We start from the raw sequence: 57,671 nt of genomic DNA, 5'->3' as shown, positions 1-57,671 counted from the left end.
AAGCTCCGCGAATATAACCCATCGTACCACGGTCGTCCTCGGAAGGCAGGATAAGCGAGATCATTTTCTCTGTTCCATCGGAACGCTGCTCAGGGCCCCGGGTTCGAGACTTTACAAAGCTCCCGCTTCCCTTAATTCGGTAGATGAACCCGTCCCGCTCCAGCTCCTCGAGCGCTCTTCTTGTTGTAATACGGCTCACGCCGAAGGTGGTGCTAAGTTCAGCCTCTGTCGGAAGCTGGGCTTCCGGAAGGTAACGCCCCGATGAAATTTGCGATTTAAGCTCGTCCATAATGACGCTGTACAGCGGTTTATTGTCTTTGCTCAACTTGGTTCTCATCCCATCTTTATCTTTTTTCCAGTTGTGGACTAGTCGCACTCAAATTATATCGTTTGCATCAATAGCATGTAAACCGCCCTTAGGATCAGTCCTATCCCACTTTCCCCAATCCGGTCAAGCGACTCCCTTAACATCCTGGAAATTCAGCCTTTCCGGATGGGCGGCTTACCTCATTTTATTTTACGTTTGAGTAGCGTTCATACTGTGCCTTTTTGATATCCAGATAGCTCTGGGCTCCCATCTTGTCGAGCGTCTTCACGTATTGATCCCAATCGGTATCCAGACTGGCTTTGCCCGTGACAAACTTTACCCGCATTTCCTCAATATATTTATTAATGTCGGTCAGGATCGCGCTTGTTTGATTCGCTTCGTCATCCGTGGGTACAAAATCCGGCCACAGCTCTTTGGGCGCCAAAACATCCAGCTCTGCCGGATCCGCCTTGATCTCATCCGCAACCGTCGTTCCCCTCGCTGCCATTCGCAAGCTGTCGTCCGGCTCAACATATGGATAATAGGCTCCATATACATTGTCAACATATTGGAAAGCACCTAGCTGGACGCCGCCCTTGTAGTTCAAGATCTCATCCTTGTATTTCGGTTTGCCATCAACCAGGTCGTAGGTTTCGCCTTCCAGGCCAAATGTGCCAAAATTGATGCCCTCCTCTCCATAGAAATAATCAATCCATTTGATTGTTTCAACGGGATACTTGTTTTTGTTCGTGATTACAAAACCGAAGATACCCTTGGCCGGAGGGCCGAGCACGCCTGCCAGCTTATCACCGTTCGGACCTTCCAGCGCATGGATTCCCACATAGTTTTCTGCTGTATCCTTACCGATGTAACCCGGCCCTTCCCACACGAAGGAGCCAATCAAGTTGTTAGAGCCGTCTGTTGACCACTTGGCATAATCATAACCGGTCGTAAAATTTTGCTGAGCAAGCGAGCCGTCCTTATACAGATCATTCATATAACGCAAAAGCTCCCTGTACTTCGGATCATTGAAAGTTGTTTTAACCGCGCCGTCCGCGTCCTTGTAGAGGTATTGGCCGAACGCTTTGGCTCCGCCTTCTCCCATGCCGAAGCTGCCTGCCAAAAAGCTCTCCAGGAACGTCCAGTATTGGGATTCGAGCACCCAGCCCAGACGTGAGCTGTCCTTCTCCCGAATCTTCATCAATGCCTCGCGGAACTCAGCGGTTGTCTCCGGAACTTCCAGCCCTGCTTCATCGAGCCAACTTTTGTTAACGTACAGGCGAACGGAATTGAACGCTTTGGAGAAATCGACGTAAGGCAGCGCATAGATATGTCCGTCCGACATGGTGATGGCTCCCTTGATGTCCGGATTGTCCTTGAGCAGCTTGTTCAAATTGGGCGCGTGCTTTTCAATCAGTTCCTCCAGAGGGATAAACAAACCCTGCTTGCCGTATTTCATCAGCTCGTCCGTGCCGAATGCAATGCGATAAAACGCATCTGGCAGGTCATTGGACCCGAGCATCACATTTTTCCTTTCCGTCACGGCAGACCCGGCCAGCTCCTCAAACTCAACGTGAATTCCGGAAATCTCCTCATATTTTTGCCACATCCACAGTTGATCGGCTGGAGGATGTACATCGGTATATCCGCGTTTCACAATCTTTAACGTAATGCTTCCCGGATCGCCGTCCGTTCCGGCAGGCTCCGGTGTTGCCTCTCCTCCTGAACCGCCGCCGCAGGCGGAAAGCACCAGTGAGAACATCATTGTTATGGCAAGCAGAAGATACAGCCCTTTTCTCATATCCACAAACCCTCTTTCCACGATTATGAGGTCCTGACGGAAAACCAACTGCTTTTCCCGCTTCAGTACCGGCCTTACCCTTTGATAGCTCCCACCATGATGCCTTTCTCAAAAAAACGGGACAGCAATGGATACAGCAGAAGCAGCGGCAGGGCGGACAAAACAACGATGGCGTATTTCAAACCTTCCTTCACCATCGTCTGATCTGCGTACTCAGCACCAACCGATATTCCGGCCATTTCCTTGAAATCGTTCTGAACTAAAATTTCTCTTAAAATAAGCTGAAGCGGAAATTTGTCCCGATCCGTCAAATAAATCATGGCGTCAAAATAGGAATTCCAATGGCCAACGCCGTAGAACAGGATCATGACGGCGATGATCGGCATGGATAAAGGGAGCACTAATTTTATACAGCATATGAAAGTCATTACATCCGTCCACATAAGCGCTCTCCTCCAACTCGACCGGAATACGGGTCTGAAAGTAGGTCCTCATGATAATCATGTTGTAAGCACTAATCGCTCCAGGCAGCACCAGCGCCCACATCGTATTCAGCAGGCCCAACTCCTTGTTCACCAGGTACAGAGGAATCAGGCCGCCACCGAAAAACATCGTAAAAGCGAACAACAGCGTGAACAATCCCTTACCGTAAAAACGCTTTCTCGACAGAGGGTAGGCACCGAGCACCGTCATCATAATATTGATGGCTGTACCTGCGAATGCGTAGAGGATGGTATTGGCGTATCCCCTCCATATTTCACTGTTCTCGAACACTTTGGCATAACTGTCCAGATTGAAACCTGCCGGATATAGCAGCAGCGGCTTGTCCCAAATCTGGCGTGGATCGGAGAATGAAGCCAACAGGACGAAAATAAGCGGGTATAGAATAACGATGGTCACCATGATCGACATAATAAGAATGATGATATCCGCCAGCTTTTCCCCTGTCGTTCGTTTGATGTTCAGCAGCACGGCTTAAACTCCCTTCTTTGCACGGTGATCTTTCCCTACCATAGGCTGGTCTCCCCTGCTTTGCGGGCAACGGCGTTGACGATGATCAGAATGATGAAGTTGATCACGTTATTGAACAGTCCCACTGCCGCGGAAAAGCTGTATTGCGTATTCAAAAGCCCGCTTTTGTACATGTAAGTGGAAATGACCTCGGACGTTTCCAAATTCATTGGATTTTGCATCAAGAGGATCTTCTCGAAACCTACACTCATGATGCTTCCTGCACTCAGAATCGACAGAATCATAATCGTTGGCACAATACCGGGGATGGTGATATGCCAGATTCTCCGAAATTTGCTGGCACCGTCCATGTAAGCCGCCTCATACAGGTCTGGGGAGATGCCCGATATGGCTGCGCTGTATATGAGTGACGACCAACCGACTCCTTGCCAGATGCCGGACCAGACATACAGATGCCAGAAATTAGAAGGCTCTGCCAGGTAATCCACCGGTTCCCTTCCTAAAGATGTAAGAACGGAGTTAAAAACGCCGTTCGTAGGTGAGATGAAAAAGAACAGAATGCCAACCGCGACCACGACCGAGATAAAGTGCGGAGCATAAGAGACGCTTTGTGCGAATGAGCGGAGTTTACGACTCCGAATCTCATTGAACAGGAGCGCTAGCAGGATGGGAGCGGGAATGCCGATCAGCAGGCCGTATAAGCTGATGCCAATCGTATTCTTGAGAATCGTCCAGAAGTAATACGCGTCAAACAGCCTTTCGAAATGCTCGAAACCGACCCATGGGCTGTTCCAGATGCCAAGTCCGGGCATAAAATCCTTAAAAGCAATCTGCACACCGTACATCGGCCAGTAATGCCAAATCAGGAAGTACAGCACCGCTGGGGAGATGATGATGTACAGCCCGATATTTCGCTTTAGCTGCCTCTTGACATGTTTCCATTTGCTCGGCTTGGGAACGGGATGTGGGGATGCCGAGTTTAATCGGGCGTCCATACTTTGTCATGACCTCCTTTTTTGCTGCAGATCAGAGATTCGGGAGATTAATGCAATCTCAGCAGATCTAGAGAATCTCGATGCAATTGAATTCTCCCAGTTCAGAAATTCATCACCTCCCTCCTTATAATTTGTTCTAACATTTTTTATGTATATGATTATTTGTTATAACACATTTTAGTGAGGATTTATTTTCCAGTCAATATAGCATCGAAAAATTGTGACTTTAGTTGTATTAGGCCTGAATTTGTTATGACAAATTTCGACGAAGGTGTGAAACAGTAAATTTCTTAGCTTGTGAAATAAATAAAAACAGCCGCGTAAATATCGTGGCTGTTACCTGTTTTTCGCTGAGTTATGAGATTGATTCGCTTATACCAGGACGCGGCAAGTCCTTTTTCGGGACTTGCTGCGCCTGTGCGAGCGCTTTTGCTTGCTGCGCCCAACATAGCTGGGCAGAAAAAAAAGAGCAGATGATCTGCTCTTTTTTGCGTATTCCCATCAACCGATGTTACTTATCCAGGAATCCCAGCTGCTTTCCCCTTCGATCGGCTCCCCCCGCGGTTAGTAATGAACACCCCGGATAGTATGAGAATAAGGCCGATAATAAGGTTCCATCCGATAGGTTCATCCAGCAGCGTATACCCCCAGATCATCGCCGTTGCAGGAACCAGGTAAGTGACGGAGGTGGCGAATTCCGGACTTCCTTTTAACACCATATAATTGAACAGGATGTATGCGACACCTGACCCGAAGATGCCAAGACCGACCAGAGCGCCCATGTTGGCAGGTTCTAAGATCTTTGTCACGTCAACCCTCTCCGTCGTAAAGGCAAGGATGCCGCTCCCTACCATCGCGCCAAGCAGAGTTCCGAACGTTAACTGATACATCGTGAGTCCACCCAGCAATCGCTTGGATAACTGTGAACCCACGGCATAACACATAGTGGCCCCGATCATCGCAGCAAAACCAATGAAATCGACGGTCATGAAAGAGCCTGGGCGAATGCCCAGCAGAATGATCAGACCGACAAGCGCAATTCCCATGCCGACCCACTGTATCCGCCGGAATACGGAGCCGAAGAATAGTAACCCTACAAGCATCGTCCATATCGGCGTCGTTGCATTCAATACCGAAGCCATGCTGCTGGCTAGCTTAGTCTCGCTAAACCCGATTAATGTCCATGGCAGAGCCATATTAATCATGGCGACTACGAAGGTTGGAAGCCATTTAATTCTTCGCAGGTCGAACGGCTTTCGCATTATCAGCATGATAATCGAAATAAATAGAAATCCGCAGGTAGAACGCAGAAATGCAATCCCCCATGGACCGAAATCGTGCAGTAAACTTTTAATGAAAAAGAACGAACCTCCCCATATGAGACTTAGGAGGATGAGCGCAATATACAAGGATCGTGCCAACGTAATACCTTCTTTCTATTTGTAGGACATCCTTATAATTTAACATCTCGTAAGGGAAGTTGTACAGAGCGTTTTTCTACAGCCCTCATGCAGGCAGGAGACAGCCTTTTCCTTATTTGAGCAAGTACTCCCGGCGAAACCCAAGTTTCCGACCTCTCGCGATGTAACATCCATACGAATAAGCATAGCCGTTTCATGCATTGCACTTCAGCTTACAGCATGGATGTCGGCTTGTAATCCTGACGATACTGCCTCGGCGAAACCCCGTATTGTTTACGAAACTGATCCGCAAAATGATTGTAACTGTTAAAGCCGACGTCCTGAGCAGCCTCGCTTGCGGTCCGGCCGGAATGAGTCATCAATAAAGCGGCATGGCGAACCCTCATTTGATTCAGATGCTCTACGATGGTGTACCCTGTTTCTTGTTTGAACAAATGTGCCAGCCTGGACCCCGAGACTCCGACCTCTCGCGATATGGCGTCAATTCGAATATCTTCCTTTAGCGAACGGGACAACAAGCCCAGCGTTTGCTCGACTCTAGGGTCCATTCTTTTATTTGTGCGCTGTGCAAGCAGAAGCAAAATCTCACGCAGCGCGTTCTCACACAGCGCCTCCCACAAATCTAAGCGGTCCAGTGAATCTTGCAGCACATTCCGGAACGCTTGCTCGACACGGCCTCGGACACGTTCATCGGGCAGGGTTTCGACCAGAAACTCCTGGTTTCTTAGCATCCAGTTTTCCGGAAGTCCAGGATAATGGATCCAGAGAAAGTTCCAGCGCTTCCCTGATACTGTCCCGTATTCATGAGTGATGCCGGCGCGCAGCAGTCCAAGTTGCCCGGATCCGCAGCGTTTCTCCCCGGCAGGCGTGCGAAAGTAGCCCTCTCCATGGAGCGTATAAACAAGCAGCCAGTCCTGCATCCCTTGAGGTCGACGCAGGCGATAAGCATCGTCTTGTTCAAAATGGTCGCCGAATATCGTTCCGGTACTTTCCAACGATATGACAGCCCGTTCGTTTCGCATGAACCTCTCCTCCCCGATTCCTCAAATAGCAGAATCCCGGTACTTTTAAGCAGATATCATACTTCCTCTCAAGATAAGCAGACCTTATTCTATTGTCAACAGGAAAAACCATCATCTGATCGGAGGGACTACGATGCGAGAGAAGTTAAACGTATTGACCGAGGAGCAGCTGCACAAGTTCGAAACAGAGGGGTATTTAATTGTAAAAGGGCTCTTCCGGCAGGAGGAACTGGCTGAAATTGAAGCAACGTTTGAGGAGATCAGCCAAAAGACCGTACCCGGCCACTTCGAGCCGGTCTTCAATGATACAGCTGTCGAACCGCTGAAACGCTATCCGCGTGTTATGCATCCGCACCGTTTTGATGCAATCGCAAAAAAATACATGCTGCACAAGCCTGTCATGGACGTATTGGCTGATTTGTACAGCGAGCCTGCGCTCGCAGCTCAAAGCATGTTTTATTACAAACCTCCCGGTTCCCGCGGTCAAGCGCTGCACCAGGATAATTTCTACCTGCAGGTGGAGCCGGGCAACTGCATCGCGGCGTGGACGGCGATCGACGCGGCTGATGAAGAGAACGGCGGCTTGCTCGTCGTTCCGAAAACAAGTAATTATGCCCTTGTGTGCCCGGAGGAAGCCGATTCGCGCGAGTCGTTTACCACCCATTTCGTGAAACCGCCAAAAGATCAAACGGTCCTCCCCGCCATAATGGACAAAGGCGATGTGCTCTTTTTTAACGGCAACCTCATCCATGGCTCTTACCGCAACAAATCGAACCGTTTTCGCCGTGCCTTTATCTGCCACTATGCCAACGCGTCGGCAACCAAGATCGGTGCTTTCTACCGGCCGTTGTTCCGGGAAGACGGCACGGAGGTCCATCTGGACAGTAATCCGAATGGCGGCCCTTGCGGCGTCGAGTTCGAAACGCCGTATCCCCATTAGATTTCAGACGACCAGCGCACATTTTCATGGCACTGGTCGCCCTATGTTAACTTTCATTGAATAGGAGTTTTTAGCATGCATTGAACCACTCTGCAATTTTATATCGGAGCAGGCTCCCCATTTATATCTCTTGCTTGGAATCGATATAGGTCTGCTCTGCCACGATGGTAAATCGCTCCACGAGATCACTGATTTTGAAATTCTCCGCACCAATCATATAAGTCTTTACCGTATCATGAAACGGCGCATGCCAATGGGCAGGAACGCCCTCCTTGCCAACGATTGCCCCGACGATGCTCCCTGCGGTAGCCGCTGTGCAATCATTGTCCAGCCCCATTGCCACCGTCTCGGAAATGACCTTGGACACATCCGTCCCTCCGATCATTAAACCGAATACAGTCAAACATGCATTGTTGTTCGTATGAACGGGAGACATACCTTGAAAGCGCTTGTTCACGGCTTCTCGCGCTTCTGCGTAATTCCGGATATCTCCACCTATGGCGAGCGCCCATTCGATATCCTTGTAGAGGCTGCATTCGCTAGGAATTTCCGTCAGTCCAGTGCGAAGGGCGTCCACCGGATGATCGACGGCAAAGGCGGCTGCTTGAGCCGCACTAAAAAACATTTCGCCATAAACTCCGTTCCTTCGATGGCTCAAATAAGCGTCTCGATACGCGTACTCTGCCGCTTTCGACGGGAACCCCGGTGCAATGTATGCCCACGGATCGGATCGAATATCTGCACCGATCCATTGACAATACGGATTCTCTAAGCTTGCTGCTTCCATAGCCGTCTTGCCTGCTCTCAAGTTACGAAGGGCAACCTCTTCGGCCGTACATGCAAGCGGCAAATATTTCACCCAGCTCTTCCCCACGTCCTCCGTCGTAAAATGAATCCCATGCTCCTCCGCGATCAGCAGCCCCAGAATCGTATACGTAATATCATCGTCGACGGGAACTCCGCTCATGCCTTCAAGCGTATATTCATAAAATGTGCTCTTCCCATATCGCCGATGGTTCGGATTCTTAATCCGGGTCCAATAGCTGCGCGGTGGAAAGGCATCCCCAATGTACTCGGCCCAACTCTTCATTTCATCCACTTCCCATAGTTCGACGGGAGCTCCCAGCGTACATCCGGCGAATCGGGCGAGCATAGCGCCCTCCAGCTTATCTTTATACTCGGACTGATTGAATGTTTTCCACATTCTTCGAGGACCATTCGTACGAAGCAGCTGAATCCCACGCAGATCATTCGGCTCTTGGGAAGCCAGTTTCCCATCAACAGGCAGACCTTGCAATTTCTCCGCGGCTTCCTGCATTGCCCGTTCAATATCCTGCCAAATGCCGGAAACGCCATCTGCACCATATTCATGGGCTAATCGCCCGTACTCCATAATTTTTTCGGATAACTCAGCCAATTTCGGTTCTATAGGATAAGCCATGTCACCTTCTCCTCTCGCTTCATATGTAATCGATTTCAAATCTAGTTTATAATATGAAAGATAACAATTCTGCTCAATAAGGACTGAAAACTATGCAGAAACAACCATCTTCCTATGAGATTATCGGTCAGCCGTATTTGCTCCCTCCCACGTTTCCCGTGGATTGGATCGGAAACCATGTCCAAAACGATGCCGATATTACGTATCTTCATTATCACAATTGTCTTGAAATCGGATACTGTCACGAGGGCTCAGGCGTGTTTTTTGTAGAGGACAAGATCCTGCCTTACTCAAAAGGCGATGTGAGCATTATTTTTCCGGGGCAGCTTCACCTTGCGCAAAGTGTTAAAAGTCAGGTGAGCCGATGGGATTTTTGCTTCTTAGATCCGAATGCGCTGCTTGGCACGGCCCATCCCCGATCGTGGAACGCCCCTGCTCCAGCGGGATTCGCTAATATCATCAGTCCGGGCGATGCTCCCGACATCACATTAATGACGGAATATCTCATGAAAGAACTAAGTCAGCAATTATCAGGCTACGAATCGGCCGTCAAAGGGTGCCTTTGGACGCTGATGACCCTCATTACCCGAATCATCGATCAGATGGCTGGCGATATACCTGTAGTTGGAGCTGCCGATCGAAATTCCATGAACACAATTTCCAAATCGCTGGAGTACATCTCACAGCATTACATGGAACCGATTCATATTCATGAATTGGCGGCAGTTTGCAGCTTAAGCGTCACGCATTTTCGTCGAACGTTCCGCGTTTGCATGGGAATGGCTCCGCTCAATTACTTGCACAATGTGCGAATTCAGATGGCCTCTGCATTACTATCCCATACCGATAGCAGCATACTGTCAATCTCCCAAGAGGTAGGCTATGCAACAATATCCAGCTTCAACCGCCACTTCAAACATTGGACGGGAATAGCTCCCTCCAAATGGCGCGCGATAAAAAAACAGGGCAAACAACCCATGAAACCGTGAGAAGAGGTTCGTATCTTGATCGCAGAATACCATCTATTCCCATGCGCTCTCCAACATACAAAGAAACCGTCTGTTATCAGACGGTTGGATTGAACCAATGCTATGTATTTCGATACCCTCCACGCGTTTATCTCCTTTTTCAATAACAAATCCCATTCTGGTATAGTAAGCGATGGAGCTTATATGGATTGGAGACGTGATACAGCGAACAATTTCTAAACCCTGCTTATTCACTTCATTAAAATACGTTTCGTAAAGCTGACGTCCGATGCCACGCTGCCGATGCGCAGGATGGATGCCAACAAATGAATATAAGCCTCTTCATTTCGGCTTTGGGATAAAAGTCCAATAAGGAAACCTAGCATTGCTCCATTCTCTTCAACTATAAAACCCGTATCTTGAAAATGATCAAAAACAGCTTCGGCCGCATATCTGCCATTAGACGACCGTTCCACCAATTGTATAAAACAGAAATTGTCATCTCGTAATCAGACGATTGGGCCCTGGGGACAAAAAAAGAAGATGACCCAATTATAGCAAAGTCATCTTCTAAGAATTTTATACAAATACATTCAAAATAAAGAGCTTCTCCATCGAAAATAACTAAGCCGAATACTCTTTATTGTCAATGACGATGACGGGTTCAGTTCCTGATCTCGCAGCTGCGGTCTTCTTGGTATGGATAACCAATTCATGGATATTGCTGCAGGATTTCTTCGCACCCATGACCAATAACGGCACCCCTAGAGCGTCCAGTTTCAACCTTCTGGATAACAGTCCGCCCATCGTCATGGAGAATGGTACCGTTGGCGACGTGTTGGAATATATGATAGGCTCATCGTTCTGGTATTTGTCTTGCAGGATTAAGCTCAAGTTCTTCAATGCTTCCACTACCACCTTGGAGGATCCCCGCCCAACCGAGTAAACCGGATTCCCGTTCTCATCCAGGCCGTGAAAAATGAGCTTGCCCATATCCGAGGTTTTCAGTTTGTTGAAATAATCAACCGCCAGAATTTCTTCTTTTGTAAGCTGTCGATTCGTAGGCAATTTATTTAGATGATACGCTGCTGCCAACGACGTTGTGTGGGTCCCCCCGTAATCATTGTAAATAAAGATCATACATCCCGTCTCCAATCATAGAGTAATGTGCTTATTATTACCATTAAGCTCTGTCTCATTCGCCGGATCTCAGCATCGAGCTAGGTGATAACAGAAAAAAGCCCTGATTCCTCAGGACTTCTTCTTATCTCTATATGGAAATATTCATAAACTTGATTAATCCAGGTATACTGCTTTTCCAAGACGGGCCGATTCGTACAGAGCTTCCAGAATACGTGATACAACATAAGCTTGCTCAGGAGTAACGACAGGGTCTTTATCCTGATCAATGGCTTCGATCCATCTTCTCATTTCAACATCCGGAGCCTGTTCCTTCTTACCGTCATAGAAAGCTACCCCGCCGGAGTTCAACTCAATTTCATTGGTGTACAGACGGCTGAATTTCTCTCCGTTAATGCGAAGGCCGTTCTTCATATCGGCCCCGCCTTCCGAGCCGCTAAGAGTACATTTGGCTTCGTCAATATCAAGCGTATTTAACGCCCAGCTTGATTCCAGGATGATGGTTGCTCCGTTCTCCATTACAATCATGCCGAAAGCGGAATCTTCAACCGTAAATTTCTCGGGATCCCACGGTCCCCAAGCATTTGCCGCATTCTCCTTACGGGACAATTCATGATATGTAGTACCGAGTACGATTTTCGGCTTGTAATTATCCATCATCCAGAGCGTCAAATCCAGCGCGTGCGTACCGATATCGATCAGCGGCCCTCCGCCTTGTTTTTCCTCATCCAAAAATACGCCCCAGGTCGGAACAGCTCTTCTCCGTACCGCATGTGCCTTGGCATAATAAATATGACCGAGCTCTCCGGCTTCGCACACCTCTTTAAGATAAAGACTGTCTTCACGGAACCGATTGTTGTATCCGATCGTCAGTTTCTTGCCCGTACGCTGAGCCGTTTCCATCATCAGTTTGGCATCCGCAGCCGTTTTGGCCATCGGCTTCTCGCACATAACATGCTTTCCGGCCTCAAGCGCAGCAATGGAAATTTCCGCATGTGAATCATTAGGGGTAAGCACATGAATGATATCAAGGGTAGAATCCTTTAGCAGCTCCGTGTAATCGCTATATACTTTTGCTTCCTCGCTGCCATATTTGCCAGCAGCCTCTTCAGCCCGATCTTTGACGATATCGCAAAACGCTGCAAGCTCCACACTATTCAATCTGCTTAAGCTGGGCAGATGTTTTCCGTTTGCGATTCCGCCACAACCGATAATACCAATGCGATAAACTTTTGACATGTATCATCACCATCACTTTCATGAGTTTTTATAAGAAGCATAATTATAGAGCCCTGCCCCATACATTTAATGAGGTCTTGACTCCACATATAAGGTATCATATCTGACCATTTTTTTTAGTATAACTATGCGACAATTCATATATAAAATCACGACATCCATCTCCTATTACAAGATGTTCGTCCAAGCCATCATAACAAAACATCATATACTACTAGCAATGGACTGATTTAATAGAACAGGTGGTGAAAGCTAGCCTTGACAAAATTTTTAGATGCACGCACCTCCAATCACTGGCCCATAGCATTCCCAGGCTCCACGGAACGTTTCGTGGTGGACACCCCCGTCATGGTCGGTCAAGTGGGTTTGAGTGTGCCTGTCGATACAACCGGTATCATCCGTACTCAGCTTCTTGGGCAAGTTGGCTTCTATATACTAAGTGAAGATATATTTGCTCCGATTATTCAAATTGATGTCATGCGGGGCTATTTAACAACGGATCCAGTTATCCATACCACTTATGTACAATATCAGCCTTCCCAGGTTCAAAGCCAAAGTGTCTCCTTTGTCGCTGCAGACTATAATGTAACCCCTCCCCCAACCGGTCTTCTGGTATATACCATGTATGTGACTGCACTTGTGCTGGATATGGGCAGAACAGGACCAGAATGCTTTAATGCTTCCGTATATACGGATTAGAGCATGCTTCCTATAGAAGTTGCATTGAAAAAGGCAGCCGATCATCGGCTGCCTTGATTCTTCATATAAACGTGACGAAAGCGTCATTCCTGTGATTCAGTCGTATTGCTATCGTATATTAACTTTTCATTCGCGGATCCAGAGCATCGCGCAGACCGTCCCCCATCAGGTTGAAGGCGAGTACCGTCAGCATGATCGAAACTCCGGGAAAAATCACCGTCCATGGGGCCGTTGCGATAAACTGACGCGAATCAGACAGCATCTTTCCCCATTCCGGAGCGGGAGGCTGGGCGCCAAGGCCCAAAAATCCGAGCGCAGCCGCTTCAATAATGGCCGTCGCGATACCCAGCGTTCCTTGCACGATGATTGGAGTCAGACTATTCGGCAGAATATGATGTCTCAGAATTCCACTGTTCTTCATCCCGATAGCCTGCGCAGCGCTGATGTACTCCTCGTTCTTCAAGCTGAGGACTTTAGCGCGAACCAATCGGCCATAGGTCGGTATGTTGACGATGGCAATGGCATATAACGCATTTTGCAGCGAAGGGCCCAGGATGGCTACGATGGCTATCGCCAGCAAGATACTCGGAAACGCCAACAAAATATCAAAGAAACGCGAGATGATCATATCTATCCACTTGCCGTAAAAGCCTGCCAGAATACCGAGCAGCGTTCCCAGAATGATGGAGCCAAGCACGGAAAATGTACCGACCCACAATGAGATGCGCGTTCCATGCAGCACCCGGCTGAGCAAATCCCGTCCCAAATCATCGGTTCCAAACCAATGCTCAGCTGACGGAGGTTTTAACCGGTCGGCAAGCTCCTGCGCTTTATAATCATAGGGCGCGATTAATGGCGCGAGCAGTGCGATGACAATGAAGAACAAAATCATGAACAGTCCAGCCATCGCGATTTTGTTCTTGCGGAAAGCTCTCCACGCATTACGCCAAGGTCCGGAAACCTTCTCGGAAGGAATGGCAGAGCTGTCGTTCAGGTGTGTTGTAATCTGTGGCATAGCTTCCCTCCTACCGGTAGCGGATGCGCGGATCGACTGCTGCATACAGCAAATCCACAATCAGATTGATGACAACGAATATAAAAGCGATGATCAGAATCCCGGACTGAATAACCGGGTAATCCCGTGAGCTGATCGCTTCATAAATATAGCGGCCGACACCAGGCCATGCGAAGATGGTCTCCGTTAATACCGCTCCCCCAAGCAAGGCGCCCGTCTGCAGGCCGATAACCGTAAGCACAGGGATGAAGGCATTCTTGAGCGCATGCTTGTATACAACGAAAAATTGGGACAGTCCTTTGGCTTTAGCCGTGCGGACAAAATCGGAATTCATGACCTCCAGCATGCTCGATCGCGTCATCCTGGCGATAACCGCCATCGGGATGGTGCCCAGTGCCACGCTGGGCAGTATCAGATGTTTGACTACCGTCCACAATTGATCGAAGCGTCCGGCAATGATACTGTCAAGCAGGTACAAATTCGTTACGGCTTCTACCGGGTCACGCTGATTCATCCGACCGATCGAAGGCAGCCAGTGCAGTTCCAAGGAAAATATCCACTGCTCCATTAACCCAAGCCAAAAGATGGGCATCGAAACCCCGATTAATGCGACCAGCATACTAATGTAATCAAACCATGAATTGTGCTTCCAGGCGCTGATGATTCCCGCATTGACGCCGAAAAAGATGGCAAAGGCCATGGCAGCAAACGTTAATTCAGCGGTTGCTGCCAAATACGGTGTGATTTCTTCGGCAATCGGCACCCTGGTACGGATGGATTGTCCAAGATCGCCTTGCAGCAAATCTCCGATATAGGAGAAATACTGCTGATACCACGGATTATGAAGCCCCAGTTGCTCACGAAGAGCCTCCTTGGACTGTTCCGTCGCCTTTTGTCCCAGAATGGTCTCAGCGGGATCGCCCGGAATGGCATGAATGATAGAAAACACGATGATGGTCATCCCGATCAGAACCGGAATCATGATGAATATTCGCTTCAATATATAGGATTTCAAGATAGATTCACCTGCCAAAGGCGTTGTGGTACAGCCCGTTATTCAAAATAAACGTTATAGTAGTATTCCGTTCCTGTAGGAGCCGGTACGTATCCCTTCACATTTGCTTTGGCTGCAAGGAGAGGTGTCGTATGCACGAGGGGTACCCATGGTGCATCCTCTTTGATGATGACCTGAGCTTCTTTATACAGCTCCTCGCGTTTGGTCTGTTCGGTTTCCTTTTGAGCGGCAATCAAAATTTCATGGAGCTTGTCACTGGCATAATAGCTGTAGTTATTGGATGGGATGGCATCTTTGTCAAGCAGTGTGTACAGGAAATTGTCCGGGTCTCCGTTGTCTCCCGTCCAACCGAGCATGAAGAGGTCGTCTTTTTCTCCAGCTTGCGCATCATCCAGATACGTCGCCCATTCGGGTGATTCGATTTTGACCTTCACACCGATTTTCTCGAAATCAGCCTGAATCACTTCCGCTACCTTTTTACCATCCGGCATGTAAGGACGAGGAACCGGCATCGCGTAGAAGGTGTATTCGTCCGGCAATCCGTTCGGGTAACCCGCTTCAGCCAGCAGCTGCTTCGCTTTTTCCAAATCGTATTCATAATCCTGAATGCTGTCGTTATACCCCCACAGAGATGGCGGCAATGGATTGACGGCCGGTACGGCCTGTCCAGCGAAGAAGGCATCGATAATCGCTTGTTTGTTGACGGCATAACTCAGGGCTTGTCTTACTTTCACGTCGTCAAACGGCTTTTTCTTGAGGTTGAAGCCGACATAACCAACGTTGTTAGAGGGACGTTCGATCTTCTGCAGATCCGGATTGCTTTCAAGTGTTGCCAAGTCGTCCGGGCTCAAATCTTCCATCAGGTCGATTTCCCCGCTTTGCAGCGCATTGAAGCGTGCAGAGTTGTCGGGAATGGAGCGAACGATCACTTTATTCAGCTTCGGAAGTCCTTCTCTCCAATAGTTCGGGTTCTTCTCCAGTGTAATCGAATCATTGCGTTTCCACTCTTTGAACACAAAAGGTCCTGTGCCAACCGGCTCGTTCTTGAAGCTGGCTTGTTTCTCTTGAATCGCCGTAGGGCTGGCAATACCGAAGGAGGTCATCGCCAGGTTCTGCAGGAATGGTGCTTGCGGCTGATTCAGCGTAAATTCAACGGTATTGGCATCCACTGTTTTAACTTCCTTGATGACCCGTTTTCCATCGGTACCAAACATCGAGTCATAATAGTCAAAGGAGTCGCCTTCATACTTGTATTCGCTCTTTGGATCGGACCAGCGGGTGAAATTGAATACCACGGCATCCGCATTAAAATCGGTTCCGTCATGAAATTTCACGCCTTGGCGAAGTTTGAAGGTATACTTCAGCCCGTCTTCGGAAACCGTCCAGCTTTCGGCGAGCGATCCTTGAACCTCGGTTGTTCCTTCCTTATATTCCAGCAAAGAGTCGAACACTTGGTGCGTGATTTTGAGGGATTCGCCGTCTGTTACAATTGAGGGGTCAAGGGATGAGGAATCCCCGCCCCGTCCGACAATCAACGTATCCTGTGTGGACTGTGACGGGTTATTCGGTTCTGGTGTTTCTCCCGTATCCGTTCCTGCTGCACCATTATTGCCGCTGCTCTTACTGCCGCTGCAACCCGCAAGGGCAACAACGGTGCATAACATCAATACCATAACGAGACTGCTCCATCTTTTCACTTTCATATTCTGGCTCCCTTCTATTCAACCGAATATTTCATTTGTTTATATGAGGCCGGACAACTTGTCCAGACTATAAACCGGAAAGAAGAAAAGTGCTTCGACAGCTATAAATAAATGGTTGCGATACGTACGTCTTAAATTGCTTTTTCGGTTGCATTCGCCCCGTTATACAAATGGCAGGCTGTCAGATGGGCGGGCTCGGTTTCCTTCAGCTCGGGCCGCTCGTTCAGGCAAATGTCCATCACCATTGGACAACGTGTGTGAAATGCGCAGCCAACAGGCGAGTTTGCGGGGCTTGGCAGCTCTCCCTGCAGAATGATTCGTTCGGTTTTGATATCCGGGTCCGGCTGAGGCACCGCGGAAAAAAGCGCTTTCGTATATGGATGCTGCGGCGAGGAATAGAGTGTGTTTTTCTCGGCAATCTCCACGATCCGCCCGAGGTACATCACGGCAATTCGGTCACAAATATGCTTGACCACACTCAGGTCGTGCGCGATAAAAATATAGGTAAGGCCAAATTCCTCCTGTAAATCCTGCAGCAAATTAACAATCTGCGACTGGATCGACACGTCCAGTGCCGAGACGGGTTCATCCGCAACGATCAGCTTGGGCTGGAGCGCCAATGCCCTGGCAATGCCAATTCGCTGACGTTGTCCGCCAGAGAATTGGTGCGGATACCGCTGAAGATGGCTATGCGTCAAGCCGACGACATCGATCAAGCGGCTGATGATGTTTTGTCGCTCTTTTGCATTCCCTACTCCATGCACGATGAGCGGTTCCTCCAATATCCGCTGGACAGTATGCCGCGGATCCAGAGAAGAGAACGGGTCCTGAAACACGATTTGCATATCTTTGCGCTTCAGCCGGAGCTCTTCCGGGGATAAATCCGTGATATCCTGCCCATCAAACCGAACCCTGCCGGACGTCGGCTCAATCAGACGCAGCAGTGAACGGCCCGCAGTGGATTTGCCGCACCCGCTTTCCCCTACCAATCCAAACGTCTCACCTTTTTCCACGGAAAACGAAATATCGTCAACGGCTTTGACGACTTGCTGCTGCGATCTTCCGAACCACCGACTTCCCAGCGGGTAGTACTTCTTGAGATGCTCCACGTGCAGTAACGGTTCGCTCATACGACTTCCTCCTTCGGCGTTTCGTGCAGCCAGCAGCGGCAGCTATGTGCCTCTTCATATTCCTTCAGCTCCGGAAGCTTCTCCAAGCACAGCGGCATCACGTTCTGACATCGCTCGGCAAACCGGCAGCCCTTCATCTGTGTATTCAAGACCGGTACGTTGCCGGAAATGGAGAACAGCCGTCGATGCTGCTCATTCATCCTGGGTACCGACTTGATAAGACCCTGAGTATACGGATGCAGCGGTTTTTTGAATATATCCCGCACACTCCCCTCCTCAACCACCTTCCCGGCATACATTACTGCTACCCGATGACACATCTCCGCGACAACACCGAGATCATGCGTGATCATCATCACCGCGGTTTGATATTCCTCATTCAAGCGGCGGATCAAATCCAGAATTTGAGCCTGAATCGTCACATCCAGCGCAGTTGTCGGCTCATCGGCAATGAGCAGTTCAGGATTGCACGAAATCGCCATCGCAATCATGACCCGCTGTCGCATCCCGCCGGATAGTCGATGGGGATATTCATCGATGATCTCCACTGCCCTTGCAATGCCAACCTTTTTCAGCATCTCAACCGTATGCTCTCGAGCGTGTTTCCTGCTTAGCCCCCGATGGAGGCGAATGGTCTCGCTAATTTGCTGGCCAACCGTAAAGAGCGGATTAAGCGACGTCATCGGCTCCTGAAAAATCATAGAAACGGCATTGCCGCGAATTGTACGCATCTCACGCTCTTTGAGCGGGACGATATCCTTCCCCTTAAACAAAATTGAACCGCCAGTGACTCTACCCGGAGGCTGCGGAATCAGCTTTAATACCGAAAGCGCTGTGACACTCTTGCCGCAGCCTGATTCGCCAACAACTCCAAGCTACTTCTACCCGGCCTAACATATAGGCTCACACCATCCACGGCGGGTATTTCACCTCGGTCCGTAAAAAAGTGCGTGTGCAAATCCTGAATCTGCAAAATAGGTTGACTCATATTACAGCCTCTTTTCTGTAGATAAGATAGATTTTGCAGCCTTTTTCGACTCATCCTTCCATAGCCCGTGACCTTTCGACGAAAATCAGCATAAAATTGACCTCAGGTCAATTAATATGTCAAAAACTCTGACATCAAACCAAATATAGTTTATTTGATATGTTACTTTACATCATTTTTTTAGGTTAGACTAAGAAATAGTTTACTATATTTTCTACTGTTATGTTACATGAAAGATTTTACAAAAAACTAGAATTGAGCTACTAGCCTAGACAGCCAGAATTCAGCCAATGGAAATATCATGCTATAGAATTCATTAAATTAATATTTCATATCATGAATTCAATATAATTCGGCAACTGCTCTCCATCTAGCAAACAAAAAAAAGCATCTGATCCAAGATCAAATGCTTTAAAAGTGATTTCGCAACAGGTTTCATCGGACTCTACCACGCTGCATGAGGGTGTCTTCGCATGAACTCAATCATACGGGCATCAACAAGTACACCCACATGCTGAAGTGCCTTTATCACAGCTCCGGATGCGGCCGACAATTCAGGAGCCTTGTAAACATACTGTTTATTTTTCCCAAATCGCAGGCTCTCATTAAACTTTAATTTCATATAGGGACTGTTCACGACACTGCCAATTCCCGTAACCGATACGTGATCTGATTGAAAGAACGATCCCAGAATCTCGACGCCTACCATGATTTGCTTCATGGCTTCATCACACACATTCTGGGCCAATGGACTTCCGGCTTCAGCTGCAATCGTGATGATTGGTGCCATGTCTCCAAACTTCTTGTTGCGCTCCTTACTCTCTTCCATAAATCCTGCGGCCGCCAAGAGGCGAAGCTGTTCCATATTCTCAACATTCCAATAGCTCTGAACGCTGCGAACCAGCGTTTCATCCGATTGTTGAATATTCCCGGCCAGTATTTGGTACACCGCATCATACGCAAGAAATCTCGCTGCGCTGGCGGCATAATGGTGAAAATCGATATTCTTAATCGGTGTCTCTTGTTCCGTTATGGCTAAAATCATGGAGCCCGTTCCAGATACAACCACGATACCCGGCTTCCCAATGAATGCACCTGCGTGCGCGACAACGGAATCGTTGACATACCATTTCGGGCATTGCAGCCCCTCCACATCGGTTAAACGGGTCACCCAATCCAGATCTTGATCGGACTCGTAACCCGCTATTCCCGCATATAGTCCTATGACTTGGTCCAGGCTGCAGCGCGCCATAGAAAGCGACGATCGAATGGTTTCTTGAACATTTTTGTGCGCATTGCTGTCCTTATGTATCGAGGATGCGCCGCCAACTGCATATGACCGGATATTACCATTCAAGTCACTGACCATGACGCGCGTTTGCGACCCGCCTCCGTCAATCCCAATCACTACCTGATCATTCATCTCCAAGGTCCTCCTGAACTCCTATTCTGGCACCTTACAAAGACGGGGCTGAACCGCCGTCGATATTGATGGAAGTTCCGGTTACATAGGAGGCCGCGTCGGATGCCAAAAAAACGATGACTTTTGCGGCTTCATCCGTATCTCCAATGCGTCCCAGCGGAATCTTGTGGCGCGGGTCCCGAGCATATTGCTCCCATGAGAGCCCTGGCTCCTCCCGCTTCCACCGCTCCTCCAGCTGTGCACTGCGGATCATTCCTATGCATACCGTGTTTACTCTGATTTGATCGGATGCCAGATCATGACTCATGGCCTTGGTCATGGCCTGTCCGGCTGCCCGGCTGACACTGCTCGGCATGGACGAAGCCGGCGGCGTCTTGGCCCAGGACGTTGTGACATTGATAATCGCCCCGCCGCCAGACTTACGAATATGCGGAATCGCAGCACGCGAAAAGCGAATGGCGCCGAACAGCTTGAGATCCAGATCGGATGCCCATTGTTCGTCTTCAATCAGCTCGAATGGCTTTGCTGCCGCAGTTCCCGCATTGTTCACCAGGATATCGAGTCGACCGAAATGTTGAACGGTATCCCTTACCGCTGTCAAGCATTCCTCGGATTGAGTCACGTCCGCTGTTATCGTCAGCGCCGGAAATCCGCTTGAATCTCGAATATGTTCAGCCGCAGCAGCTAATTGCTCTCCATCCCTTGCACAAATAGCCACCTTTGCGCCTTCAAGAGCAAACGTGACTGCCGTTTCAAGGCCAATGCCCCGGCTCCCTCCGGTAATCAATACAACTTTGTCTTTGAGTCCTAAGTCCATATCTGATCGGCTCCTTTACTTTGATATTCCGAATCGTTGTCACTATCATACCTTCAACAAAGGAGATGATTTCCCCTCCTTCCGCTGCTGCAACAGCAAAAGCCGCGATCTCATCGCGGCTGCTTGACACTTCTATCTTTTATTTGTTCCAATGCTCCACATTGGATTCTCTTCTGGCAAAATCGACAAACTGGAATTTATCTAACCGGTGTCTCGATTCCGTATATTGAAAGAGTGTTGTATCCTCCAGATGAACGTAACCCCGGACTACGACGACATGTGTATCGTTTCCAAGATCCATGTAATCGTGGTCCATGGTTGTAGCACGTTCAACAGAAATTATTTTTTTGGCATAACTGATTTTCAAATGCAATTCTTGCTCAAGATATTGAAAAATAGAATCGCCGGTAATTTCCTTCGTCAAACCTGTGACGATGTCGGCAAGCAAACAATCAATATCCAGGATGATGCGTTCCCCTTCGATCTCCCTGGCGCGAATCACCTTCCACACGAGCTGGTCCGGACGGATTTGAAGCTCCTTCGCTATGCTCTCCCCTGCAGGGACGCATTTCGTTTCATACACAAAGGTTCGGCTTCTTCTGCCTAACCGTTCAGCCATCTCTTTATAACTGACCAGACCCGATACCGGAAAGTTCAATCTGCCTGTATCCAGAACAAAGGAGCCTTTGCCCTTAACCTTGTGGATATACCCGTTTTGCGCGAGCAAATTAAGTCCTTTGCGAACCGTTTCCCTTGTAATCTGATAGGTGGCGGCAAGCTCGTTCTCCGATGGCAGCTTACTGCCGGCCTGGAGAATTCCCGTATCGATTTGTTCGGCATAATCTTTGTAAAGCGTCCAATAAATATTGTTTGTCATCCCTTATCACCATCAGCTATTGTACCATGATCCAGCGATGATTACATGCTCCACAGGTACCGTCAGATTTCAGAATGCAAAACGGCTTGAAGCACGCGGGTCTGACCTTGAACGGCCTCTCCTTCATACTCCACAACCTCCTGAATGAGTTCCTGTCCATCCGGTACGATGATCGGCGTGATGACAGGCAAGCCGGCTTGTTCAATACGATGGATATCGAATTCAAGCAGCAATTGTCCCTTGGTTATGGCATCCCCCGTCTCTACATGGGCGATGAATCCCTCCCCTTTTAAGGAGACGGTGTTGATTCCCACATGGATCAGGATCTGGACCCCGTTAGTATCGGTCAAAATAATCGCATGTTTGCTCTTCTTGATCAGATGAGCGACCTGACCGTCAAACGGTGCGTAGACTTTCCCTTCCGACGGAATGATGGCAATACCTTGCCCCATTTGTTTTTCAGCGAACGCAGGGTCCGGAACTTCAGCCAAAGGCACGACTTTACCGTTCATCGGTGCAGCGATATCCACCATAACCTTCTTGGAAGCATCGGTTGAAGTACTTGCCTCAGAAACAGGGGGTACGGAAGAACGGATTGGGGCTGCAGTCGCACCGTCCGTCCGTTCATTTTCAACGTTATATTGGGGAATTTCCTTCCCTTGGTTTCTGATTGGCCTCGACATCTGGTAACGTCCGAACAACAAGGTTCCCGTGAACGGAACAACCAGTACAATCGCCATCCCCAGGAAGAACACGCCCCACTGGTTAGGGAATATGGACAGGAAGCCCGGAATACCACCGACTCCGATCGAAGAAGCCAGAACGTTGTTGACTGCCAGCAGCACGCCGGCAATTCCGGATCCGACCATACCGAATATGAAAGGATATTTATGACGAATGTTTACCCCGAAGATAGCTGGCTCGGTTACGCCCAGAAAGGCGGAGATCGATGACGTAACAGCAAGCCCTTTGGCCTTCTGTTCCTTCAGAATGAACATCATGGCAAGCGCGGCCGCACCCTGTGCAATGTTGGACAAGGCCAGCATCGGCCACAAGAACGTTCCTCCGTTACTGCCGATAAGCTGGAAATCTACCGCAAGGAACGTATGATGCATTCCCGTGATAACCAGCAGCGCATACAATCCGCCGTATATCAGGCCGCCAAGAGCGGCAAACGAATCGAAAATGCTGACCAGTCCTGAAGTGAGGACGTTGCCAATGGCAAAGGTGATAGGTCCCACCAGGATAAATGCGAGGAAGCCGGTGACCAGCAAGGCAACGGGCGCCACAACAAGCAGCTTGATGGAATCATGAACACGCTTGTCCAGAAACTTCTCGATCTTGGCTAATATATAAGCGGAGACCAGAACAGGCAGCACCTGACCCTGATATCCGATTTTCTCAACGTCAAAACCGAATAAATTCCATACCGGAACCGTGCCCTCCAGTTTGGCGTCCGCATACTGATAGGCACTCAGAAGATCCGGATTAACCAGAATCAATCCCAATACGATCCCAAGCAGCGGGTTGCCCCCAAACTGCCGTACCGCCGACCAGCCGATCAGGACGGGAAGAAAAGTAAATGCCGTACTTGCGATAAGATTGATAATGGATGCCACATCCGCCCATTCGGGATGCACCTGAATCAGGGATTGTCCTTCGTAGAAGATACCTGGACCCGTAAGCAGATTATTAATGCCGAGCAGCAAACCTGCCATGACAATCGCCGGCAAAATCGGAATGAAAATATCCGCTAGCGTCTTAATGGCCCGCTGAATCGGATTTTGTTTCTTGCTGGCAAGGGTCTTCACATCATCCTTGGATGCTCTTGTTCCACCGGTGATATCCATCATTTCATTGTAGACCTGGTCCACCAGACCTGGTCCGATAACAACTTGAAATTGACCCTGAGAGGAGAACTGCCCCTTCACCAGATCGTTCTCATCCAGAGCTTTGGTATCAACCTTACTGTCGTCCGCAAGGGCAAATCGTAATCGTGTAACGCAATGCGTGGCGGCTTCAATATTGTCTTTTCCACCGACTGCTTCGACAATTCGCTCCACATTTTTGCGATCAATGGCCATAGCTGTACGCTCCTGACTATATAAATTTAGTTGGTTTCAATAAGCCACATATAAGAGGCATATGGTTGAAGTTTCACAACCTCGGCAAGCTCCGGTTGTTCCGTCGTATTGCGGACAAGCAGCTGCGCGGAAGCTATGTCCGGTTTCCCCCACATATTCGGTGGCAGTTCGTACGAAACGCTGCGGCTGCTAAAGTTGGAAATTACTATGAGCGTCTGCTCTTGCGTTCTTCTGGCATAGGCATAGACCTCGGGATGTCCTTGATCCAGCCGAACGTATTCCCCGTCGGTTAGAACAGGAAGGTTCTTGCGCAGCTCAATGAGCTGGCGATAATGGTGATATATCGAATGCGGATCCTCCACTTGAGCTTGTGCATTGATCAGGGGATACCGCTCATCGATCTTGATCCATGGCGTGCCTGTCGTAAAACCGGCCTGATGACCGTCATTCCACGGCATAGGCAGTCTGGAATTGTCCCGGGACCGTACGGTCACAATATGGGCAGCTTCTTCCGGCGTTTTGCCCTGCTGCTGAAGAATCTCGTACATATTCAATGATTCGATATCCCGAAATTCGGACATATCATTCCATTTGGGATCCGGCATCCCGATTTCTTCCCCTTGATAAACATAAGGAGTGCCTTGAAGCCCATGAAGTGTAGTAGCAAGCATCTTCGCACTTTCTGTCCGGTATTCCTCATCATCCGTGAACCTTGTAAGCGCGCGCGGCTGATCATGGTTGTTCCAGAACAGAGCGTTCCAGCCTCCGCCTTGCTGCATGCCGGTTTGCCAATCGGATAGCACCTTTTTCAGCTCCTCAAAATCATAAGGCTTGAGCTCCCATTTTTGCCCGTTCGGATAATCCACCTTCAGATGGTGGAAGTTGAAGGTCATCGAGAATTCGTTCTCCTTCGGATTCGAATAACGGATGCAATGTTCAAGGGTTGTAGAGGACATTTCTCCGACCGTAACCAGGTTATACGGTTTGAACACTTTTTCATTCAGTTCCTTGATATACTCATGCACCCGCGGTCCGTCGGTATAAAATTTGCGGCCGTCTCCGGGAGACACGGAGCCGTCATCATCCGGGAAATCTGGATATTTCGATATCAGATTAATGACATCCATCCGAAATCCGCTTACGCCCTTGTCCGCCCAGAACCTGAGAATATCAACGACTTCCTCTCGGACCTTCTCGTTCTCCCAGTTCAGATCCGCCTGTGTCTTGTCAAAAAGAGTCAGGTAATATTGCCCTGTGCCTTCGTCATACTGCCAGGCAGGTCCCCCAAACTTGGACTTCCAGTTATTGGGCGGGCCTCCATCGGTTCCGGGATCTCGCCAGATGTAATAATCGCGATAGCGATTATCCCTGGATGTTCTTGCCTCTTTAAACCATGGATGCTCGGTGGATGAGTGATTCACAACGATATCGATCATCAAGTGCATATTTCTCTTTTTCAATTCTGCTACAAGTTCGTCGAAATCTTCCATGGTACCGAAAGCGGGATCAATACTGCAATATTCTGCAACATCGTAACCGTTATCATTTTGCGGAGAAACGTAGACCGGCTGGAGCCACACGATATCGATACCAAGCCCCTTTATATAATCAAGCTTCTCCATAAGTCCGCGGATATCGCCTGTACCACGGCCAGTTGTATCATTAAAGCTCTTCGGATATACCTGATAAACGGTGGAAGTTCTCCACCAATCCTGGAGCGGGTTCCCTATGGTATGCATAAAACGGCGTCCTCCTCATCATCTTGTATATACAGGTTGTCTATGAAGAAATGATAACATGTATATACAGGTTGTCAACCATCTATCAATTAAATACCCATTTTTGCAACAATTAGACGACCACTCACAAAAATAAACAAGACAAACAAAGCCCCAGGCTCTGTTGAATCAACAGGACCCGGGGCTGTTCGATCATCCATTCTACCTTTCACATATCACGATACCATCAGCGATTTGGTTACATTTACTGAATGATGATGGTGTGAACAGCACTGTTCACGCCTCCTTCATTATCCGTAACGGTCAAACGCACCGTATACGTTCCTGCATTGTTGAATTTATGCTTGACTTTGGCCTTCGAAGCGGTTGATCCATCCCCGAAATCCCAAACATAACTCACAATTTCGCCGTCTTCATCCACGGAGGAGCGAGCATCGAATTCAACATTTTTCTTCTTCTTTGCAGTAGACGGAGCCTGAATCACGGCCACGGGGTCCTGATTGGTCGGCGGTTCAGGATTCTCTCCTTGGCCGGAAGATACATACAGCCTTCCGCCAGCTTCAGTCTCGGATGTATTGCCGGCCGCATCCCGCACCCGGATCACTATGATTCCACCATCCAGCACCAGGCTGGACGGTGTTGTGTAGGTCCCCGAGTAGTGACCGGATTCCGTCTCGGTCAATGGAATTTCGCCTCGTCCCTGCGCACTCAGATCCAAAGGAAGCTCAATTCGGAAAGAGGCTTGAAGATTCGGAACACTGTCGAAGGAGACCGTTACAGTCTCCCCCGCTGTAATTCGAACATCCTCTGCTGGTGAGATATTGCTTATTTCCGGCAATGCGGTATCTACATAGACGGTACGAGTTACCGTCGACTCATTGCCTGCAAGGTCTTTGGCTTTTACGGCTATCGTGTTCTCGCCTTCGTTGACCAGTACGCGATGCGTAAAACTTCCGTCCTCACCGAGCTGTACCTGCTGTTCGTTCACGGTCAGCGTGTCAATGAATTCGTCAAGGGCGCTGCCGGTAACATGGACCACCTCCGTATTGGTGTGGCTCCCTTCCTCAGGAGTCACAATCGTTAATTCCGGGGCAGTCTGATCCAGCGTTACAACTACCGGCAGCGAGCGATCTGTAGCCTTTCCGTTGACTACAGCCTCGGCAGTGAGCGAGTTGGTTCCCGGTGTCAGCTCCACATTCAGCGTAAACTGCCCATTCTCAACAACGGTGGTCCCTGCCGCTTCCTCGCCGTTGTAGATCCGGATCTCTGCACCCGATGCCGGAGAAGTGCCTGTTAGGGTCACCGTTTGTTCATTCGTGTACGCATGATTGACAGGTGACGTAATGATGGGTGCATTAACTGGATAACGCACCACTGCGCGGATCATGTAATTGCCCTCTTCTGCGGGAGCCTGACTCCAGGCACCACTTACACGCTGCCAGCTTCTTAAGGCATTTTCGCCCGATTCATCGGTTGCAAGCCCAGGAGCATTGTTTCCTGCCTCCGTCTGAACGTACACGATGTAGAAATCGCCTTGCACAACAACGGGCTCTGGGAATTCAACTGTGGTCCATTGATCGTTGCGCAGTGCGGTTCCGTCAAAAGGACCTGCCAGCAAACGACCCGGCGCTCCATTCTCGCCCGAAACGTCATACACTGCATATTGGAACGCGGTGCCGCCTGGTTGCGGCCATTCGGTGTTCCAGAAGCGGAGCGATGCGCCCGTAAGCTGCGCGGCCTCGTGTTCCGGCGTCATCCGTACCGCCCAGGCATTGCCCGCTGCTACGAAGGCTCTGGCATTTTCAGGTATGCCATCGTCATACGCAATTTCGCCAGGGAATCCGATAAACGGTTTAAGGGTCACATTGGCCTCAGCTGTTCCGTTGCCAGGAACCGTAATTTCAACCGTTTCACCATAATAATCCGCAGCCAGAATCGATAACGTATAGGTGCCTTCCAGGACATCCAGGGTGAACCTGCCGTCTTCCCCTGTGCGCACATCACCGACCCGTGGATCTTCCAGAACTGCTATGCTAGCCCCACTGACCGGTTCTCCTGTACGTTCGTCGGTAACAACACCTTCAATCTGTCCATGCGGGATGGCTTCCAGATTGAAATTGGCTTTTGCCGATCCGCCATCAGTAATCGTAACGACTTCGGTTCTCGGATAGTATCCGTAAGCCTCGGCCTTCAGCGTGTAATCACCTGCTACATGAGAGAAACTGTATTTGCCAGTTGCCGGATCAGTCTTCACCGAACGCCCGGTCTCAAGCACCGTAACCGTTGCGCTTGCAGGCAGGCTTTGCGGTGCCACCTCTCCGGTTCCCGGTTTCCCAGCTTCCGGCTGCGGCTGCTTGCTTTGATTGAATTCATACTTGTCGGTTCTGCTAATTTTGTACCAAGGATTATCATAGGCCGGTTTCGGCTTGTCACTATGCAGTACTTCCGCAGTATCCTTGGTGACCGCTCCAGGAGCAACGCCAAGAATCCGGAAGTCGTCGATGTACCAGCCCGTTTTCACCACACTGTTATCCGAGGTCAGCCTGAATCGGAATTGGACCTCGTTTCCTTTCCATGCATCAAGATCATAAAATACCGGTGTCCATTGCTTGCCGTTGGTATTGTGAGAGAACTTCCCGAGCTCGGACCATGTGTTTCCTCCATCGGAAGAGGCCTCAACATAACCGTAATCGTATCCTCCCTCAATTTCATACCAATGATTAAAGGTCAATGTTGCTTCGGTAACCTGGGTCAAATCCACAACCGGGGATACCAGGGAATAATTCGAACCACTTTCATAGGTATTGTCCAGATCGGTCGCCCACGCATTGGGTACAGAGAATGCATGGCCAGGTCCCGAAACCGGAACACCGCGTTCCCACTCATCTTTGACGCCGGAATGCGTCCAACCGTTGTCGCTGCTGCCATCAAAATGATCGGTATAGATGTCCTCCGGCACCACGATGTCAATGGACACCTCGCTCGACTTCTCGCTTTCATTGCCGCTGTAATCGACAGCCGCCACGGTATAATAATAAGTAGAACCGGTGACAGTTGTTGTATCCGTGTACGTTGTTGCCGCCGTATTTCCAATCGCTTCATAGCCTGTGCCCGAAGCGGTGGATCGATATACGGTGTAAGACTTCAGATCCTCAGCATCCGGACCGGTCCAGTTTAAGGTTGCATTGCCCAATATATCGGCTGAAACGGCCAGCCCGCTTGGCGCTCCCGGAGCAATGTCATCCGGTGCCTGAATTTCAAAATCGTCGATGTACCACCCTGCCTTCTGAACGGAAGCATCACTCGTCAGATTGAACTGGACGAACACCTGCTGTCCGGCGTAGGCCCGTAAATCCACATATTGTGTTACCCAGCCTCCACTAGTCCCCGTAAAGCTAAGTACCTCCTGAAAAGCAAAATCATTCTCCTCGGCGGCAATGTATACTTTGCCCCAATCAATATTTCGCTCCAGGTCATACCAATGCTTGAAGGTTAACAGGCCACCCTCCGGACTGTCTGTCAGGTCGATTGGAGGTGCAAGCAAATAGGCGTTGCTGTTCGCACCGTACGTGCCCTCGAGGTTAGTCGCGATCAGCTTGTCTCCGGAATATGCACCTCCTGGACCGCTTGTTGGTGATCCCCAAGCCCAGGCGCTTCCTGTCCCGCCTGCGGTAAAGCCCAAATTATTCTCTTCAAAATCCTGGATATATCCAGGCTGCACACCGTCCGAGACCTCAACTTTATAGACGCTGCTCTCAAATCCGTTATTGCCGTAATCATTGACCCGAATATAGTATTCCAGCCCTTGCGATTCGATCAGAAAAGCGGGAATGACCGCCGTGTACGTTCCATCCTTGCTATCCCCGGCTATGCGATTCATCGGCAGATAGACGTACTGGCTTGTGCCCGCTGTTCTTGCAAAGGCCTCTACAGCGGTGACGCCCACATTATCGGTTACGCGCGCAGTAAGCGGAACGTCAATCCCCGTAAAAGCCGAGCTCACTTGTGTATGCTCAAGCACCGGCTCTTCCAGATCATCGCCTGCGGTTACAACCCTGCCCGATACGGTGCCGATGCCTTCTACCACCGAACCTACAGCATCCAATGCATTAATGATTCCGTGACCATACCCATTGTTGGGTGAAGTCGGATACTGACTGTCCGTTCGAGGCGTGGCCGTCTCCATGATAATCTGCTCCAGCTGATCGACGTTTAGAGAGTGATTAGCCTGAAGCAGCAGAGCTGCCAGCGCGGTTGTATGCGGCCCTGCCATTGAGGTGCCGTCCCACCCTCCTTCATAAGCACCACCTGGCACAGAGGATCGGATATTTACCCCCGGTGCTACGAAACCTCCGGTTTGATCTCATCATAGGGCGAAGGACCACGTAAGGAAAAAGAGGCTAGGTTGCCGTTAATATCGGTTGCCCCGGTGGCGAAACTCTCCGGATAGTTGGCAGGGTTGGCAACGGAACCCGGTCCGCCCGGGTTCGTCGGCCGCACATTGCCTGCGGAGAACTCGGGGAAGATCTGTGCATCACGCCAGGTCTGGACCATAGGCCGGAACCATTCGTCCAATCCGGCGCCTCCGCCCCATGAATTGTTAACCACATCAGGGGCCAGCTCTGGATGCAGATTGCCTTCCGCATCCACGGGTGCAATAAGCCATTGTCCGCCGTCAAGGATGATGGCATCTGTCGTTCCCGGATTGAATATCCGTACGGCTATCCAGGTTGCTCCCGGAGCAACACCAATCTGGTTGCTCCCATCCTCCTCAGAGCCGACCATGGTGCCCATCGTATGGGTACCGTGACCATCTCCATCGGCAGGCAGGGAAGAACCGCTGTGCGGATCATACCAGCTCAGCTCGGGATCAACGATATTACCCGAAGCGTCATAACCTCTCCATTTTCGATTCAGGGCAGGATGGGTGTAGTCCACGCCGCTATCCAGATTGGCTACCACGATTCCCGTTCCGTCAATGCCCCTCTCCCAAACTTCCGGGGCATTGACGTAGTCAATGTTCCATTCCACATTTTCCGTTTGCGGTTGAGGAGCGTTTGTGGCTTCATCACGGGCTCCCTTGGGAACCGCAGGCTGAATGACCGATACGCCTGGCTCCTGTACGGATGTCTTCGGAGTACTCGATTCCTTTTCCGTGCTTGCGTCCTTCGTGTTGACCTCAGCCTTCTGAAGGAAACGCTCTTCATTTGGCAAAATTTTATCCACTTCGGGCAGGAGCGCAATCTCCTCCATAACTTCCTGGGTACTGGTCACTGCCAGCGCATTAACAATAAAATAGCTTTTATATTCTTTGACCTTGCCGAGATCAAGTGCCTTATCCAGATAACGTTCCAGTGTGTATTGGGTTCGCGATGCCGTCTCCCGCAATGAACTTACAACGGAAGTCCTGACGGAGAGCTTGGTTGCCGAGGGGGTCTGCTTCTCCAGCGTTGCCTTCTCCATAGCCTGCTTAGAGACCGAAGCGGTGTCCACTTGTTCCTTCATCTTTACCAGATAGGTGACATAATCGTCTTTCTCAAACTGCTTGCTCAGCTTGTTGCTGACCTTGTCCGTTGCAATCTGGGCCAAGCTGGATTTCATGTCAATCTTCTGAGAGGAGGTGTTGTCTGCTGAAACCGGATGAATGAATGATGCTGCCAGGAGAAGCGACAGACCCATGGAGAGAGGCTTGCGTAACCGATTTAACTTTATCAAACTTTTCCACTCCTTTTACCCGGTTTTTAATCTGTGAATGGTTGGACCCATTCCGATTCATGAAACAGTGAATCGCCTTAGCCTGAGCGAACCCGCATGTCCAGTGAAATTTACATGAAGCCTCACCTCCTTTTCAGAACAAGTTCATCATCGATTTGATTATCATTGCGTAATGGATAGCAGCATTGCGGAAAATAAGGATTAAGGGAAGAAGGATGTTCCGGTAAGACACTGAAGTTTGCAGAACATTTGCTATGGAGGGTAATCGATTGCGCTAGTAGAAACGCATAGGCCAACGAGTCTGTAACTCCTGGCAATCCGGGGTGTCATTCGTGATATGCAAAGCTATTAATATTACATATAATATAAAAATAGTATTTATTTGTTTTTTAAGAAGTAGTATAAAGTCATCATATATGAAGTTCAAGCATTTATCTTCTAAATAATAGAAAATAAGCCTTTTTAAGTCTCTCCTATCTATCCAATGACTCTCTACATGTCAGCTTCAATGCGCAATTACGTAAGTCATTCTATGACTTGGCTCATGGCCTGCATTATGTCATTATCCGTAGAGCAAAGTAAGAGATATGTTCCTAGCGAGACGAGCACGCTAAATAGACTCTTACAGCCTGGCTGTAAGAGTCATTATTTTCTTGCTTCACTTAACGGGCGCTGAGCTGCCTTCGTTTGTTTTACTTCGGTTAAACAGCACCATCTGTCCTAATTCATCCGGATAGAATGAGATTAATTTAATGTCAGGCCCGTGGAAGTACCTTTTGCCCATTCTCCTACCGGAGTTACGGTATAGGTCGTGCCTGCTCTTAGTTTATCGCCCTCCGTGAGATCAAACACGCCTACCGCACCTTTGCGGCTAGAATATTTATATACGGCCACCTGCTTATGACCCTCTGCGTCGATCAATTCCACGCTGCGGCCGGAGAACAACTCATCTCCCGGATCCTCGGATAATGTAACGGCAACCGAAGTTTCACCGATAGCCTCGGCTCCCACCATTTCCAGCGGGATGAATTCTTTAGCAACGAATGTCCGGCTTGCAATCTGTGCCCAATCAGAGGTGACGGTATACGTAACACCGGGGGTCAGCTGCTGACCTTCAGGTAAACGGAATTTTGGTTCTTGCTTGCCATCGGTCGATTGCGTGAATGGAACGTATTTTGCCACCATGGGCAGTCCGCCCTCCGGAGTGATGGTTACTTCTCTGCCCTGACCGGAGGAAATGACTTGATAAGCTTTCCCATCAGCTCGGTTGTTCTCATCTAGTATGAATGCGTTTTCTCCCCTGCCGCTGCTATATGCAGAAATAACGTAGCCATAGTCTACAACCCCATTAGACTTAAGCGCCTCCAGTTCAAACGTATCCTTGGCGACCTGCCTTGCCTCTGTCATGTCCAGCTTTGTGGCGCTGCCTGCAAATGTACCTGCTTTCTGCCCTTTGTAGGTAAGCGTATAGTCGGTAACCTGATTTTGTGCGGATGTCGGAACGATATAAGTGGATATCGAGCCCGTTTTCAGACGCGGCATGTTGGTTAGCGCAAGTCCATCGCTAAATACAAAATCTTCCTTAGCCTGTGCAAATACCTCATTGTCTGCTGTCAAGGGAGCATCTAAGGTAATCATCAACGTAATGGTATTCAATGCGCGGACACTCGTAATTTTGGCTTCTGCCGAAGGGATTGCTTGGTGTGCCGTATTCAGCAGGTATGCAGCTTCTCCCCGAGTGACATGACCTGCGCCTTCACGTAAACGTTCCGCCCAGTAAGCCACGGATTTCACGTCGCGTTTCAATGCCTGCGATACGATAATAACCAGCTCGTCGCGAGTGACGGTTCCCTTTGGATTAAAACGTCCATCCGTCGTTGTCATGATATCCAGCGCCGCCAGCTCAGCTGCATAATCGGAATACCAGGCATTTGGATTGACATCCGTTAAGCCTGCCTGGTTCTCGGCTGCTCCCTCCAGCCCAAATGTAAGGACTACCATTTTGGCCAACTCGGCTCTTGTAATGGGATTCGTGATTCCCATCGTTCCATCCTGGTAACCCTGTATCACGCGAAGCCCGGACAACTCCTGGATCGCTTGCTGAATATCTTCGGGTGCTATCATGACTTCTGCTGCTTTAGCTTGCAGCACATTGAACGGTAGAGATGCCGTTCCCAGTGCAGCTGCCAACATCAGGGCAGCCCATTTATTAGCATGCTTGTTCTTGTTCATGTGTTAACCCTCCTTAGAATCTATGCGTATCATTAGCTGATCGTCATAACTCCATCATAGAGGAGAGTCTTAAACTGCCAAGAAAGCTGGGATTAATAAATTCGAAACAATATATTAACTTTTTATAAACTCCATCAGATAGAAAAGCGATAGCCTGCTCCCCAAACCGTCTCAATATACTGTGGATTGGAAGAATCCAGCTCCAATTTTTCGCGCAGCTTGCGGACATGCACCGTTACGGTTGCTATATCCCCACTGGAATCCATACCCCAAATTCGTTCAAACAGTTCATTTTTGCTGAATACGCGGTTAGGGTGGCTTGCCAAAAATTCGAGCAGGTTAAACTCTCGGGTCGTAAACACGACTTCCTGATTGCGCACGTACACTCTTCGAGCGGATTTATCAATGACCAGGCCGCGTATATGAATCTCTGCATTTTGAACCGTCTCTTGTTTGCCCATCAGTCTCTTGTATCTCATCAGATGTGCCTTGGCTCTTGCAACTAATTCGCTTGGGCTGAACGGCTTGGTAATATAATCGTCGGCGCCGAGATTAAAGGCTCGGATTTTATCAATCTCTTCATTCTTGGCCGAAACGATTAGAATCGGGACCTCCTTGTTCTTCCTGATCTGGCGACATAATTCAAAGCCGTTCATCCCGGGGAGCTGCAGGTCGACAACGATGAGACTGTAGTCCTCGTTAAGTGCCAGATGTAATCCCTCATTGCCCGTATGGCATAAATCTGCGAAAAATCCATTCAGTTCAAAATAATCCCGCTCCAGCTGAGCAATTGTAGTCTCATCTTCAATGATGAGTATGCGTGTGGTCATGGATCCTCCTTAATTGATCGCCCTTTTGAGTGTAAAGAACAGGCTTGTACCGACTCCCAGCTCGCTTTCCGCCCAGATGGCACCCCCATGCCCTTCTATAATCTGGCTTGCAATTGCCAGCCCAAGCCCGCTGCCACCCGTAGAAGAATTGCGAGATGGTTCAACGCGGTAGAACCGTTCGAATATATGCGGGATCGCGTCGCGCGGGATGCCCATCCCATTATCTTGGATCTCAACCGTCACCCATTCGGGAGATATTCGGATCGAGACACGAATGGTTTTGGGTTGCTTATCCATAAAATTTTGGGCATTTCCAATAATATTGAGCACTGTTCGCTTCAATTTTTCCAGATCGGCTATGACCTCAACTCGATCCGCCGTACGCTCCATCCACTCCAGTTGAATCCCCTTTTCATCCAGAATGAACTGAAGTTCATCAATGCAGTCGTCTAGAAAGCCGATGATATCTACAGGCTCGAACATGAATGGCACTTGCTTCGAATCAAGCTTGGAGTACAGGAACAACTCACCCACAAGTTTATCGAGATCAACCGCTTTGGCATAAATGATGTTCACGTACTTATCCATCTTCTCCGGTGTATCGGCAACTCCGTCGCGAATCCCTTCGATGTATCCTTTGATACTTGTAATAGGTGTACGTAAATCATGCGATATATTGGAGATCAGCTCCTTCCGGTTCTCTTCATCCTGAAGCCGGAGCTGAATCGAGGCCTGCAGCCGCTTTCGCATATCCTCAAAGGCCTCGTTCAATTGTCCGATTTCGTCTTTCGTCTGCAAATCAAGCGAGAATTGGAGATTTCCCTCCTTGATGTGCTCAGCCGAATTCCGGAGCAAATCAAGCGGGTTGACAACGCTGCGGGTAATCCAGCGGTATAACAGTACATTCGTTATCACAATGATGCCGATCAGAATCAGAACGAGGACAGGCAGCAGCTTGCGTGTCACCTCACCAAAGGGACTACGCTCTCGTATGACAAAGACACTTCCTTTCGCACCATCCGAATAACGGAAATCATACTTGGCATAAGCATAGAATCGTTCGCCAATGTTAAACGTATGGCGGATCTGATTGTTGTTCAAGTCATAATGAGGCAGACTCCGTTCCAGCTCGGGCTGATTGAATGTATGGGATTCAAACACCTGATCTTTTTCCCGGCGGACATAGAGCCCGGCTCTCACCGTTCTCAGCTTGAAATCATATTCCTTCAGCAGCTCTTGGTTTTGGAGCTCGTCCGGTTCATTCTTAGCCAGGTATTTCAATTCAAGAAAGATGGACTCCTCTTGCTCTGTTAGCGGGTTGACCTGATAATGCACTTTATAAAAATCCCGAATGTCGCGAATGTCGCCGGTTGCTGCGATGGTAAACAATCCGGCAATCAACACAAATACCAACAAGCTGAGGACAAGCATGCCGGTATAGGATAATAACAATTTAATTCGGATGGACATCTATTTACCTCGCTTTGGCAGAGGATCGTCGCCTGATTTCGTGATTCCACTGCATCACCCCTTACAGGGATGAATTAAAATGAACCCGAAACGATATCCCCTTTGAACATCGTAACGACTCGCCTGGATCTTCTTGCAATGGCTTCGGCGGAGCATGAGGCTTCAACGAACACGATGCTTGCTTCGTCTCCGACTCGCGGCCATACCTGCTCCCCCTTGTCATTAAGCGGTGTTATGCCACCGGTTATATAGCGGAGTGTGTGCGCCAGTGAGCGTTCATCCACCCATCTGGATATTTCCGCTAAACGACCTGCACGTTCCAACACATCCCCATTGCCAAAGGGCGACCATACATCAAAAATGTTATCGCATCCAACTGCCACCTCTACTCCACGCTTGTGCAGCAGACCAACGGGAGGGAACGTTCGGCCAATCGGCACGCTGGTTATAATAGCAATTCCTGCATCGGCTAATAAATCCCCCATCTCCTCTGCTTCGGACGGTGATATATCGCCCAGACCAAATGCATGACTAATCGCAACCTTCCCCTGCAGCCCTGCTTCCTGGGTTAGCTGCGCCAGTCTCTTCAAGGTGTATATCCCCTGGTGGTCGGCATCATGCAAATGCAAATCGATTCCTGCGTTACCTTCGACTGCGAGCTCCACCATTTGCTGCAGGGAGGCCTCGATATCGCCATCAACCGTAGCCGGATCAACGCCTCCGACCAAGCCGGCTCCTCTGCGAAGAGCTTCCCGCACCCATTCCTTTGCCTGTGACCGCAATAAACCATGCTGCGGAAAGGCAACGATTTCGTGTGACAGCTTGCCCTCAAAGCTGTGCAAGGCTTGCTGAACAGCTTCCAAATGGTCTAATCCAGCCTCCGGATATATATCCACATGTGTACGTACATGTGTTACTCCGGAGTCTACATAGAGGTTGAGCAGTTTTTCCGCGCGGTCCTGGATACGAGTATCAAGCGAAGGCAGTGTTTTCTTCTCAATATCCAAGCGTTCAAATATACTGGAGACCGGCGTTACGGAACGCCAACGGTCACCTAGCAGCGTTTTATCCAGATGACAATGCTTTTCAACAAAAGACGGAAGCAGCAGCAGCCCTTTCACATCCTGTTGAACGGCTTGGTCCGGGATGTTTGTGTCGCAAGAAACCACCTTCGCGATTTTTCCATCCTCTATAAACAGATGACAACTTTCCGTCCTGGTGCCTGTAATGACACCATCTTTAATATTATAGCCGCTCTCCAGCCGGGCGTTTGTCAACCAATAAGATGACTTCATATCCATCGATCCCCTCTCTCCTAAACTGGTTTACGATTATGCTAACATAGGATCAACTATATGGATAATATGTATTAAATAAGATTCACTTAGGTTTTTCATATAGAAGAAAGAGAAAAACCACCCGCTAGGATGGTTCACAATAAGATGGTTCATATAGTTTTTACGATAATAACGTTCAAAAAACAAAACACCGCGATGTACGCAATGTTAAAAACAGCGTCTGCTTCCCATGTGAACCAGCGAGATATGCCTCCCCGTACACGGACTATACAATATAAAATATGCGTTCTCCTGATAAATAAGGAATGCAGTAATCCGCGCACAATTTTGGCATCCGCTCACGCATCCAGGCATGCACGGACTCGTTCTCCATCTGGAAGACATAATATCCGATAATGGCCACGAGCATGAACCCTTCGAGCAGCACGAGCTCATTCTGACCGGTTATATTGTCGCCATAATATCCTCTAAGGAATAGATCACGATGTTCCGAAGGAATCATCATAGCCCCCTAGCTACGTCCGTATAATAATACCCCGGTCCGAAAAAACCAAAATCAATAAAACTAAATTCACCTTCCGGCGTCATAATGATGTTTCCTAAACTCAGGTCACCGTGAATGAGCCCCCAGGCACCCTCACTCCCTCTGTCTTCAAGCCTCGTGTTAACCCATCTTAGCGTTGTCTCTATGATGGAAACATCGGGAGATGTAAACAATCCCTTCTCTAAACCCCGCTTGATGACCTCAATCATGTATTCGTGATAGGCGGTTCCTTGACTGGGACGCTTATCCAAGCCTTCCTGCTGATGCTGGCTGTAGAAACGGTGCAGCTCCGCAATATGAGCCCCCAGCCGCTCAACCACTGCCGGGTCCTTCACGTCATCCTTTTGCAGATCCCTGCCTTCCAGCCAGGTAAGTACGGAACTGTTCCACGTCTTCCCTTCGTGCTGTATGATCGTAATCAGTTCGCCATCCCGATTACGGAGTGGCTTCTGAACATGAAGATTGTTCCAGCTTGACAGGCCTTCCAGCATGTTCAGCTCTGCTTGCAGACCCTCATAGGTATGCTGTAAGCCGGCCATGCTGTCTTTGACCGGTTGATGAATGCGCAGCAAATAGGAGCTGCCGTTCTAGGTTCTATTCTCGTTATGTCGTATAAAGGTAGTCTCGGATTCCTCGATGACATAACCTCTTAAAACATCCTGAAGTTCTTCATCCCTCATATGTATTTCTCCTTACGATCAGTATAGGACTTTCGGTGCTCCATATTAAATAATAACTCGATCTGCATGTCATTTCATCCTCCCCAAAAAAGCGAGTCACCTCAAGCTCGTTTTGTTTACATTTCAGAAACATATTAGAGACTCTATCGATATAACTCTCCTATATACTGAGTGAACAGCTAACGAGGAGGGACATCATATGAGAATGAATGGGGTTAAATACAAATCCATTCTACCAGCCGTCATGATCGGTTTGGTGGTTGCAAGTTTAATGATGAACGGTTTCGATACCGTTTCAGGAATGAACCAAGTGGAAGCGGCTGCGGCATCTTCCTCCAGTTCCACCTTCACTGCGTTTTTGGCAAACAACGCACCTGGCCGGACGCTGAAGTATGTTAACGGCGTTACCACGGTCACAAATCTATCAAGTACCGTTGTGCTGGTCAATAAAAAGAGAAACCTGCCTTCCCATTATGTACCGCAAGATTTGGTTATACCCCAAATTCCGTTCAGCTTCTCGGGGCCTAGTCCCAAAAAACAGATGAGAAAAATAGCTGCAACCTCGCTGGAAAAACTGTTCGCTGCCGCCAAGAAAGACGGAATTGATCTCAAAGCTGTGTCGGGCTACCGCTCCTACGCAACCCAAAAATCCATATTCGAACGCAATGCAAGCATTAAGGGCGAGGCTGCTGCCAACAAGACCAGTGCAAGACCAGGACAAAGCGAGCATCAGACCGGTCTGAGCATGGATATATCGAGTGCTTCCGTAGGTTATGACGCTGGAGCAGAGTCTTTGGAAATACCAAGGAAGGCAAATGGACTGAAAGTCAACGCCCCTAAATACGGATTCATTATTCGTTACGGTAAAGGTCAGGAGAAAGGGACTGGCTATTCCTACGAGCCTTGGCATGTTCGTTATGTAGGGGTATTCATTGCCGGAGAAATTACGAGACAAAACCTGACCCTCGAGCAATATCTGGAAAAAAAACAATAATAACACGAAACGTTTTTGGGCCATTGCGGGCCCATTTTTTTCGCCTAATTTCCTCTTGAATTTGCTTGCAGGTACAACCGCATATTTTGCAACACAACATGGGGACAAAGTACTCCAGATAGCCTAAACACGTACATTAACAGCAGCAGACAGGTTAGTTAGCACAGTATGATTTTCGCAAAGAGGTGAAAACAGTGCCTATTAAATCGGGGAAAGAGTATATCGAGCGGATTGATAAGCAAAATATCAACATTTTGGTATAAAGGAGAACGTATCGAAGGTCCTTTATCACAGCATCCTGCATTTCAAGGTCTTATTGAAACCCAAGCCGATCTTTATGATATGCAATGTGATGCGTGCTATTTAGACCGGATGACCTATCCTTCACCTGATACGGGAGAGCTTGTTGGTTTATCTTTTCTCCCGCCAAGGAATGCCGAGGATTTACAAAAACGCAGAATCATGATGGAGCTCTGGGCGAACAGGCACCATGGATTCTTAGGACGCTCTCCCGATTACATGAACACCGCGATCATGGCTCTATTCACGGCCGCTGATATTCTTGAAGAGCATAATCCGCAATATGCCGACAACCTCAGGCGATATTATGCATACTGCCGGGAGCATGATATTACCTTGTCCCATGCGTTCATCCAGCCCTACGCGAGCAAGCTATCCGGTCAGAATGACGATGTAGAGGACTCCATCGCTGCTAAAGTCGTAGAAATCAACGACAAAGGAATGGTCATAAGCGGAGCTTTTATGATGGCTACGCAAGGTGCTACTTGTGAGGAGATGTTAGTCTTTCCGACTCCGTCACCCACGATATTCAATAATGTGAATCCATCTGCCTTTGCCTTTGCGGTACCCAATGATCTGCCAGGGATGGCTTTTATCTGCCGCGAGAGTTACGGAGCCAGCTCCACCTACGATCACCCCTTGAGCGCAAGATACGAAGAGATGGATACACTCGTTATTTTTGATCGTGTTCTTGTGCCGCATGATCGCATATTTTATTACGGGGATGAAGCCTATGCGGGGCGATTGTTTGGCGAGAGTCACTTCCATACCCATATGGCCCATCAAATCACCACTCGTTATATTGTAAAAACCGAGTTTTTACTCGGTTTGCTAGAGTCATTGGCAGATGAGCAAAATGTAGGGCTTGAGCCGCAAATGGTTTTGAACGTTTCCAAGATTATTACATTCCTCGAGACCTTTAAAGCCTTAAGACTGGCTTCTGAGCAAGGCGCACTCCATGATAAATTCGGATATCTCGTTCCTGCCACCAGCCCGCTCCTGGCTTCCAGCATCCTGTTCCCCAAGTTCTATCCTGAGATGGTTGAGATGATTCAAATTCTGGGTTCCAGCGGCCTGATCATGATTCCCTCCGAGATGGATTTCGATTCGGATACAGGACACTACCTCGATCAATATTTAAAAGGCACAACCTCAGAGGCCTACGACCGCATCGCCTTGTTCAGGCTCGCCTGGGAGCTTGGGGCAAGCTCATTCGGTGGCCGGCAAACCCAGTTCGAACGATTCTTCTTCGGCAATGCACATACGGTCGCTTATCGCATGTACAACAGTTATGAGGATCACGAACAGCTCCGGCAATTGATCAACGATTTTATAGCCAAAAACAACAGTGCATCTTAGCACAATATGAGGCGGAACGAAACTCATATCATAACCTCTCTCATGCCTGTAAGGTATGGGAGAGGTCTTGTAGAGTTGACCTTACATAACAATCCTTGCTTTGAAGAGCTCCTCCAGCATAGAGATTTCAATGGGAACAGCCTGCTCCCTAGCCGTGCGAAGCAGCGACAATGCTGCAGTATATCCCAGGTTATTCATGATATAGCTCTGCTGGCTCGCATCCTCATTCGTTACACCTGTTTCAGTTGCTTTATTAAGCTGTTTCGTCATCATACCGGCATATCAGCGCTTGAGTTTCGAAGAAAGATAGAGTCGAGCTGGTTCTTGCACCTTCCGCTACTCGTATAATCCCATCAAAAAGCATATAATGTACGTTGATAGCGGTCTGAGATATTTGGATTTACCAAAAAGGAGAGTTGGAGTCGATATGCGTCTTATTTCATCCTTGAGCTCCTTCATCAACGCTTGGCGGGACTATCCGGCCGAGAAGAATACGGTTCTGGGAAATCGCTATATTGTTCAAAACATGATTGGCGAAGGCAGTTACGGCTTAATATATAAGTGCATGGATCGGAAAAGTGGTCAGATTGTAGCCGTCAAACAAGCAAGACCCAGCAAAGGCAGCTACGCAGAACACTTGCTGAATCGGGAGGCTGCCATATTAAAATCTCTTCAGCATTCGCATATTCCGGCTTACCTGGATCTTTTTACGGACCATCGCCATATCTATCTGGTAATGTCCTATATGAATGGAGATACGCTGGAAGACTTGATTTTTGAACAAAACCAAAAATATCAGGAAGCCGATTGCGTGTCTATTACGATGCAGCTTATGGAGCTGGTGCTGTACCTTCATAAACAAGGTTTTGTTCATCTCGATCTGCGAATTCCCAACGTGCTGTTTAAGAATGGAGAATTGAATCTCATCGATTTTGGGTTGGCACGCAGAATTGGCGAGCCGCCTCCGCTTCGGAAGCCAACACGGCCATGGTTCCGTCATGGCAGCAAGATATCTTCTGAACGCCATAAAATATCGCAGGAAAGCGAGGATCTGCAGGACATCGGCCATTTTATGCTGTTTATGCTGTATTCGGTCTATGAGCCCGAGAGCAGCCAAAGCGTTATCGCCGAGCGAAGCTGGCAGGAAGAATTGCAGCTCTCCAGTGAGTTGAAAATGATGATTGAACGCTTACTCCAGCTGCGAGATCCATATTCTGGATCTTCAGAGTTTATGAAAGAGCTGCGCTGGCTGGTTAACGCCAAAAACTTCCCATCCATATGATGGGAGGCCCTGAAGTTGATTATGGGGCTTACTCTGTGGTACGATCCGATTACGTAGACTGGAATAAGATGAACTAGAAAGGAGGAAGACCGAAATGTTTAAGAAAATAATCAATAAGCTTCTTCACTCCTCATCTCATAGTGATAGTCGAAGGCATCATGGCAGCTCTGCTAAGAATTACGGAAGAAAATACAGCAGCAGCCATGGGTATTCACGTCGTAAAGGCTCTTCTTCAGATTACAAGCGCAGGCATGGAAATCAAGGGCATGGCTATTATAAAAATAGAAGAGGCAGCTCAAGCTGACGATATGGAACCAAGCACTTCTCCCCTCACATGGTTGAGGGGATTTTTTGCGAGGAATGTCATACTGCAGCAATGATTTCATTTGATGGTGAAATTGACTCCATACAAGGACAATCCCAGCTTTCCGGCTACCCGCTGGGAGGAGAGATTCTCCCATGGAGTACTGTAGAGCGGCAATGCCCCCATCTCTCGCACGGCCATCGCCCAACCCGCAACAACTGCCGCGGCGTATCCCCTGCCGCGAAACTCGCCCAACGTCTCAAGCCCGGCTTCGTATGCTTTTGCTGTCACCCGAACGCTGCGGCAGACCGATACTATCCTGCGGTCATGTACAAGTGCCACGCAAGGCTGTACGTATTCTATTTCAGAGGCAAGGCATTCGAAACCGGCAAGCGAATGATCGCTCATATGTTCTCGGGTGATGCGTACCACCTGGATGGTCGACGTCGTTTGAACTGGAATACAATAACAGGGTCCCGTCGCGTGATGTCCGCTCTGGAGAAGCTTCATATACGACCCGAAATGTTTGGGCTTCGCTTGGAAATCTCTCATAATCGGCTCGTCCTCGACCAGTTCTTTCAATAGAAGAGCAAGACTATCTGGAACATCATGGCGAAACCTGCAAAGTGCCGTCCCGTCTATCGTCCGACCCAGGAAAAAACGCGGGGCTGGATCCTCACCCGGCCATGGCTCGTGGATTGCGCGGATCCGCCCGTTTGGATCATGCGTGAACATCGCCTCTACGTGCAGCTCCATCAGCTCTTCGGCCGTGGGCTCGTTATCCCTGCAATGATTCAAGCTCTCATCCCCTTTTCAAATAAAAGATGTTTACTGTGCTCCTTATCATCGTACCAAATCCATCCCGTTATGGCTCGGGTTTAAATCATTATAAACAAATAAACAGCCCCGTTTCCTGAACATCTGGAGACGGGGCTGATTACCATCCATGGATCTCAAAATTCATGTTTCTCGTCCAAGCGAGTTTCGCTGCAACCTTGGTATGAATGCATAGGCAAATGTGAACAGCGGACTTAACCATAAGAATACGGCATAAGGTGCATATTCCACAACCGGAACGCCAAGGGTAGCCGCGAAGAAGGCCCCGCTGACACCCCAAGGGATTAACGGATTCACAAGCGTGCCGCAGTCCTCCAATGTACGGGAGAGCGTCTTCGCTGGAATTCCACGGCGGGCGTATTCCTCCTTGAACATTTGTCCTGGCAAAAGAATGGACAAGTATTGCTCGCCCGTCATACCGTTTACCGCGATTGAAGAAGCGCCCGTCATGAGGACAATGCTGCTCTTTCGCTTCAAGGGTTGAATGATTTTATGGAAAAAGGCTTCAATGATACCGCAATGCTGAAGCAATCCTCCTAACGATAAAGCAATCAAGATCAGGGACACGGACCACATCATCGACTGCAATCCACCACGGTTGACTATGGAAGCCACGATTTCGTTCGTGATTGTGCTCTTGTAACCACTTTGCATGACACTGAACCAGACATCGATGGCCGTCTGCTGCTGAACGAATGCGGTTACCATAAGTCCGGTAACAATACCCACAATCAGTGTTGGGAGGATCGGAAGCCGCTTGATGGAGCAAGCAATAACGGCGAGCGGCGATATCAATGTCAGCCAATGAAGTTGGAACCCATCATTCAGAGCTACCTTCATTTGCTCGATTGAAGACAAATCCAGGGAGTCCGTCATTGGTGCGAGCAGGAAAAAGACCGTTGTAACAATAAGTGCCGGTACGGTAGTGTAAACCATGTTGCCAATATGAGTGAATAGTGATATTCCCGCTACCGCGGGAGCAAAATTCGTTGTGTCGGATAACGGAGACATCTTATCGCCGAAACAAGCACCGCAGATCACCGCTCCGGCTGCCAGGGTTGGAGAAACGCCCGTTGTTGCGGCAATTCCCATAAAGGCAACGCCAACCGTGCTGACAGTCGTAAATGAGCTTCCGGTGAACATAGAGACCACGATGGTCACATATAACGCGCTTACCGCAAAATAATGCGGCTCTATATAATCCATGCCATAGTATAAAATCGTTGGCACCGTGCCGCTCATCATCCATACAGCGATCAGAATTCCGATGAGCGATAGAATGAGAATCGGCATAATGGCCGTTTGAATTCCCTGGATGATGGCAGATTCGAGCTTCTTCCAGGAGAAACCGAATAAACGCAGCAGCGCGGCTGTGCCAACGGTGGTTGCAAGCAGCGGCAGATGCGGCTCCGCTTTGAGAAGAAAGATGGAGACAAACAGCAGTGCCAGAATAAATACGATGAGGATGATGCTTTTGGAGAAACTGAGCTGACGTTCCATGAGGATGAGACTCCTTGTACACTAAATGTGGGAGGGAGATTCGATACCCGTCCCTTCCTATGCAGCATTTGTTTTGATGGTTAAATATGTTTAACTTTTGCGCTTTTGCGCTTTTTTGCTTTTGGGCATTGAAGCACAGAAATTCACTATAAACGATAGTGTGGACTTAGTCAACGTCATGATCCGCCGTGAGAGGACACTTTAACCATCAGTATGATTGTGAAATGACAAAAAAAGACGGCTGCACAAGCAGCCGCCCTTTGGAAATCCCTATGCGTTATTTAGCTTGAATATATCCTTCTGCTTTCAACAGCTCAGCGATCAGAACAGCGCCGCCTGCAGCGCCGCGCAGTGTATTGTGCGAGAGTCCGACAAATTTATAGTCGTAGATCGAATCCTCGCGCAATCTTCCTACCGAGACGCCCATACCACGCTCGATGTCACGATCCAGCTTGGTCTGAGGTCTGTTATCTTCCTCAAAATACGTGATGAACTGCTCTGGCGCACTCGGGAGACGCAATTCTTGCGGTCTACCCTTGAATTGCCGCCACCGGTCCAGGATTTCATCCTTCGCCGGCTTGTTCTCGAACGATGCAAACACAGTAGCTAAGTGGCCGTCCGTTACAGGGACACGAATACATTGCGTCGTAATCAGAGGTGAGCTTGCTTTAACGATTTCGCCATCTGCCACGCTTCCCCAGATGCGCAGCGGCTCCTGCTCGCTCTTCTCTTCCTCGCCGCCGATGTACGGAATCACGTTATCCAGCATATCCGGCCAATCGGTAAAGTTCTTGCCGGCTCCGGAAATCGCTTGATACGTCGAGGCAACCACGTGGGTAGGCTTATAATCGAGTAAGGCATGAAGTGCCGGGACATAGCTCTGAATGGAGCAGTTAGGCTTAACCGCAATGAACCCGCTCGAAGTCCCCAGCCGTTTTCTCTGTGCAGCAATGACATCCATATGACCCGGGTTAATTTCTGGAATGACCATCGGTACGTCCGGAGTCCAGCGATGTGCCGAGTTGTTGGAAATGACCGGCGTGCCTGTCTTGGCATAAGCCTCTTCCAGTGCTTGTATTTCATTCTTCTTCATATCCACTGCGCAAAATACGAAATCGACCTCTGCAGCAACCTTCTCCACTTGTGAAGCATCCTGTACGACAATGCTTTTCACAGGATCCGGGATAGGGGTAGCCAGCTTCCAGCGGCCTTGCACGGATTCTTCATAGGTTTTGCCAGCAGAGCTCTTGCTTGCCGCAATAGAGGTTACCTGGAACCATGGATGTCCATCCAGCAATTGTACAAAACGTTGACCAACCATACCTGTTCCACCAACAATACCAACTTTAAGTTTTTCTGACATTCGTTGCTCATATCCTTCCATAGTGGCGTCATGTTCCCCATACATCGGTTCTAATCTAGAGTACGGATAATGGCATGCAATAAGCTTCTTCTTAGATAACTATTCAACTCGTCTGAATTGGTGTAGGATTCCTACCTTGAGCCTTCGTTTTTCTTCTGATATAACAAAAAATCCCACCCCCAAGACCGTAGTCTCAGGGACGAGATTGTTACACTCGCGGTACCACCCCAAATTTGCAAATATGTCGCCATATTCGCCTCGTCGAGTACGGCATTACAACGTAATGCATATACCCTAGCTCTGTAACAGGAGCTCCTGGCACATCATCCACCTCTCATGAGGTTTCCATGTGCTGCTCTGAGTCTTTTTTCTAATAAAGAACGCTTCGCTCCTTCTCAACTGCCGGAGCTCTCTGTGCAAGAATTCATTTATTTACTCGTCTCTTCATCGCATTTATTAGAATCATTATATATAAAACCATATCGCAGGTAAACCTTATTTATAAAATTTTCGGAAAGGATGATCCATTGAGGGTATCTTATTCCAGTTACGATGTTCACTACGATTCGGTTTTGAACACTTGCTTGCAAGCAAACCAGCTGCGGAGCCGCCCGGGGCCCTCAGCCTGATCTGTCTCTGATTGACTTTTAATTTTGACGGAGCCTCAAGATAAGTTCTCCTCGCGGACGAATTCCGCTGTTGGCGCAGAACGCTGTCCGTGGAACCCTCTTCCAACCCAATACCACAGAACCTCCACCACCGCGATTGCACCCGCTACGTCCAGCAGAACATGCTGCTTCACGAACAAGGTAGATCCAATGATGAACCACGCACATATTTTCACTGCAGTCCGTTCCCTGTTGGAGAAACCGGCACTGGTGACCGCACCCTTGATCATCAAATAACTGGTCAGCACATGAATGCTCGGAAAGCAGTTGTAGGGATTATCCGTGCTGTACACCAGGTTCACTAGCCAGTCAAGAATCCCCGCCTCCATGATCAATGGCCGATCAACCGTTGTCTGGAACAAGAAAAACGTGATGTAACAAGCGATTAAACCGATGCACTGCGACAGCAGCGTCCGATAATACACACTTCGATCTCTGGCACAGAACAGAAAGAGCATAATAATTATAAATGGGTACCATATCAGATAGGGAATAATAAAAATCGGCATAAATGGAATGGCGGCATCCAGATCCGTCATCAGACTGTACACCGGCGTATGCGCCTGATTTAGGATACCATAAAAAATGTTGAGCGCAGGAATCATGAGAATCCACAACATCGGGAGATAGGTTTTCCATTTCCGGTTCACAGACTTCCTCCCTTCCTCGGCACTTTCGGTCGATACCATTATATGAAGCAGAGACACGTCTACACACCTGTTTGCCATCTCAAAATACAAAAAGCAGCCCGATAACGGACTGCTCGCTGCTTGCTTGTCGTTAATTCTTAAGCCCTGTAACCGATTTTCCCGTTGACAATCGTCATCCTGACACTTGTGCGAAGCAGGTCATCCGGGTCCATTCCATCAGCCAAGTTACGATCCACAACCGTAAAATCCGCGTATTTGCCGAGTTCAATACTTCCCCGCTGACCCGCTTCTCCTGCGGCGCCCGCGCTGCCGCTTGTAAACAGCCGGATCGCTTCCGTTATGCTCAGCTTCTCTTCCGGCATATACCCCTCATGACTCTCTTCCGGCTTGCGTCTCGTGACGGCGGCATGAATTCCGAGCAGCGGGTTCAGCGGCTCAATGGGTGCATCGCTGCCGCCTGAACAAGGCAGCCCTGTAAGCAGCCATTTTTTCCTATGCATACAGCCAGCTTGTCCGATCAGGGCCGACACGCTCCAGCACCCATGGAAAATCGCTGGCTACGAAACGAGGCTGCAGGTCAACGGCTAAATTCAGCTTGCTCATTCGCTTCACCGCATCCGGGTGTACAACTTGAGCATGGATGAAGCGGTCCGGCAGCCTGGCTTCCCTACTCAGCGGAAGTTGCTCCAGCACCTCTGTCATCATTTCAGCCGCACCGTCTCCAATTGCATGGAATGCAACAGGATAACCGAGCTTGCGTGCTCTGCCGACAATCTCCCTTAGCTCCTCCGGAGAATGCATGGCCAGGCCTCGGGTATGCGGAGCATCATAATAGGCATCCTTAAGCAGCGCTGTTCTGCCTCCGATCGCACCATCAGCAAAAAGCTTGACGGCACCGATACGGTTCCAGTTACTTCCGCTGCCTGCCTGGATACCAAGTGCCTCCATCTCATCCAGAAAGCCATGATACATCAGCTGATGCGTTCGGAAGTAAAGGCCCTCCTCCTTGAGCTCGCGATGGATGCGAAGCATAGCTTCAACACTGCCCAGCAAACGAAGATCCTCGGTATGTGCTCCAGTAAGGCCGAGCCGAAGCGCATCGTGACAGGCCTGAAACATCACCGTTTTCAGCATGGACGGATCAGGCACTGGCTGGACATCGGCAAAAGGGGCCGAAGCGTTCTCGTAGATACAGCCGTTTAGCCGGCCATCCGCACCGCGGCCAAATGCCCCCGACTCCGGATCAGGCGTATCGGCTGTGACACCCGCTCTGCGGAAAGCCTCCGAATTCCCAAGATAAGCATGGAAGCAGGTTCTGGTCAGATACACCGGATGCTCCGTTGTGATTTCATCCAGCTCCAACAGGTGTGGAATCTTCCCGTCAGGAAAGTTGTTCTCGTTCCAGTTGAGACCCAGAATCCACTCTCCGGGCGGCGTAACGGCTGCCCGCGCCCGCAGCATGGCCAGCATCTCTTCCTTGGAAGCCGCTTCGGTAAAATCAAGCATGCCCAGCTTCATTCCATGCATGCCGAGATGCATATGGGCGTCGACCAGGCCGGGCAGCACGCAGCCTCCGTCCCAATCCACCGTTCGATAGTCCCTGCCCGCCAGCTGCAGCCGCAGCTCGGCAGTTTTTCCAATGGCACGTATGACTCCATCCTCCACGTATACGGAATCCGCAGGTGAAGCGGCATGAGGTAAAAAAAGCTGGCCGTTAGTGAATAGAACAGGCTGCATATCCGAACTCCTCCTGATTTTTTCATTATTATACCAAACATGCCGTCACGCGTCAGCCTGTGCCAATGTAAGGATACTTCGAAAAAAATGAAACAAGCAGCCCCCGGAGGGACTGCCTGTTATGATCAGTTGATTTTGGTAAATGCCCACTTCTGCGCATCGGAGCCGTTATCACTCCACTGCTGAATGGCAGCCCCGTCTGCTGTAGAGGCGCTGGCAACGTCAACGACCAGCCCATTGGTTTTGGATATAATTTTGTAGTAACCGCCACCCACATCTACAATCCTCCATCGCTGTGCATTCGACCCATTGTCATCCCACTGCTGCAGCTGGACACCGGTCGCAGTAGATGAGTTCGGTACGTCGAGCACTTTTCCACTGTGTACAGCTGTGAGCTTGTAATATCCGTCTCCCGTGCTCTCAACCCTGAATCTCTGATTATTGGCAACGTAGTTGGTCCACTGCTGGATTTTAGCTCCGCTTGCCGTGGATACATCCACAACATCCATTACCTTCGCCGCTTGCCTTGGCAGCTATCGTATAGATGCCGTCACTAATCACGTTCGATGCCCCATTGTCTTGATAAACACGTACATAATCCACCAGCATCTGTGACGGGAACGGCGTTGCGTTATTCGGACTGCCAGGCCAATTCCCGCCGACTGCGAGATTCAGAAGAATAAAGAACGGGCGCTGGAACTCCTCGGTATTGCCGGTCCCATTTTCAATATAAAATTCATTGAACTGCACACCGTCCACAAACCAGCGAATATATTTGGAGTCCCACTCCATGCTGTAAACATGGAACTGCGAGAAATCCAGATTGCCCGATACCCGTCCATATTCCGCGTGTCCTCCTGCGTCCCAGTGTACGGTTCCATTCACGTAAGGGTTATTATTCACCCGCTCCATAATGTCAATCTCTCCGCTCTTCGGCCAACCCACCGAGGTGATGTTGCTTCCAAGCATCCAAAATGCAGGCCAAAGCCCTTGACCCGATGGCAGCTTGATTCGGGCCTCTACCTTCCCGTAAGTAAAGGTTTTTAAATCTTGCGTTTTGATCCGGGCAGAGGTGTAATTCATCCCGCCGTAGGATTCCTTTTGTGCCGTAATCACCAGATTGCCGCCGGTAACCTGCACGTTCTGCGCACGGTCGGTATAATATTGCAGTTCATTATTTCCCCATCCGCCGCTGCCAGTACCGATTTCGGGAGTCCAATTCGCCCTGTTAAGTGAAGTTCCGTTGAACTCGTCGCTCCATACCAGATTCCAGTTCGGCGCTGCGTTTGTTGTGTTAACAGGCAATAGAACGACCAGAAGACTGAACAGTATCACTGCACATATTCCTTTTCTTAGCATCATGTTCCCTCCTATTATTTTCGGATCAAGGTTTCATAGATACCTAGTGTACATACACAGCTGTTCTTCCAGCGGACGGTCCACTGAAGCTGAAATCACCTCTCCTCCTGTTCATGATTCATTGCCCAAAAACCGATCTATGATGAACATTCACTTGTTGCTTAAACTTACATATATTAATGCGCTTACATTTTCATTATATGCCTAACATATACCACTATCAACCTATATTTATATTATTTTACATCTTCGTTTCTTCTTTAAATTCACATCTTCCCACGTGCTTTACGAGCAGCATAAATGCCGGTGTATCAATAGACGGAGCACCTTCCGGTCGCTCCCCTCCCCACTTCGGCATCGTATCCACTATTACCCCTGTACCTTGCATGGGCAGAGGACATAAATGTCCGTTCAGAATATCGCATTCCGCCTCCGCTATTCCCAGCACTCAAGTGTATTGCCTCCTGCAACAGGACAATCAAGCCACAAAAACAGGCCAACCCGTTGAGTCTGGTTGACCTTCTTGAACCTATATAAATTAATGAACTAACTATCCCGATTAACCATATAGTTTAATAAATGCTTTAGAAAAGCAGTGTTCCGCGGCATCTCTTGCAAGGCCTCCACCGCCTGGCAGTAATGTTCCCACATCTCTTGGCTGGCGCCTTCCTGACCCAGGATCGTCACAAAGTTTGACGTGTTGTTCTCCGCATCCTGACCGGTGGGCTTGCCGAGCCGCTCCAGGTCTCCCTGCACATCAAGCAAATCATCCTTAATCTGAAAGGCTATGCCTGCATGATAAGCAAACTTCTTCAACAAGGCGATTTCTGCCTCATTTACCTGAGCCAGAATGGCAGGCATGACCAATGAGGCCTCGAATGCAATACCGGTTTTGTAAAAGCAGATCATATTCAACTGCTCCAGGGTCAGCTTCTTCCCTTTGGAATCCAAATCCATCGCTTGCCCCATGCACATCTCACCAGCCCGTTTAGACGAATACTGGATTAAGGAAACGACAGAGCTAGCATCAAATCCCACAAGCGACGACTGCTCCTCGATCGCCTTCTGAATTAAATACAGACCCGTTATTTCTGCCGTGGCGCTGTTATGGACCTGATGCAGGGTTGGCCTCCCGCGGCGCGTAGATGCGTTATCCTGTGAGGGTAGATCGTCGAAAATCAAGGATGCGGTATGCATATATTCCAGGGATCGGAGGAGCGGCACAATCGCGGAAGGCTCCAATCCGTATTCATTTACCCCCATGACCCAAGTTAAAATCGGCCTTAAACGCTTGCCATCTCCCTCAAGCGTGTAGTTGGCCGTGTCAATCAGCGACACTTGCATGGGCGGTGTATCGCTTGGCTGCTTGATCTGCAATTGGCTGTTGATCTCATCGCGGACAGTTGCAAAGGTGTTCGAAAAGCATTCCTTCTCTTGGCGGTTGTTCCTTAACACCGTGATGATCTGATCCCGCAGCAACTTATCAAAAAAATCCACATGATCTGCTTTCCGCACCATCTTCTGAATCAGTCGATTGAAGTCAGGGTTCCCCGAGGAGAATATCTCCATGATTTCGTTATATTTCTCAATCCCGATCCGTGCTTTACAGCGCTTCAAACCATTAATGGCCCGATCCAGAATCACGTCCCGCGTCTTGGCATCCGAGTCATATACATTGTGGATCAGATGGGAAATGACGGCCCAGTATAATTCGAAGGGGTTGATCAGATCGGCGCGTTGACCGCGATATTTCAGATAATAGGTGTAAGGGGTGACGGCCTCGTCCTCCATGTCATCAAACATATCTGCAAAATCATCGGCCAACTGATTGTAGATGCCGTAAAAGAAGGTCCGTTCATCAAAGCCTTCATCCGCTTGAGCGCTTAGAACTGACCGCACAATCAAGCGGGAAGATGACGATTTTAGAATGATCGGCAAATATAACTCTTCATTGGTGTATCGGGCATTGGAAAGATCCTTGATACGATCGATATGCTGCGAATGAAAAAACACGTTGGCTTGCTCGAAAAACGTCTCCTGCGTTTCCGGACGCTGGTGTCCCTTAATATACTCAAAGGCATCACGGAGCTCCGCGTGCACGAAACGGATCAGCTCCACGTTATTACCGCCCCAATCACCTGGCTTCGGTACCGTTCCGGTAAGCAGCGCAGTGCGTATCATATGGGAATACTGTTCTTTTTCCTGCTCATTTAAGACGCCAGAGTCCAGTAAATCGTCGATAAAGGGATAGGTTAGACCATAGGAGTAACCGAGCCTGATGGCATCATCGAGACGAGCTGAACGTTCCGCAGGCAATACCGAGTCATCCATATCTTCAATGACATGCAGAACAACGCCCACAATGATCTTCATTAATTTGCGCTGGGCATGCTCTGCATTCATCTCCTTCGGAATATGGCCTGCTACTTGCTTCAGCTTATGGATGACCCATATCACGGCATTCTCGATGCCTTCCTTCTGGCCCCACCGGTATAACCCGGCTAAACTCATGCCATCCGGCGTACCTCCTCCATCCGATTTGGTGGATTGAAGAAGATGTTTTTTTATATCCGCAACCATGCGATGAATGCTGGCTTTCGTGTCTGGCGAGTCCAGGGCCTTCCCCAGATCCCTCATATAAATATAGGAAATGCTTCGATCCAAGTAGCCATCCAGTTTACCTGTATAATGGAGCCACCCGATATATCTATGATAGTCCCGGGTATCAGGTTTTCTCTTTCCCGAGGAAAAAAAGGATAGCCATGAATCACGACGAACATGCTTCCTTTTCCACATTAGAATGTCTTCTGTCAGGATCGGCACATATGTCTTTTCCTTAACCTGTACATAAAGTGATGCAAAATACTGAGCCGCCTTCTGCTCAGCCAGCCGATATCCCGTATCGGCTTGATCTGTATACGCAACATTCATATGATGGAATCCCTCAACTTCTATTGGTGTTAAACATGTACCCATGTTTATAACCTTTATACGCAGAAGTTTCAATCGGGTTACATTCTCGTTAAGATAGCTGAAATCTAATCCATTTCCTGAATCCAATGGTCTAACGCTTCCGTTATTTCTTGCAACTGCTCCTCTGCGGTTAAGTAGGCTTCCCTGTCACCTTTTTGGAAACCGTAAGAACCGAACTGCCCATGGTTAGCCCCTGCAATATCTACATACATGGTATCGTCAGGCAAATTCGTCCTGGCAGTCTCCCATTTCGATCTATCCAATACCCCATCTTGTGTGCCGGTAATTTGAAGCACGGACATGTCCAAACCGTTCAGCGCCCCTTTATCGTCAGCGTAAGATGCCAAGAAAAAAACACCGTCAATGGCATCTGAATGTTCAGCCGCATACCTAGAAGCGAACACACCACCCAAGGAGTGTCCTCCGATCACATATCGGTTGTCTGGGTATTCCTCAATGAAAGAGTCGGCTTTATTTTGTCCGAACACGGCCAGATTCAAGGGCATGGCAGCAATGTACACCCGGTATCCTTTCTCAGCCATTTTCCTGGCAAAAGGCGCATAACTCTTAGGTTCCACTAAACCGCCCGGATAGAAGATGATGTCGGGTGGAAGGCTATCCCCGTTCACGGGCTCGAAGCGGTAACCGTCTGTCAGCTGTTCGACACCGATTTCCGTGTTGCTATGAAACACGGCTTCAGCTTCATCCAGCGGCTTGTACGTAAGTGAATCCAGAATGAGAAGCATGCGATAACAGCAAGGGACAGGATAGTTACAGTCCATATCGTTATCCTCCGCCAGCTCTTGTTCCCCTGGTTAATGAACTTCTTCATGCTCTTCACGATCCCTTCGGGTCCATTTACTCGTGAGCGAATTATACCGCAGGGTTAATTAATTTTCTATTGAACCTCCGCACGGAAGCATTTACTCATGTATATAAAAAAAGGCTGCCGATTTTCTCAGCAACCTCGTAAACCCGTTCATGATCCATCGACCCGCACAAACCGGAACCAACCAAAATCAAACTGACTTCCCGGAAGAAAGATGAATGTCACCTTGTAACAACCGGCGATAGGTTCCAGATCAAAAACCTGCTCTTCGTACCCTCTGGACTGCGTAAATTCTACCAGCTGATTGCTCTCTCCTTCTGGACTCTCAAAGCGGATATGAATCGTATTCTTGTCAATCGCAGAGCTGCCGTTAACGATCAATTTCGATGAGCCTGCTTCTGCAAAATCCATCTGATCAAACTCCAGGGAAACATTATTTCCTATCCCTTCAACGGCCTTGTTGTCCACAATGGTAAAGGTATCCCCATAAATTCGGTCGCAATCCGCTGCAAAATTCTGCTCAAATGCTCTATTCCCTTCATGAAAATAGAAACCCTTGATATGCACCTTCTGATGAAGGATAAAACAAATCGAAGTAACGCCCCGCAGCTTCTTCGACAACCGATAGGTTTCTTCCTGATAGACATTCCACTTGGACTCTTTTTGGTAAATACAATCGGCTATTTGTGAGCTGCCTTCTTCACCAGGCATGCCTTCCCAGATTTGCAAAGAGTACTCCTCGCTTGAGAGGGCAAATATCGGGATCGTGATGGTATCGGAGCCGTGAGGACCAAAGTCGATGTCCCGAAATCCGACTTGCGTCTCGCCGTCTCTGCTGGTAGCAACACCTCTTTCATTCCCGTTCCCTACTTCGCCTTGGCTGTAATCATAAAGTCCGGCAGATATGAAAGAGTACGGGTCTTTGTAAGCGGCCCCCAAACCGTCGACTTTGAATTCCAGCTGGGATATAAGCTTGATTTTATCCGTACCGTTTCGGCTTGTACACCGAAGACGAAATTCACCGTCACCCAAGGCCGTTACCTTGGCTTCATGCCCATCGGCTTCTACCCTTGCAATATTGGATTCGATCCCCGCATCGTTCACGACAGCCCATTGGACCTCCTGATAAGAGGTTTCTGGCGGATGCAGTCTGGCACGTACCACCTTCTCACGATTGGACGAATCAAACGCTTGACCCCTTTCGCTGATCAGCTCAATCTTCCGAAGCGGCAGCTCTTCCACACACTCTGTTAAGCTTGGCAGGTTCTCATTCTTCGTGCTGGCCGCTATCCCTTCCGTTCCTTCATTCTGTGCGGCTGTGGAATTCAAGGTAAGAAATTGGCTGTCCAGACCCATGGAAGACACTTCAATCCGGATCTGGCCCGGCTCCAAGGTGGAGCCGATGATCGCCATCAGCTTGCCGCTGAACAGTCTTCTGCTCTGGCCCTTGTACGGATCGTAATCCGTGCTGTCCCCGTTGTCCATACCGAGCAAGCGCCCCGCACCCGTCACATGTACCTGCACCCGGTTATTAGCGTTCTCGACAACATGGCCGGCCTCATCTTCCATCGCAATTTCGACGAACACAAGATCTATGCCGTTCGCGATCAGATTTTCTTTATCCGGGTTCAGAACAATCCTCCTGGCATCACCGAATGAGGTTCGCACATCCGTAGCAATCATGCGACCTGCTTCGTCGTAAGCTATCGCTTTCAATTCCCCTTCGACATAAGGGATCTTCCACCAACCCAATAGCTCCCTTCCGTGTTCATGGTCGATATCATGGGTCCCCATGGTTATGCCATTGAGCTGTAATTCAACTCTCGGCGCGTTTGAGCAAATGCGAACATCGATCATTTGACCGTTATTAAAATCCCAATAAGGTAACAGATGTACCATCGGTTTAGTACCGGTAATCCGTCCATGCCGCTTGATAGATATAATAGGAGTCCTTCTTGAAAGTCGCTGTATCGATCTGCCCGAAATAAGAGTTTTTGGTATGATACGGCGTAGGTTCACCGATATAGTCGAATCCGGTCCATAGAAATTGTCCGAGTGAGAACGGCATGTCCCGCTCAGCCAGGATGCACGCCTCAGCCGATTTTGCTCCCCAGCTCGTTGAGCTGTTACCCAGGGAAGAACACTGCTCGTCATCGTCTGCCAGGATGGATTTTTCGAACGGGAAATGATAGATGCCCCTGCTTTGTACAACAGACGCGGTCTCACTTCCATAGATGATCCAATCCGGATGCTCCTCATGATGCTTCTCGTAATATTTCTCGGCATAATTGTAACCTGCCACCTTCACGATATCGGCGCATTTCCGAGCATTCTCCCAAGGCATATAATTCGAACCAATGGTAACGCTTGCATTTTGCTTGGGATCGTATTTCAGAACTTCCTCCATCAGCATCCTTGTTACTTCCTGCCCTCTCTCGCCTGCGTGGGTATCATAGATTTCGTTGCCAATGCTCCACATGATGAGGCTTGGATGGTTCCGGTCACGTTGAACCCAGCTCTTCACATCGCGTGGAAACCATTCTTGGAAGAACCGGGCATAGTCATAAGACGTTTTCGAGCGTTCCCACATATCAAAAGCTTCCGAGACGATGAGCATCCCCATCTCATCTGCCAGGTCCATCAGTTCCTTTGCAGGCATGTTGTGTGCTGTACGTATCGCGTTAGCGCCCATGTCTTTCAGAATGACAAGCCTTCTGGCTAAGGCCGTTTTGTTAAACGCGGCTCCCAAGGCTCCTAGATCATGATGCTCGCAAACCCCGTTCAATTTCAATTTACGGCCGTTTAGAAGAAAGCCTTGATTCGGATCAAGCTGAATATGCCGAAATCCGATGTTGTGGGATATGCTTTCAATAACTTCATGCTGACAATCTGGTTCTGATTCTGATTCCTGATCTGTTCCAGCAAGCCTCATTTCGGTAATCAATTGATACAGGCTGGGTTCATCCGGGCTCCATAACAGCGGATTCTCCACGACTAAGGTTTGGCGGTTC

General features: G+C 49.0%; 41 protein-coding genes and 6 pseudogenes (2 of these 47 running past the window's edge). 7 read left to right on the top strand and 40 right to left on the bottom strand.

Annotation, left to right across the window (positions count from 1 at the left end; all coding sequences use genetic code 11):
• The 7 genes and pseudogenes from PVOR_RS14635 to PVOR_RS14610 all read right to left on the bottom strand — a co-directional run.
• Positions 1–325, bottom strand: partial view of a GntR family transcriptional regulator gene (locus PVOR_RS14635; protein ID WP_006210076.1) — the 5' portion only. Its footprint begins 803 nt before the window's first position; the window shows 325 of its 1,128 coding nt (coding positions 1–325); it begins with the start codon at positions 323–325; its stop codon lies off the left edge, out of view.
• Between the two features lie 187 nt (positions 326–512).
• A complete protein-coding gene (locus tag PVOR_RS14630; protein ID WP_006210075.1) occupies positions 513–2,108 on the bottom strand; it encodes an ABC transporter substrate-binding protein in 1,596 nt (531 codons plus the stop codon).
• A 74-nt stretch (positions 2,109–2,182) separates the two neighbouring features.
• Positions 2,183–3,080: pseudogene (locus PVOR_RS14625) on the bottom strand (carbohydrate ABC transporter permease).
• Between the two features lie 35 nt (positions 3,081–3,115).
• The gene (locus tag PVOR_RS14620) at positions 3,116–4,075 is read right to left on the bottom strand and encodes an ABC transporter permease (protein ID WP_006210074.1); all 960 of its coding nucleotides are present in this window, start codon (positions 4,073–4,075) and stop codon (positions 3,116–3,118) included.
• Positions 4,076–4,430: 355 nt separating this feature from the next.
• On the bottom strand, positions 4,431–4,577 hold the full coding sequence (locus PVOR_RS30660) for a hypothetical protein (RefSeq protein ID WP_160163999.1): 147 nt from the start codon (positions 4,575–4,577) through the stop codon (positions 4,431–4,433).
• A gap of 13 nt (positions 4,578–4,590) precedes the next feature.
• A complete protein-coding gene (locus tag PVOR_RS14615) occupies positions 4,591–5,496 on the bottom strand; it encodes a DMT family transporter (RefSeq protein ID WP_006210073.1) in 906 nt (301 codons plus the stop codon).
• 212 nt (positions 5,497–5,708) lie between these two features.
• Positions 5,709–6,518, bottom strand: coding sequence for a helix-turn-helix domain-containing protein (locus tag PVOR_RS14610; RefSeq protein ID WP_006210072.1), 810 nt, complete (start codon positions 6,516–6,518; stop codon positions 5,709–5,711).
• Between the two features lie 133 nt (positions 6,519–6,651).
• Here PVOR_RS14610 and PVOR_RS14605 point away from each other — a divergent pair, with 133 nt between their 5' ends.
• On the top strand, positions 6,652–7,458 hold the full coding sequence (locus PVOR_RS14605) for a phytanoyl-CoA dioxygenase family protein (protein ID WP_006210071.1): 807 nt from the start codon (positions 6,652–6,654) through the stop codon (positions 7,456–7,458).
• A 121-nt stretch (positions 7,459–7,579) separates the two neighbouring features.
• Here the strand turns inward: PVOR_RS14605 and PVOR_RS14600 are convergent, their stop codons facing one another.
• Positions 7,580–8,899, bottom strand: coding sequence for an ADP-ribosylglycohydrolase family protein (locus PVOR_RS14600; RefSeq protein ID WP_006210070.1), 1,320 nt, complete (start codon positions 8,897–8,899; stop codon positions 7,580–7,582).
• Positions 8,900–8,991: 92 nt separating this feature from the next.
• On the opposite strand from PVOR_RS14600, the gene PVOR_RS14595 reads away from it, so the two are divergent.
• Positions 8,992–9,888 (top strand): AraC family transcriptional regulator, encoded by an 897-nt coding sequence (locus PVOR_RS14595; RefSeq protein WP_006210069.1) that lies wholly within the window; start codon positions 8,992–8,994, stop codon positions 9,886–9,888.
• Between the two features lie 33 nt (positions 9,889–9,921).
• Here the strand turns inward: PVOR_RS14595 and PVOR_RS32810 are convergent, their stop codons facing one another.
• The 4 genes from PVOR_RS32810 to PVOR_RS14585 form a co-directional block, all read right to left on the bottom strand.
• Positions 9,922–10,158 carry a hypothetical protein gene (locus PVOR_RS32810; protein WP_327196549.1) on the bottom strand — a complete coding sequence of 79 codons (237 nt, stop codon included), beginning with the start codon at positions 10,156–10,158 and terminating at the stop codon, positions 9,922–9,924.
• Complete coding sequence (locus tag PVOR_RS32805; RefSeq protein ID WP_327196548.1) at positions 10,119–10,343, bottom strand: hypothetical protein; 225 nt, start codon at positions 10,341–10,343, stop codon at positions 10,119–10,121. Before PVOR_RS32805 ends, PVOR_RS32810 begins: the two co-directional genes overlap by 40 nt.
• Before the next feature lie 148 nt (positions 10,344–10,491).
• The gene (locus PVOR_RS14590; RefSeq protein ID WP_006210067.1) at positions 10,492–11,007 is read right to left on the bottom strand and encodes a DUF3189 family protein; all 516 of its coding nucleotides are present in this window, start codon (positions 11,005–11,007) and stop codon (positions 10,492–10,494) included.
• Positions 11,008–11,163: 156 nt separating this feature from the next.
• Positions 11,164–12,246, bottom strand: a complete 1,083-nt coding sequence (locus PVOR_RS14585; protein WP_006210066.1) for a Gfo/Idh/MocA family protein — start codon at positions 12,244–12,246, stop codon at positions 11,164–11,166.
• Between the two features lie 258 nt (positions 12,247–12,504).
• On the opposite strand from PVOR_RS14585, the gene PVOR_RS14580 reads away from it, so the two are divergent.
• Positions 12,505–12,945, top strand: a complete 441-nt coding sequence (locus PVOR_RS14580; RefSeq protein WP_040680626.1) for a hypothetical protein — start codon at positions 12,505–12,507, stop codon at positions 12,943–12,945.
• Positions 12,946–13,063: 118 nt separating this feature from the next.
• Here PVOR_RS14580 and nikC read toward each other — a convergent pair whose 3' ends face one another.
• From nikC to PVOR_RS31765, 17 genes and pseudogenes are all read right to left on the bottom strand, one after another.
• Positions 13,064–13,960 carry a nickel transporter permease gene (nikC, locus tag PVOR_RS14575; RefSeq protein ID WP_006210064.1) on the bottom strand — a complete coding sequence of 299 codons (897 nt, stop codon included), beginning with the start codon at positions 13,958–13,960 and terminating at the stop codon, positions 13,064–13,066.
• A 10-nt stretch (positions 13,961–13,970) separates the two neighbouring features.
• Positions 13,971–14,975 (bottom strand): ABC transporter permease, encoded by a 1,005-nt coding sequence (locus tag PVOR_RS14570; RefSeq protein ID WP_006210063.1) that lies wholly within the window; start codon positions 14,973–14,975, stop codon positions 13,971–13,973.
• Positions 14,976–15,013: 38 nt separating this feature from the next.
• Positions 15,014–16,678, bottom strand: a complete 1,665-nt coding sequence (locus PVOR_RS14565; protein ID WP_006210062.1) for an ABC transporter substrate-binding protein — start codon at positions 16,676–16,678, stop codon at positions 15,014–15,016.
• A gap of 131 nt (positions 16,679–16,809) precedes the next feature.
• Positions 16,810–17,808: an ABC transporter ATP-binding protein gene (locus tag PVOR_RS14560; RefSeq protein WP_006210061.1), complete on the bottom strand. Its 999-nt coding sequence runs from the start codon at positions 17,806–17,808 to the stop codon at positions 16,810–16,812.
• Positions 17,805–18,796 (bottom strand): annotated as a pseudogene (locus PVOR_RS14555) (ABC transporter ATP-binding protein). The gene PVOR_RS14560 and the pseudogene PVOR_RS14555 overlap by 4 nt, the downstream one beginning before the upstream one ends.
• 445 nt (positions 18,797–19,241) lie before the next feature.
• Positions 19,242–20,219: an N-acetylglucosamine kinase gene (locus PVOR_RS14550; protein WP_006210057.1), complete on the bottom strand. Its 978-nt coding sequence runs from the start codon at positions 20,217–20,219 to the stop codon at positions 19,242–19,244.
• 34 nt (positions 20,220–20,253) lie between these two features.
• Entirely contained in the window at positions 20,254–21,036 is a 783-nt protein-coding gene (locus tag PVOR_RS14545; protein WP_006210056.1) for an SDR family NAD(P)-dependent oxidoreductase, read from the bottom strand.
• A gap of 139 nt (positions 21,037–21,175) precedes the next feature.
• On the bottom strand, positions 21,176–21,913 hold the full coding sequence (treR, locus tag PVOR_RS14540; protein WP_006210055.1) for a trehalose operon repressor: 738 nt from the start codon (positions 21,911–21,913) through the stop codon (positions 21,176–21,178).
• 62 nt (positions 21,914–21,975) lie between these two features.
• A complete protein-coding gene (treP, locus tag PVOR_RS14535) occupies positions 21,976–23,997 on the bottom strand; it encodes a PTS system trehalose-specific EIIBC component (protein ID WP_006210053.1) in 2,022 nt (673 codons plus the stop codon).
• Positions 23,998–24,023: 26 nt separating this feature from the next.
• Positions 24,024–25,736: an alpha,alpha-phosphotrehalase gene (treC, locus tag PVOR_RS14530; protein WP_006210052.1), complete on the bottom strand. Its 1,713-nt coding sequence runs from the start codon at positions 25,734–25,736 to the stop codon at positions 24,024–24,026.
• A 244-nt stretch (positions 25,737–25,980) separates the two neighbouring features.
• A pseudogene (locus PVOR_RS14525) lies at positions 25,981–31,451 on the bottom strand (S8 family serine peptidase).
• Between the two features lie 744 nt (positions 31,452–32,195).
• On the bottom strand, positions 32,196–33,683 hold the full coding sequence (locus PVOR_RS14520) for an S-layer homology domain-containing protein (RefSeq protein WP_006210051.1): 1,488 nt from the start codon (positions 33,681–33,683) through the stop codon (positions 32,196–32,198).
• Between the two features lie 134 nt (positions 33,684–33,817).
• Positions 33,818–34,513 (bottom strand): response regulator transcription factor, encoded by a 696-nt coding sequence (locus PVOR_RS14515; protein ID WP_006210050.1) that lies wholly within the window; start codon positions 34,511–34,513, stop codon positions 33,818–33,820.
• 9 nt (positions 34,514–34,522) lie between these two features.
• Positions 34,523–35,983: a sensor histidine kinase gene (locus tag PVOR_RS14510; RefSeq protein ID WP_006210048.1), complete on the bottom strand. Its 1,461-nt coding sequence runs from the start codon at positions 35,981–35,983 to the stop codon at positions 34,523–34,525.
• Positions 35,984–36,057: 74 nt separating this feature from the next.
• Complete coding sequence (locus PVOR_RS14505) at positions 36,058–37,278, bottom strand: amidohydrolase (RefSeq protein WP_040680649.1); 1,221 nt, start codon at positions 37,276–37,278, stop codon at positions 36,058–36,060.
• A gap of 268 nt (positions 37,279–37,546) precedes the next feature.
• Complete coding sequence (locus PVOR_RS31770) at positions 37,547–37,786, bottom strand: hypothetical protein (protein WP_234972905.1); 240 nt, start codon at positions 37,784–37,786, stop codon at positions 37,547–37,549.
• Positions 37,783–38,397 (bottom strand): phosphotransferase enzyme family protein, encoded by a 615-nt coding sequence (locus PVOR_RS31765; RefSeq protein ID WP_234972903.1) that lies wholly within the window; start codon positions 38,395–38,397, stop codon positions 37,783–37,785. Before PVOR_RS31765 ends, PVOR_RS31770 begins: the two co-directional genes overlap by 4 nt.
• A gap of 307 nt (positions 38,398–38,704) precedes the next feature.
• Between PVOR_RS31765 and PVOR_RS14495 the strand changes: the two genes are divergently transcribed.
• Together PVOR_RS14495 and PVOR_RS14490 are read left to right on the top strand one after the other, a co-directional pair.
• Complete coding sequence (locus PVOR_RS14495) at positions 38,705–39,499, top strand: M15 family metallopeptidase (RefSeq protein ID WP_006210045.1); 795 nt, start codon at positions 38,705–38,707, stop codon at positions 39,497–39,499.
• 231 nt (positions 39,500–39,730) lie between these two features.
• Complete coding sequence (locus PVOR_RS14490) at positions 39,731–41,158, top strand: 4-hydroxyphenylacetate 3-hydroxylase family protein (protein ID WP_006210044.1); 1,428 nt, start codon at positions 39,731–39,733, stop codon at positions 41,156–41,158.
• Between the two features lie 81 nt (positions 41,159–41,239).
• Here PVOR_RS14490 and PVOR_RS14485 read toward each other — a convergent pair whose 3' ends face one another.
• Complete coding sequence (locus PVOR_RS14485; RefSeq protein WP_006210042.1) at positions 41,240–41,431, bottom strand: hypothetical protein; 192 nt, start codon at positions 41,429–41,431, stop codon at positions 41,240–41,242.
• Positions 41,432–41,585: 154 nt separating this feature from the next.
• Between PVOR_RS14485 and PVOR_RS14480 the strand changes: the two genes are divergently transcribed.
• Positions 41,586–42,440: a protein kinase domain-containing protein gene (locus PVOR_RS14480; RefSeq protein WP_006210040.1), complete on the top strand. Its 855-nt coding sequence runs from the start codon at positions 41,586–41,588 to the stop codon at positions 42,438–42,440.
• 158 nt (positions 42,441–42,598) lie between these two features.
• Positions 42,599–42,820: a hypothetical protein gene (locus tag PVOR_RS14475; RefSeq protein ID WP_036642683.1), complete on the top strand. Its 222-nt coding sequence runs from the start codon at positions 42,599–42,601 to the stop codon at positions 42,818–42,820.
• A 2-nt stretch (positions 42,821–42,822) separates the two neighbouring features.
• Here PVOR_RS14475 and aac(2')-IIb read toward each other — a convergent pair whose 3' ends face one another.
• The 10 genes and pseudogenes from aac(2')-IIb to PVOR_RS14420 all read right to left on the bottom strand — a co-directional run.
• Positions 42,823–43,542 (bottom strand): kasugamycin N-acetyltransferase AAC(2')-IIb, encoded by a 720-nt coding sequence (gene aac(2')-IIb / locus PVOR_RS14470; protein WP_006210039.1) that lies wholly within the window; start codon positions 43,540–43,542, stop codon positions 42,823–42,825.
• A gap of 162 nt (positions 43,543–43,704) precedes the next feature.
• Entirely contained in the window at positions 43,705–45,081 is a 1,377-nt protein-coding gene (gene nhaC, locus PVOR_RS14465; RefSeq protein WP_006210038.1) for a Na+/H+ antiporter NhaC, read from the bottom strand.
• A gap of 277 nt (positions 45,082–45,358) precedes the next feature.
• On the bottom strand, positions 45,359–46,444 hold the full coding sequence (asd, locus tag PVOR_RS14460; protein ID WP_006210037.1) for an aspartate-semialdehyde dehydrogenase: 1,086 nt from the start codon (positions 46,442–46,444) through the stop codon (positions 45,359–45,361).
• A gap of 664 nt (positions 46,445–47,108) precedes the next feature.
• Positions 47,109–47,762: a phosphatase PAP2 family protein gene (locus PVOR_RS14455; RefSeq protein ID WP_006210036.1), complete on the bottom strand. Its 654-nt coding sequence runs from the start codon at positions 47,760–47,762 to the stop codon at positions 47,109–47,111.
• Between the two features lie 137 nt (positions 47,763–47,899).
• Positions 47,900–49,499: pseudogene (locus PVOR_RS14450) on the bottom strand (amidohydrolase).
• 125 nt (positions 49,500–49,624) lie between these two features.
• Positions 49,625–50,861: pseudogene (locus tag PVOR_RS29195) on the bottom strand (RICIN domain-containing protein).
• 238 nt (positions 50,862–51,099) lie between these two features.
• A complete protein-coding gene (locus tag PVOR_RS14435; protein ID WP_006210033.1) occupies positions 51,100–51,306 on the bottom strand; it encodes a hypothetical protein in 207 nt (68 codons plus the stop codon).
• Between the two features lie 98 nt (positions 51,307–51,404).
• Positions 51,405–53,789 carry a polyprenyl synthetase family protein gene (locus PVOR_RS14430; protein ID WP_006210032.1) on the bottom strand — a complete coding sequence of 795 codons (2,385 nt, stop codon included), beginning with the start codon at positions 53,787–53,789 and terminating at the stop codon, positions 51,405–51,407.
• Positions 53,790–53,896: 107 nt separating this feature from the next.
• Entirely contained in the window at positions 53,897–54,613 is a 717-nt protein-coding gene (locus tag PVOR_RS14425; protein ID WP_006210031.1) for an alpha/beta hydrolase, read from the bottom strand.
• A 197-nt stretch (positions 54,614–54,810) separates the two neighbouring features.
• Positions 54,811–57,671: pseudogene (locus PVOR_RS14420) on the bottom strand (glycoside hydrolase family 2 TIM barrel-domain containing protein); it runs 608 nt beyond the window's last position.

Origin of the sequence: Paenibacillus vortex V453, assembly GCF_000193415.1 — a bacterium.
GTDB classification, from domain to species: Bacteria; Bacillota; Bacilli; order Paenibacillales; family Paenibacillaceae; genus Paenibacillus_AQ; species Paenibacillus_AQ glucanolyticus.
Note: the sequence above shows the minus strand (reverse complement) of the source record. Positions and strands in the feature narration are given on the sequence as shown.

Excerpts from the sequence above, each read along its gene's own strand:
- PVOR_RS14630 (WP_006210075.1), bottom strand. The coding sequence starts at position 2,108 with ATGAGAAAAGGGCTGTATCTTCTGCTTGCCATAACAATGATGTTCTCA.
- PVOR_RS14620 (WP_006210074.1), bottom strand. The coding sequence starts at position 4,075 with ATGGACGCCCGATTAAACTCGGCATCCCCACATCCCGTTCCCAAGCCG.
- PVOR_RS30660 (WP_160163999.1), bottom strand. The coding sequence starts at position 4,577 with ATGGGAATACGCAAAAAAGAGCAGATCATCTGCTCTTTTTTTTCTGCC.
- PVOR_RS14610 (WP_006210072.1), bottom strand. The coding sequence starts at position 6,518 with ATGCGAAACGAACGGGCTGTCATATCGTTGGAAAGTACCGGAACGATA.
- PVOR_RS14605 (WP_006210071.1), top strand. The coding sequence starts at position 6,652 with ATGCGAGAGAAGTTAAACGTATTGACCGAGGAGCAGCTGCACAAGTTC.
- PVOR_RS14600 (WP_006210070.1), bottom strand. The coding sequence starts at position 8,899 with ATGGCTTATCCTATAGAACCGAAATTGGCTGAGTTATCCGAAAAAATT.
- PVOR_RS14595 (WP_006210069.1), top strand. The coding sequence starts at position 8,992 with ATGCAGAAACAACCATCTTCCTATGAGATTATCGGTCAGCCGTATTTG.
- PVOR_RS14590 (WP_006210067.1), bottom strand. The coding sequence starts at position 11,007 with ATGATCTTTATTTACAATGATTACGGGGGGACCCACACAACGTCGTTG.
- PVOR_RS14585 (WP_006210066.1), bottom strand. The coding sequence starts at position 12,246 with ATGTCAAAAGTTTATCGCATTGGTATTATCGGTTGTGGCGGAATCGCA.
- nikC (WP_006210064.1), bottom strand. The coding sequence starts at position 13,960 with ATGCCACAGATTACAACACACCTGAACGACAGCTCTGCCATTCCTTCC.
- PVOR_RS14565 (WP_006210062.1), bottom strand. The coding sequence starts at position 16,678 with ATGAAAGTGAAAAGATGGAGCAGTCTCGTTATGGTATTGATGTTATGC.
- PVOR_RS14560 (WP_006210061.1), bottom strand. The coding sequence starts at position 17,808 with ATGAGCGAACCGTTACTGCACGTGGAGCATCTCAAGAAGTACTACCCG.
- PVOR_RS14550 (WP_006210057.1), bottom strand. The coding sequence starts at position 20,219 with ATGAATGATCAGGTAGTGATTGGGATTGACGGAGGCGGGTCGCAAACG.
- PVOR_RS14545 (WP_006210056.1), bottom strand. The coding sequence starts at position 21,036 with ATGGACTTAGGACTCAAAGACAAAGTTGTATTGATTACCGGAGGGAGC.
- treR (WP_006210055.1), bottom strand. The coding sequence starts at position 21,913 with ATGACAAACAATATTTATTGGACGCTTTACAAAGATTATGCCGAACAA.
- treP (WP_006210053.1), bottom strand. The coding sequence starts at position 23,997 with ATGGCCATTGATCGCAAAAATGTGGAGCGAATTGTCGAAGCAGTCGGT.
- treC (WP_006210052.1), bottom strand. The coding sequence starts at position 25,736 with ATGCATACCATAGGGAACCCGCTCCAGGATTGGTGGAGAACTTCCACC.
- PVOR_RS14520 (WP_006210051.1), bottom strand. The coding sequence starts at position 33,683 with ATGAACAAGAACAAGCATGCTAATAAATGGGCTGCCCTGATGTTGGCA.
- PVOR_RS14515 (WP_006210050.1), bottom strand. The coding sequence starts at position 34,513 with ATGACCACACGCATACTCATCATTGAAGATGAGACTACAATTGCTCAG.
- PVOR_RS14510 (WP_006210048.1), bottom strand. The coding sequence starts at position 35,983 with ATGTCCATCCGAATTAAATTGTTATTATCCTATACCGGCATGCTTGTC.
- PVOR_RS14505 (WP_040680649.1), bottom strand. The coding sequence starts at position 37,278 with ATGAAGTCATCTTATTGGTTGACAAACGCCCGGCTGGAGAGCGGCTAT.
- PVOR_RS31770 (WP_234972905.1), bottom strand. The coding sequence starts at position 37,786 with ATGATGATTCCTTCGGAACATCGTGATCTATTCCTTAGAGGATATTAT.
- PVOR_RS14495 (WP_006210045.1), top strand. The coding sequence starts at position 38,705 with ATGAGAATGAATGGGGTTAAATACAAATCCATTCTACCAGCCGTCATG.
- PVOR_RS14485 (WP_006210042.1), bottom strand. The coding sequence starts at position 41,431 with ATGATGACGAAACAGCTTAATAAAGCAACTGAAACAGGTGTAACGAAT.
- PVOR_RS14480 (WP_006210040.1), top strand. The coding sequence starts at position 41,586 with ATGCGTCTTATTTCATCCTTGAGCTCCTTCATCAACGCTTGGCGGGAC.
- PVOR_RS14475 (WP_036642683.1), top strand. The coding sequence starts at position 42,599 with ATGGCAGCTCTGCTAAGAATTACGGAAGAAAATACAGCAGCAGCCATG.
- nhaC (WP_006210038.1), bottom strand. The coding sequence starts at position 45,081 with ATGGAACGTCAGCTCAGTTTCTCCAAAAGCATCATCCTCATCGTATTT.
- asd (WP_006210037.1), bottom strand. The coding sequence starts at position 46,444 with ATGTCAGAAAAACTTAAAGTTGGTATTGTTGGTGGAACAGGTATGGTT.
- PVOR_RS14430 (WP_006210032.1), bottom strand. The coding sequence starts at position 53,789 with ATGAATGTTGCGTATACAGATCAAGCCGATACGGGATATCGGCTGGCT.
- PVOR_RS14425 (WP_006210031.1), bottom strand. The coding sequence starts at position 54,613 with ATGGACTGTAACTATCCTGTCCCTTGCTGTTATCGCATGCTTCTCATT.